The sequence below is a fragment of the Mesonia profundi genome, assembly GCF_031085155.1.
In the GTDB taxonomy this organism is placed as follows: domain Bacteria; phylum Bacteroidota; class Bacteroidia; order Flavobacteriales; family Flavobacteriaceae; genus Mesonia; species Mesonia profundi.
This window is the reverse complement of sequence record NZ_JAVHUL010000001.1, coordinates 57,232-114,902: the sequence shown is the minus strand read 5'-3', so window position 1 is coordinate 114,902 and position 57,671 is coordinate 57,232. Positions and strand designations below refer to the sequence as shown.

Genomic DNA, 57,671 nt, shown 5'->3' with positions numbered 1-57,671 from the left:
CCTCTTCTGTAGCGCTCCAAGTACCTGTATTTCTCCCTGGAGGCGTAAAAGCTTCTGTACCATCTTGATTTTGAATTCCAATTAATCCAGATCCAGAATTGAAAGTAGTACACGAAGTTCTATTCTTTACATAGACATCAATTACATTGGTGGTTTCATAAAGAACCATTTGACTCGTTTGAAAACCTTCAGAACCACCACAACTATAAAGAGCTGCATTATAAATATTAAAAACTAAGGTTCTACAAGGAGCTGATCCTATCAATTCATAGTTGATTGAAAAATCATCTGGTGTTTCCGAACTACCTGGGTGTAAATCCTGTAAAACACCAAAAATTGCATTTACATAAGGAGGACCATAAGCTCCAGGATCAAAAGGAATCTGTTCATCAAACGAATATCCACTACCTGAACTAGGTGAATAATTTCCTCCCGGAACAACACCCTGAATATCAAAGGTTAACGCGCCATTATCTGTAATTAGCACATTATCATAGGTATTATTAAAAAAACAAAAATCAAAACCAAGGTCTATGATTGAAGACCAACCGTCATCACTACCTATATCTTGAGCATTCCCTGTGGCTCCTGTAAATGGAAAGGGAGGGGCATAGGGTATGTCGCTCACGGCATAAGAAGTGGACTCCCCTGTAACTAGATACTCTGCAGACAATACGGTAGAGGTTTCCCCACAGGTTATTGTATAATTACCATCCTCTTCAATTTCTATATTGTCTGCCGGGTTTACATTAACATTTGGACAACCTGGACCTGGATCATTTACATCTAGTATGACTTCTACTTGTATGCTTGTGGAATAAACACAATCATTATTATCTGTGACCGTTAGCACTACCTCATAAACTCCTAATTGAGTATATATATTTTGACTCGTTTCTCCCGTTGCGGTATTACCATCTCCAAAATCCCATTCATATTGAGCGTTAGTTCCATCATCTTCAAAAATGACATCACTTTCGAAAGTGATTTCAGTACTGAAAGGTACTTCAAAAACAGTTCCGTTTAGGGTTGATGGCGTAACATTAGAGACAGAAACATCTATATCCTGACACTCTTCTCTACAACTTATGGTAGCTTCCCAACCCGCTAATGGCGAAAAGTTTCCATCTGGCACAAACTCTACGGTTAAACAACGTGATGTATTTATGGAAGAAGCAAATACAAGTCCTGGATTATTACCATTTAAATAAGTCCCTATTAATGGAGCTCCCGTAGAATCCCCATCATAAATATTTACTTCATCGTCTCCTCCCAATAAAAATTCAGTAAAATCTAGTTCTGTCACTTGACCGAGTTGATCTGGACAAATGGTAATTACTTGAGGGACTCCTTCATTATCATTATAACCTCCAGGTCCTCCATTGTCATAAAAAATTCCCGAGCATTGATCTACATCTGCATCTCCCATGATCACATTTTGTGAAAACAATGAAATGGGAAGCAAAGCAAACAGTAGTAAGTATATATTCTTCATAAGTATTGGGGTAATAATTATTTGTCTCTTTAACCGCTTTAGCCGCGAAATTTAATAAAAATAGAGTCAAATGTTAGCCTTATGCTAAATTTTAAAAAAATAAATCTAATTTCTATCCATAAAACAACTTACAAAGTATATTTCCTACCCCTAAACGAGAAAAAAATTATACTTTCTTTTGAATCTCTACAAGCTTCTCTCTTTTCACCCACCAAAAAGACCGCCGTCTCTCCACAAATAGTTGAAAGACGGCGGTCTATGTAGTTAAGCTTTTAGCTCTTTACCTCTTTAAAGTAAAGTTGGCTTTAAACTCTTTTCTGGTACCATCAATATCGGTGTATTCTACTCTAAACCAATAGTCGTTAGATGGCATTGCGGTTCCATTAAAGGTTCCATCCCAGCCTTCGCCGTTTGGACTTAGTTGTTTGAGTAGTTTTCCGTAACGGTCAAAGATATAAATCTTAGCATCTAATTGATTGGAGAGTCCTAGGATGTTCCAACGGTCGTTATACCCATCTTCATTAGGGGTAAAGAACTCTGGATAATCAATGAACGAGATGGTTTGTAGAGTAGCTCCACAGCCGCCTTGATCTCTTCCTATAATCTCGTGTTCTCCGCCTGCTAAACCGTCTATGGTTAAAGTACCATCTTCGCCTAGCGCCGTCCAAGGACCGTTGTCTACACTAAATTCATAGTCTCCATTTCCGGTTACATTGCTAATCAATACAGAATGGGATCCATTAAAAGATATCGTCTCTATTGTAGCCTGAAATTCTGGTGGGTTATTCTCAAAGAATAAAGCCTCACTGCTGGTGCTACACATTCCTGGAGTCGTGGTATTGGTTACTTCTACCACTACAAGTCCGGGCTCGGTTACCTCAAAGCTTGCGCTGTTATTGTTTTGATCTACGCCGTCTATCGTCCATACAAAATCGTAGGTAAGCTCGTTTAATCCGGTATCAATAATCACTGGATCGTAGTTTCCGCCTATCACCTCGGTGGCTGGATTGCTATCATAACAAATCACCGTTCCATCATACGAAGTAATGTCTACCGTTGGGGTTTCATTTACCTCTAGCGTGATTTCTTTTACCGTTGCGGATTCACATAAACTGGTGGTATAAATCACTTCAGCAATAATCGTTTGCGGATTGCTTTCTGTTGTATAATCTGAAGGCGTCTCGATCACTAAACCATCTAGGTAATCCTGCATACTTGCATAGTAGTTGATTTGCGTATCGGCCGGTGCTCCCGGATTGATCTGATCGCTATACTGCGTTAGATCTATCGTTGCGGTGTTTCCGCCTTGCTCGTCTGAACATAAATCATCAATCACCAAGGGCGTATCGTCTATACTTGGACGCGGCTCTACTTGCACTAAAATTTCTCCAAACTCATCACTAACACAGCCAAAGCTATTGCTTATCTCTACCCAGATGGTGGTATCATCACTGATCGCAAAACCGTTTGGAATAACATTAGCGCCTGCCTCGGCATCGGCTAAACTAAAGTAATAGGTGAAAATATAGTTGTTGATGTCTAAATCTTGATTCGCATTGGTCGCTGGGTCTTGATCCAATAATGGAATTAAAACCGTTGGGTCTGCTTGCGTATCTGGATCTGCATCGGCTTCAAAAGTTGCATCATAAAGGTTTCCTGCAATGTCTGAAAGTTCTATAGCTGCTGTTCCACTACTGCCATCTTCACATAGGGTGTATCCAAACGGAGTCCCTGCGGGGTTAAGTACCGGTTCTGGGTAAACAATCAGTTCAAAAGGAACCAACACATAACAGAAGTTTCCTGCGGCTCCACTATCTACGCGGGCATAAATTAGTTGGATATTGGTTGGGGTTCCGTCAGCATTCAGCGTATTGTAGGCTGGCTCGTTTACATAAGCTTCCGGAGTGCCTATCAGCTCTGTTGCATCTTCTTCATTGGCTGCGTCTTCGGTCTTATAGTAACTAATCACTACATTTTCTCCGTCAGAGATTAAATCGCCACTCTGGGTTAAGTCAAAAGGATCTGCTGCTACTCCATCATTGTCCTCATCACATTGTTCTTGACGCAGGGCTTCCAAACTTTCTTCGGAAGGTGTAGGCAATGGCAATACTTCGATGGTGAGCGTAATCTCGTTGATACAAGAGTTCTCTGTATTGGTATCGGCTACTTCTATAAATATCGTTTGCGGATTTTCTGCGTTTACATAAGCTTCTGGAGTATCTATTGGTGTTCCTGAAGCTTGATCTTCTGCGGAAGCATAATAGGTAAACACATAGTTATCGGGCACCGGATCCATATCTAAAATCTCGCTCTCTTTTACCGTTAAATCAAACTCTACTTGAGATAAAGGATCATTTTCATAATCGTCATCACACATCTGAAGCGGCGTAGGCTGAGTCAATTCTGGAATCTCCTCTACATATAACATAAAGGTGTTTTCATCAGTTAATACAAAAACGTCTATACAACCGGTTTCGGTATTTTCTATACGCACCCAAATCATTTGAGGGTTTTCAATATTGGTATAGATTGTAGGGACTAGAATTCGTGGCGTACCGTTTTCTGCCGCTGCCAAATCTTCGTGATACGTAATCACAAGGTTCGTAGGGTCTTGGTCTCCAAACATCAAGTCTTCGTTTTGCGTTAAATCAAAGACAGCAAAACCATTGGCACTAGCGTCATCACATACATATAAGTCTTCTAATCCTTCTGGCTCCAATACGGGAGAAGGAATCACGATAAGCTCTAATGGACGGGTCACATAACAGTTGGTTCCATTTCCTGTAACTCCTGTGTTTTCTGCTCTTACGTAAATGGTTTGTATATTGATATTTACGTTGGTGTAAAGCTCTGTGGTATCAATCGCATCTACGCCATTCTCTGCATTGGCCAAAGTCGTATGGTAGGTGATGCTTACATTAGGCTCTCCGTTTAAGATTCCTACAGTCTCGGCTTCTAAATCAAAGTCAGCAAAACCATCATTATCAATATCACATACTTCTATAGGATCTAATTCTTCTTCTATACTAGGATTAGGGTTTACCACTAGGGTAAGGGTCGTAAATGCTTCACAGCCTTCATCGCTTACCACTTTTACTTGAAGCGTTTGCGGATTGTCAATATTCTGGTAAGCATCGGCTGGAGTAATGAAATTATCATTATCCATATCGGTTACACTTTCGTAGAAAAACACCTCTAGGTTGCTTACTTCATTAGTGATTTCTGGGATTGTTTGGGTTAAATCAAACAAGCCTATCTCATCGGTTGGCGTGGTAGCACTATCATCACAAGCTTCTAAAGGTTGCGGGTTAAACACCTCTGGGGTTTCTCCTGTAATTAAATCAAAACTAGCGATACGGAAACATTCGGTATCGTTATCTTCTAAGCGTACCCAAATGGTTAAAGGGCTTATCCCGCCATTAGAATAGTTGGTTGGCGTACTAATAGGGTTTACTTCATCTATGGCATTGGTTTCACTTTCATAATAAGAGATGGTGTACAAACTCGTGTCTTGTGTACCATAAATAACTTCTTCATTTTGAGTAATATCAAAGTTCTGGAAGGTATCGCCTGTGGCATCACATGCAAAGATATCCTCTAAAGGGCCTTCAATCTCTGGAAGTGGAGTCACCACTAAGTCTAAACTTACCCAACGGTAACAACCGGTAATGATATTGGTTGCTCTAGCGTAAATGGTTTGTTGATTGATCTGTACGTTTTCGTATAGAGGTCCTATTTGGTTTTCAACCAAGCCACTTTCTGCACCTTCTGGGGTAGCATAGTAAGTGATTTCTACATCGGCTTCTCCATTGGCGATGATATCTTCTTGAGTATCTAAGTCAAATTCTACAAAGCCATCGTTATCGTCATCACATAATTCGTAAGGCTCTAATTGATCTGTAGGGGTTGGTGAAGGTAAAGGGTTCACTACTAGGGTAAGGGTGATCGTTACACTACATCCGTTTTCATCTACCAATAAAGCTACAACAGTTTGGTTGGTGCTAATGATATTGGTGTATTCCGTTGGATTTGGGATTTGAATTCCTGCTTGAAGATCGGCTGGGGTTTCATACCAAATCACTTCAATAGAGTTATCTCCTGCTGTAATTTCTCCGTCTTTTACCGTAAGGTCAAACACACTAAGTTCATCGGTATCACTTCCGCTTAACTCATCATCACACAACTCTAAGTTGGTAGGTTGTACCGCTACCGGCAAGGGATTGACTATTAATTCTAATTCGACTACATTATAACAGCCTGTTGGGGTATTAGGATCGGTTACACGAATCCAAATCGTTTGAGGATTGGATGCATTTTCATAAGATCCTGCATTCCCTATAGGGTTTACACCGTCTTCGGCTTCTTGCTCATCTTCGTGGTAGGTGATGTCATAACTATTGGGATCTAAACCGTCTAATACTTCTTCTTCTACTTGCGTTAAATCAAAAATAGCTTGTTCGTCTAGATCATCATCACACATCTCCAATGGCTCTGGTGCTACAATTTGAGGACTGTCGTAAACTTCTAGTTCTAAGGTTTCTTGTAAAACACATCCGTTAACAGTATCTTCTACGCGTACATAAATCGTTTGGTTATAAGGTTCCACATTGGCATATGGGGAGTTAACTGCGCTCACTCCGTTATCGGCATCACTTTGGGTTAAGTGGTAGCTTACCGTTACGGCTGGATTGCCACCCGTAATCTGATCATCTTTATCGGTAAGAATAAACTGGTTATAGAATCCATCATTGTCGGTATCACAAGCCACCAATGGTGTAGGAGCATTAATTGGCGCAGAAGCCGTCGCTTCAATCATAAAGCTTTCCGTTAAGTAACAGTCGGCATCTCCATCTACATTTACTCGTACATAAATGGGTTGTGGATTAGAGATAACATTTTCATAGTTCGTTGGGTCTGCAATAGCTGGGGTGCCTGCATCGGCCGCGGCTTGTGTCTCGTAATACGTTACCTCGTAGTCTAAAGGACTTTGACCATCCAAAGCTTCCATATCGCTATCGGTTAAATCAAACGTAGCTAAACCTGTATTTCCGCCGTCACATTCTTCTTTGTCCGTTACAGCGCCTATACGTACTTCATTCACGATTAAATTAAAATTCGTGAGGTTATAACACGTTGTGTTGTTTACATTTTCTATGCGTATGTAGATGGTTTGACCTTCTCCATTTATCGGACTGTAATTGGCAGGATCTGCAATGGCAGGCGTACCCGCATTAGCCTCTGCTTGTGTAGCAAAATAAGTCACTGCAAAATCTGCAGGGTCTTGAGATCCCAACACTAAAGGCGTGTTGGTCGTTAAATTAAATTCTATGGGTGTTGAAAGACTGCAAGCTTCCATATCTTCCACGGGGTTCACTTCCCCTACCGCAAAACTTTCAATAAAAAACGATCCTGTATCATTACAGTCTTCATCATTATCATCTTGAACTCTCACAAATATCTCTTGTGGATTGTTATTTACATTCTCATATGCCGTTGGCGCTGGAATTGCTGGGGTACCTAAATCTGCCGCATTTTGAGTCTCGTAATATGTTACGGTGTAATTATTCGCATCTAGGCCATCCAATGCTAAGACTTCATTTTCCGTTAAGTCAAAAATAGCATCTCCATCATTATCATCATCACATTCTTCTAGGTCTTCCATATTCTGACCGATGCTTATTCCTTCTAAAGAAACTTCAAAAGAACCTACTTGATAACACACAGAATCATCGTTACTTTCTGTTCCTTCAATCCTCACAAAAACAACTTCTGGAGCTCCAGCTGCCACATTGTATTGTGCTGGATCTATGATAGGATTTACTCCATCTTCCGCTTCCTGCTGTGAATTATGATACGTAATTATAAAACCTGCTGGATCTTGATTCCCCAAGACTTCTGAATCATTTTGAGTTAAATTAACATCGAGCGATGGTTGCCCTGGATTACATTCGATTATATCAACCGGGTTAAACTCTAAGGGATCTGGAGTGATTAAAAATTCTACAAAAATCTCATCTTCTCCCGTACAATCTTCCGTAAAGAAAACTTCTATTCCATACGTACCTTCTTCCGTTACCTCTAAAGTTTCTCCGGTTTCTCCAGGAATCACCTCGCCATTAAAAAACCAAGTAAAAGTAGCTCCTGGCACAAGGTCTACATTTTGAAAAGGATCTATAAGGATTACATCCCCTTCACAAGGCACAGGAATCTCCAACTCCTCATTATCTAAAACCACATCGGTTCCTAGATTAGCCCCAAGCTCAAAACTTCCTGCCTCTAAAAACACAGCACTATCGTGGCTCGTATCTCTTTCATCTGCCACTACTAATTTAATCGTATAGGTTTCCCCAGGGTTTACAGTTCCTGTAGCCGTTAAAGCAACAGTTTGTCCTTCAAATCCGATAGCAGAATCTGTTTGTCCATTAAATTGACCAAAGTATTGTTCGTTAACTGCACCACATTGATTATTTGCTGGATGTACATTTGGCACCGTAATAGGAGTTGTTGTATTTGGAAGCACCGCTAAATTGGTGGTATTTCCGGCAGAATCAGTTAATAAAAAGGCAAACGAATCTGAATACGTACAAGCGAAAGTACCTCTATATTCTTCTGATGCAAAAATAAAATTAAAATTGATTTCACTTACATAAGGAACAAAGTCGAATTGGATATAAGCTCTATCATTTAAGGAGTTACCTGTATTCAACTCTGCATCTAGATCTGGATCACTTCCTGTACCGGTGCTATCAAGATTAAGAAAGGCATTTGGTCCTTCTGCATTAGCGGCAAAACCCGTACTAATCACAATTCCGTCTTGGAAAGGAAAATCTGAATATTGCGCTGTAAAATAACCATATTGTTTATTGGAAGTATTGGTTACTGAGGATATATTAGAATAATTGGCACAGGTCCCACTAATAAGTAAATCTACCAGTTCACTATCTGTATAGGTATCATCTACATCAATAAAATTAGAAAAGACCTCTACCTGCTGCGTAACCGTAGTCATACAACCATCTGCGGTAGTAAGCGTTAAAACCACATCATAAACCCCTGTGTTATTATACGTGGTAGTTGCTGTTGCACCAGTACCTGATTGGCCATTATCAAAACCCCACTCATACGTGGCTCCCGTAGGATCTGCACCTAAAAAATCAGCCTCCCCTTCAAAAGTAATCACCTGACCTTGTCCTATATTATAAGTATCTCCTACTAATTCTCCGGGCGTCACATTAATTATTTCTAGATCTATAGGTTCGCAAGGCTCTCTACAAGAAATGACAGCCTTCCAACCTGCTAAAGGTGAAAAAGCACCATCAGTCACAAACTCAAAGGTTAAGCATCCTGAAGCGTTATTCCCCGAAGCGAAAACCGTTCCTGGATTATTACCATTTGTATAAGCTCCCATTAATGGAGCTCCAGTAGAATCTCCATCATAAACATTAAAAACATCACCAGCAGCTAACATAAAAGAGGTAAACTCCACCTGAGTCACCAAATTTGGATCATCTGAACATATAGTAACTATCTCTGTTCCACCTCCATCAATATCAGCATAACCTCCATTAGGACCTCCATTATCATAAAAATTGTCCGTACATTGAGAGACATTCGTATCCGTTCCACTAATCACATTCTGAGCAAATGTTTCATAAGAAGAGAGACTAAAAAGGACAGATAGCAGTAGTAGTTTTGCTTTCATAAGGTAGGTTTCATATGTAGAGTCTCATCAAAAGCGAGAGCCTCACTAGGGTTTTCTATTTATACAACAATCCTACTTACAAATCTCCCCCTATAACCAAAACTAAGTGCAAAAAGATTTGAATTATTTGGGGCATTCAAATTTGGATTGAAGCGTGAAAAATAACAAAATTTTATTAAAATAAAGTTAAATTCTCTCATTTATTAAGTTAGCTCTAGAATCAGTTTATTTAAAAAGGAAATTCTTTATCTTTGCATCCTTAAACTGATGAAGCAGATTTGATTCATGAAAATAGATAAGATATTGGATACTATAGAAGAATTTGGTGACAACCATATTGCATCGAGTACAGAGAACCCTGTTAGAGAGAATGCTTTTGATATGTCTGACGAGGAGAAGATGGATCTCATTGAAAAAGATGTGAACCATATTCTAGAAACCCTAGGAATGGACCTTACCGATGACAGTCTTAAAGGGACCCCTAAGCGGGTGGCCAAAATGTTTGTACAAGAAATTTTCTCTGGTTTGCACCCACAACGCAAACCAAAAGCGTCTGTATTTGATAATAACTACAAGTACGGCGAAATGCTCGTAGAGAAAAACATCACGGTTTATTCTACGTGCGAGCATCACTTACTACCAATTGTAGGAAGAGCTCACGTCGCTTATATCTCTAACGGAACCGTTGTTGGTCTCTCTAAAATGAATCGGATTGTTGATTATTTTGCTAAGCGACCACAAGTACAGGAGCGCTTAACCATGCAAATTGTACAAGAATTACAAGCCGTATTAGGAACTAAAGACGTGGCATGTGTGATTGATGCCAAACACCTTTGCGTAAACAGTAGAGGAATTCGCGATATTGAAAGTAGCACGGTTACAAGTGAATTTGGAGGTCAGTTTAAAGAAGCAGCGACCAAAAGAGAGTTTCTAGATTATATCAATATGGATACCGATTTTTAAATCCCAAGAAGAACTGCGGAAACCAAACTCTTCAGTAGCAATTAAAAATCAATTATTAATGTCGACTTAGCGTCCAATGTAATACAATAATAGTTTTGATGTCGCTTCGAGCGCCAGCCCGAAAGAATTCATTCTGGTGGGGAGTCGAGATGCTTTTTTTAACCTTTTAACTCCGCTCGCCCGAAGTTTCGAAAGTGACAAAAGCTAAGTTTTGGAATCAAAGTGAGTATTAAAATCAATTACTAAGTTTATGGCTTTATACCAAGATCAAGAATTAAAGATTTACAATTCTCTTAAAGGCGAGAAAGAAGTGTTTCAATCGATTACCGAAGGCTACGTAGGCATGTATGTTTGCGGCCCTACCGTATACAATAAAGTACACTTAGGAAACTGTAGAACTTTTATTTCTTTCGACCTCGTGTTTAGGTATTTAAAGCATTTGGGCTATAAAGTGCGCTATGTAAGAAATATTACCGATGCAGGTCACTTAGAAGATGATGCCGAAACTGGAGAAGATCGTATCGCCAAGAAAGCGCGTTTAGAAAAAATTGAACCTATGGAAGTGGTTCAAAAATATACAGTCGACTTTCATAACACCCTACAAAAATTTAACAACATCCCTCCTAGTATTGAGCCGACAGCTACGGGTCATATTGTGGAGCAAATTGAAATCATTAAAGACATTATAGACAAAGGCTTGGCTTATGAAGCTAATGGTTCTGTTTATTTTGACGTGATAAAATATAACGAATCTAATCAATACGGTATCCTTAGCGGAAGAAAGCTAGAGGATATGATTGCCAATACCCGAGAACTAGCGGCACAAACCGATAAAAAGAATCCGCAGGATTTTGCCCTTTGGAAAAAAGCCGAACCCCAGCACATTATGCGCTGGCCTTCCCCGTGGAGCGTTGGTTTTCCTGGTTGGCATTTAGAATGTACCGTAATGAGTACCAAATATTTGGGTGAAGAATTTGATATTCACGGCGGCGGAATGGATTTAAAATTCCCGCACCACGAATGTGAAATCGCGCAAGGAAAAGCAGCCAGCGGAAAAGATCCTGTAAATTATTGGATGCACGCGAATATGCTTACCCTTAACGGAAAAAAAATGGCGAAGAGTACCGGAAACAATATTCTTCCTAAAGATTTATTTACCGGAAACAACGACGTGCTCTCTAAAGCTTACAGCCCGTCTGTAGCTCGCTTCTTTATGCTTCAAGCCAATTACCGCAGCATTTTAGATTTTTCTGACGAAGCTTTAACCGCTGCCGAAAAAGGTTTCCAGCGCTTGATGGATGCTATTGCACTTATTCCGCAGTTAAAACCTCACAAGAGTTCTAACTTTGATTTTAAAACTTGGAAGCAAGAATGCTATGACGCGATGAACGATGATTTTAACAGTCCTATTCTCATCGCCAAATTATTTGATGCGGTAAAACAAATCAATTCGATCGCTGCAGAAAAAGCAAGCATCACCAAAGAGGATCAAGAATTACTACATCAAAGCATGCACGAATTTGCGTTTGATATTCTAGGTTTAGTTCCTATGACCAGTCAAAGCAAGACGACCAATGATGACACCAGTCGCATGGAAAACTTGGTAGAGCTTCTTATCGAATTGAGAAAAAAAGCACGCCTCAATAGAGATTTTGCACTGAGTGATCAAATTAGAGATGAGTTGGCCCATTTAAATATTGAGCTTAAAGACAGTCGGGAAGGAACTTCGTATACCTTATAAAACAATCTCATGAACCTTCAAAAGATTTTAATCGCTCCCTTTTTAGGTATTATTAAAATCTACCAGAATTATATTTCTCCATTAACGCCAGCTTCCTGCAGGTTTCAGCCTACGTGCTCGTCGTATGCGAAAGAAGCTTTTATAACACACGGGCTTTTTAAAGGCCTTGTTCTTTCTGTAAAAAGAATCGCAAGATGTCATCCTTGGGGAGCTTCAGGATATGATCCTGTGCCCCCAAAAGACGCTAAACATAAAACTGAAAGAAACTCCGTGTAAACAAATTCATATTTTTATCTTTACCACTTCAAATTTAAACCACAGCTCATGTTAGCAAACGCTATTGTTTGGGATCCTTCTAAAGGAATCGATTTAGGCTTTTTTATGATTAGGTATTACAGCCTTATGTATTTAGTCGCCTTTACCCTAGGCTGGTACTTGATGAAAAGCATCTTCGAACGGGAACGTATGGGCCAAAAAGAGCTGGATGCCATCTTTATGTACACCGTAATTGCGGTATTGCTTGGGGCAAGATTGGGTCACGTTATTTTTTACCAACCCGAACTTTTTCTCGAAGATCCTTTATCCATCATCTTACCCGCAAGGTTTGTCCCGACATTTGAATTCACAGGATTTCAAGGTTTAGCGAGTCACGGAGCAGCTATCGGTGTGATTATAGCGATGTATTTCTACTCCAAAAACGTGGTCAAGAAACCGATGCTATGGATTCTAGATCGGATTGTGATTCCTGTAGCGAGTGGCGGAGTTTTTATTAGAATTGGAAACTTTATCAATTCAGAAATTATAGGAAAACCAACAGGTACAGATTACGGCGTTATCTTTAAGCAACTAGGAGAGAGCTTTCCGCGTCACCCTGCACAGCTTTATGAGGCAGCTTGCTACGTGATTGTCTTTATTGTTGTTTGGTACCTCTACTGGAAAACCAACAAAAGAGAAAAATTAGGCTATATATTTGGTGTCTGGTTAGTCTTATTATGGTCCATTAGATTCTTTGTAGAATTTATAAAAGAAGCACAAGTAGAAGACAGAGCTGCTTGGGCCTTAAATACCGGGCAATGGTTAAGTCTTCCTTTTATACTTTTTGGCTTATACCTTATCTTCAGAAAAACGAATACTACTCCAACTACCGCATAATACTATGATAAAAATACTTAGAAGTTTTACGCTCGTAGGCGGAATTGTTTTGCTCTTTACGGCATGTAACGAAGATGCTAAGAATAAACCCGTCACCACCGCCGAGATCACTTTCAAAAAAGACGGCGAGCTCTATTTTCTAAACTCAGAAAGAGATACTCTAAAGCAGCTCGAAATTGAAACTGCCGTGAGTTCTTACGAACAACAAACCGGATTGATGTATCGCAAAACGATGCAAGAAGATAGAGGCATGCTTTTCATCTACGAAGAGGAAAGGCCCCGCCCGAACTTTTATATGAAAAATACCCATATCGCTCTAGATTTGGTATATATCAATAAAAATAACAAAGTGGTAGACATTCAACGCGACGCAAAGCCTTTTGATGAAACTCCTATTCCTTCTCAAGCTCCAGCTAAATACGTTTTAGAAATTAATGGAGGTCTAGCCAAGCATTGGAATATTAGGGAAGGAGATTCTGTTATTTTCTATTTAGATTAAAGGGAGCTTATACTAGTTTGCCCGAGCGAGACGCTCGCGCTAGCCATGGAAACCTCCGTTGGCGCGAGCTTGTAGCTCGTGCTTACGCAGCCTCTAAACAATTAAAACCATTACTAAAAGCCTAACTTACAGTATCTTTGATCATAATCAAAAATACTATGAGCAGGAAATATAAATTTCACAATCCTAATGCTGCATATTTTATATCATTTGCAGTTATCAACTGGATTGACGTTTTTACTAGAGAGGCCTATTTTAATGTAATCACAGATAGTTTAGACTATTGCCGGAAAAACAAAGGGATGCTTCTTTTTGCGTATTGCATTATGCCTAGCCATATACATCTGATATTCCGAGACGATAACGAAAATCCTTCTGGATTGTTGAGAGACTTCAAGGGTTTTACCTCAAAAAAGATGATTGAAAGTATTATAGCCCATCCCAAGGAAAGTAGACGAGAATGGATGCTATCGATGTTTAAACGTGCTGGAGAAAAAAATAGTAATATAAAAAACTATCAGTTTTGGCAACAGAACAACCATCCTATAGAATTATGGAGTCCGCACGTTATCAAACAAAAAGTTAATTATATACATAACAATCCCGTAAAAGCTGGATTGGTTACAAAACCCTGGGAATGGAAACACAGCAGCGCCAAAAATTATGCAGCACTTGATGCGGTTATTGAAATTGATGCTATTGGTTTTTGGGATAGATGATATAGTGCCAGATTTGTATGAGAAACACGGGCGAGACGCCCGCGCCAACAGAAGTATTGTATTAGTACGGACTTGACTCAACCCAACAGAATTAAGAATCAATACTACAAGTAGCTACCGCGCAAGCAAAGTTCAAAGTTAAATGGTATCTACCTGTCGCTGGCGCGAGCTTAAAGCTCGTGCCATATTTACCATTTACAAGCAAAAAAACATCAGCATCACTTTCTGATTTTTCCATAAAAAAAGCCATCAAAATTGATGGCTTTTTTGTTCTATAAGTAAATCGGAATTAGATCACATCCTCTTCCTCTTCAACTTCTTCTTCCTTCTTAGCTAATAAGTCTTCACTCTTATTTTTAGCGGTATCGTACATTACTGGTGTTGCAATAAACAATGAAGAGTAAGTACCTACAACAACCCCAATGATTAAGGCAAACATAAATCCTCTAATGCTTTCTCCTCCAAAGATAAAGATCGCTAACAACACGATTAATGTTGTTAAAGAGGTATTTACAGTTCTACTAATGGTACTGTTTAATGCCGCATTAATCGTTTTGCTAAATGCCCAAGTCTTATGCTCGTTAAAGTACTCCCTAATTCTATCGAATACAACCACGGTATCATTCAGGGAATAACCTACTACCGTAAGAATCGCAGCGATAAAAGCTTGATCGATTTCCATACTAAAAGGCATATAGTTTCTAAAGATAGAAAACACTCCTAAGATGATTAATACATCGTGGAAAACTGCAATCACCGCACCCAAACTAAATTGCCATCTTCTAAATCTAAATAAGATGTATAAGAATACTACAATTAATGAACCTAATACTGCCCAGATCGATGCTTTCTTAATATCATCTGCGATGGTTGGTCCTACTTTCATAGAAGACATTACCCCTACTTCACTTTCTCCCCCAGTAGCAACATTAAACTGCTCATAGGTTATGTTTTTAGGTAAGTCTTGCTGAAGGGTTTCAAATAATTTTCTTGAAATCTCATTATCTACTTCGGTTCCTTCTTCTTCCACTTTATATTTAGTGGTGATTTTTAACTGATTGTCTGCCCCAAAAGTTTTTGCTTCAGCACTTCCAAAAGTCTCTACTAATTTCTTTTCAATATCAGTAGCATTCACTGTCTTCTCAAATCTCACGGTATAGGTTCTTCCTCCAACAAAATCGACCCCTTGATTAAGACCGTTTACAAATAGAGACCCTAAACTGAATACAATTGCAACCGCAGAAATAATGTAAGCAATTTTTCTTTTCGCGATAAATTTGATCGCTACATTCTGAAACAAATTCTTTGTTGCCGCTGTAGAGAAATCTAAAGATTTACCATTTTTACCATATTTATCAATAAACAGACGCGTGATAAAAATCGCTGTAAATAAAGAGGTACAAATACCAATTAATAAAGTAGTTGCGAAACCTTTAATAGGTCCCGTTCCAAAAATCAATAAGATGATCCCCGTTAAACCAGTGGTTATGTTCGCATCAAGAATAGAGGAAAGCGCATTGCTAAACCCATCTTTAATCGCATCGACCTGAGCTTTCCCTTTGGCTAGCTCCTCTCTTATTCGTTCGAAGATAAGTACGTTAGCATCTACTGACATACCAATGGTTAATACAATACCTGCAATTCCAGGAAGCGTAAGCACCGCTCCTAATCCTGCTAATATTCCAAAAATAAACAAGATATTTACCGCTAATGCAATATCTGCAAAAAGACCCGCTTTTCCATAATAGAAGAACATCCAAATCAATACAAAGCCTAAAGCGATGGCGAAAGATAAAATACCACTATCTATAGCTTCCTGCCCTAAGGACGGACCTACTACTTCACTTTGTACAATATCTGCAGAGGCTGGTAACTTACCTGCTCTTAATACGTTTGCTAAATCTTGACCCTCAGCTACACTAAAATCTCCTGTAATCTCACTTCTACCTCCAGATATTGGACCTGTTGAAAGCCCCGGGGCAGAGTAAACAATATCATCTAAAACAATAGCTATCTGAGAACGATTATTAAAAGCTACGGTGGTCATTTCTTCCCAGCTTTTAGCTCCTTTTCCATTCATTTCCATAGAAACTGCAACTCCCCCATACTGATCGTAAGTCTGCGTTGCATTGGTAATCACCCCACCACTAAGGTCTGGCTGATTTGTTTTGTTTGCTTTTAAAGCATATAAATCGATTAACTCATCTGCATCTGAAGATTTACCCCATACAAATTTTGCGTAACGCTGTTCTGCTGGTAATAAAGACCTTACTTGTGACATTCTTAAATACTTCCCTACTAAGGCGGTATCTTTGACAGAGAAAGTAGCAATTACAGGACCTTGTCCTCCCCCTGCTTTAATCAATCCAATAAGAGGATTTGTTTTGGTAATATCATCCCCTTGCTCTTCATCTTCAGCATTTGCTAATAAATCTTCGATGTCATCTTCTTCAGAAGCTTTTGTAGAATCTATAGCTGTAGAGTCGCTTGCTTTTGTAGTTTCTTCCGTAGGCTTTAAGATGTCTCTTAATCTACTATCTGCTTGACTAATAAAAGGCGCTAATTCTTGTCCTTTAAATACATGCCAAAATTCTAATTGTGCTGTACTTTGCAATAAACCTTTTACACGTTCAATATCCTTAGCTCCTGGTAATTCTACTAGAATTCTACCAGAGTTTCCTAAACGTTGGATATTAGGCTGCGTTACCCCAAACTTATCGATACGCTTTCTTAATACTTCAAAAGCAGAAGTAATACTCTCGTCAATTCTCTTACGAATGACAGGCTTTACTTGCGCATTGGTCATATCGTAAGTAATATCGTCGCTTAAGTTTTTATTTGCAAAAATATCGGGAGAGGCTAAACGCGCATCAGGAATTTCTTCAAAAGCTTCAAAAAACAGGTCTACATAATCATCCTGACTCGTTTTTTGCAATTCATCAGCTCCAGCTAAAGCTTTACTAAAAGCAGGATCTTTGGAGTTATTAGCAAGCTCGCGTAAAATATCTTTTACAGATATTTGCAAGATCACATTGATCCCTCCTTTTAAATCCAAACCTTTGTTCAGCTCTTTATCTTTGGCAGTGTTGTAAGTGATTCCCGAAATAATTTCATTATTCCCTATAGAATCTAAGTACCTCGTTTGTTCTATCTCTCTAAGAGCATGATAGTCTTCCACGTCACTGCTTATTCTTTGAGCTGCAAAAGCTTCCGCATCGTCTTCTACACTATTAGCGATAAAAGTAAACGATAATTGGTAAATACTTACCAATCCGAATAAAATTGCGAACAGCTTTATGATTCCCTTATTCTGCATTATTACTTAAATTATTTATTAATCTCATTTTAAAAACGGACAAATATAGGGTTTCAAAAAAGAAATGGCAATAGTTTTTTTAAGATAAATTTCACAAAAAAAGCCTATGGAAACTTTCGTCTCCATAGGCTTTACTTTTTAAGCTTTTAAATAGATGCTTATAACTCTAAAAGACTGTTGGTTTTCTTAACTCCTTCAGCACTTTCTTTCAATTTATTTGCTTCGGCTTCATCTAGCTTAATCTCTACAATTTTTTCAATTCCTCCTTTTCCTAATACCACAGGAACTCCAATGCACAAATCATCTAATCCATACTCTCCTGAAAGTAAGGTGGAACAAGGGAAAATTTTCTTTTGATCACAAGCAATGGCTTGTACCAATCCAGAAACTGCTGCTCCTGGTGCGTACCAAGCACTTGTTCCTAACATTTTAGTTAAGGTTGCTCCGCCTACTTTAGTATCTTCAGAAACTTGATTTAATCGATCTTCTGAAATAAATTCAGATACCAACACAGAGTTTCTAGTTGCCAAACGCGTTAACGGCACCATTCCTTTATCACTATGACCTCCAATTACCATTCCGTCCACATCAGAGATTGGCGCCTCTAGAGCTTCCGCTAGACGGTACTTAAAACGAGCACTATCTAAAGCACCGCCCATACCTATAATTCTATTCTTTGGCAAACCTGTGGTTTTATGTACCAAATAAGTCATCGTATCCATGGGGTTACTCACCACGATAATGGTCACATCTGGTGAATGCTTAATGATGTTTGAAGAAACCTCCTTTACAATTCCAGCATTAATACCTATCAATTCTTCCCGCGTCATTCCTGGTTTACGCGGAATTCCACTTGTAATTACAGCGATATCACTACCTGCAGTTTTTGAATAATCATTCGTGCTTCCGATAATTTTCGTATCAAAACCATTTAAAGATGCAGTTTGCATCAAATCCATAGCTTTACCTTCAGCATAATCTTCTTTAATATCTAACAAGACTACTTCTGAAGCAAAGTTTTTAATAGCGATATACTCTGCACAACTTGCGCCAACGGCCCCTGCACCTACAACTGTAACTTTCATTATATTATAATTTTATGTGATTAATTTTAAAGTTGCTAAAATACGAAAAGCTTTTGCTTTTTTAGCCAATTCTAAGGTTAAATGCCTCCTAAAATTAGGATAAAAAGAAATATTATTCCTCAAAACCAGCTAAGAGACTTTAGGTTACAGCCCAAAATTAAGTCCTACACTAACCGCATCATATTCTTGAAAGCTATAAGAAGCATTCAAACCAATAAAAGCTAATTTCAATTTAAATCCTAAAGTTGCCGAAACTCCATCTACGCTGTTTTCTATACGTAAAGGATCTTTAATGGTTTGCCCTTGAAGCGCTCCTTCCGTAAAGGTATATTCTCCGTCAAGATTCGTTTTAGCATTTCCAGTCATATAGTTTAAGCCACCATAAAAATTGATTATAGGGAGGTTGGTAGAAGCTATAGCCGAGAAATTAAAACTAGACATGCTTGTATTTATATTAGGGTCAGCTGCCTGGATAGACGTGTGGTCTAAATCATAACTAGCATCAAAATGCGTGTATCCTATTAAAGCAGAAACGGCAACGGGAAATAATTTATCTGCAGGCAACAAACTGGTAATCTCATACTGAAGTGCTGCTCCATAAAGACCAGCGCTTACCTCATCATATTTAACTTTTGGTGCAAATCTAGCTTTCACCTCAAAACCTTTAAACAAGCCTACAGAACCTTGCAAAAAAGCAGCTGGCACCGCATCTAAAGTTTGATTAATTGCTCCCTGGGGAAGTTCTATTTCAACTGTTTCTGTACTTCCATTAGGCATGATATAATTAATTAACACGGTCGCATCTGGATGATTCACTCCAAAAACGGTAGCGACTTCTATTTGATTTTGACCCGAAGGCAACCTAATATTATTGTAGTCGTCTACATCTAAGATAAAACTCTTCTGATCATCTCCAACGAAGGACATATTCCCAACTATAGAAATTTCAAAACCTAAGAATTTTTTCGCTTTCGCGGAATTATACCAACCCGAATTAGCCGCATAAAGAGCCCCTGCAGCACCAGGTTTAAAATACGAGCTCATAAATGTTTGGGCATCATCAACTCCTGCGTTTAATAATTCCTGAATACTATTTTGAGCAGAAAGCTGAGCTCCCGCCAGTATACAAATGATTAAAATTAACTTTTTCATACTATCTATTTTAAATGATTCATATCCAATCCCTAGAGCAAGCTTAAAAAATTCTCGATTATTCTGGGCTTAATTAAAGCTCACACTAGAGCGCTTATCATTGCGTTTAGAGTGGAGGCGCTTCTAAGTTCTTATTTTTATCTATAAAATCCTAAAAAATGACTTAGATTTCTGTCAGTTAAAGCAATTTTAGACTAAGATCTACTTCTGCAAAAAAAATAAGCAATTCCTTCATAAAAACTAAACTCATCAAATTTGGTCACGTCTTTTAGGATATTCTTGTTAATTCACTGAAATCACTTTAAACGAAAATGATAACAGAAAAAAGCAAGAGAAAAGAGCTCAAACTCATTTTTACTTAAATCATGGCTTGAAGATATGAATTTAAAAAGAAAAAGCCCATATTTAAAGAAATATGGACTTTTTTCAGGTCATATATTATGATTATTTATGCATCAATATTTGCATAAACAGCATTCTTTTCAATAAACTCTCGTCTTGGCGGAACCTCATCCCCCATTAACATAGAGAAAATACGATCTGCTTCGGTACCATTATCTATGGTTACTTGACGTAAAGTTCTAAATTCTGGATTCATCGTGGTATCCCACAACTGCTCTGCATTCATCTCTCCAAGACCTTTGTAACGCTGTATACCTACACTTCCTGCATATTCGTTGGTAATTTCATCCCGCTCTTTTTCACTCCAAGCGTAGCGTTTTCTACTTCCTTTTTTGATTAAATATAAAGGAGGAGTCGCAATATAAATGTGTCCCGCCTCAATTAACTCTTTCATATAACGGAAGAAGAAAGTTAAAATAAGGGTTGCAATGTGACTACCATCAACATCAGCATCACACATAATCACAATTTTATGATAACGTAATTTCGAAAGATTCAATGCCTTAGTATCCTCTTCGGTACCAATAGTTACTCCAAGTGCTGTGTAAATATTTCTAATTTCTTCGTTTTCAAAAACCCTGTGTTTCATGGCCTTTTCCACATTTAAGATCTTACCTCGAAGCGGCAAAATAGCTTGAAAATTTCGGTCACGACCTTGCTTTGCAGTTCCCCCTGCCGAATCTCCCTCGACTAAGAATACTTCACACTGTTCTGGATCTTGCTCTGAACAATCTGACAGTTTCCCTGGCAAACCACCACCGCTCATCACGGTTTTACGCTGCACCATCTCTCGCGCTTTTTTTGCGGCATGACGGGCTTGTGCTGCTAGAATAACTTTTTGAACTATTACTTTAGCATCATTAGGATTCTCCTCTAAATAAATCTCTAACATTTCTGAAACCGCCTGAGAAACTGCGGAAGTTACCTCACGGTTTCCTAACTTAGTTTTCGTCTGACCCTCAAATTGAGGCTCGGCTACTTTTACAGAAACAATAGCGGTTAATCCTTCTCTAAAATCATCTCCTGCAATTTCAAACTTTAGCTTGTCTAACATTCCAGAAGCATCTGCATACTTCTTTAAGGTAGAAGTGAGTCCTCTTCTAAATCCAGAAAGGTGCGTCCCTCCTTCGTGGGTGTTTATATTATTTACGTAAGAATGTAAATTTTCATTATACGAGTTATTATACACCATCGCTACTTCTACAGGGATCTCATTCTTTTCCCCTTCCATAGAAATCACATCGCTAATAATTGGCTCTCTAGTTGCATCTAGAAAACGAATAAACTCTTTAAGTCCTTCTTCTGAATGAAAATGATCTTGCTTAAACTCTCCATCTTCTTCTTTCTCACGCTTATCAATCAAAGAAATCTTAATTCCCTTATTTAAGTAAGCTAATTCTCTTAATCTACTTGCAAGCGTATCATAATTGTATCTTGTACTTTCCTTAAAAATACTAGAATCTGGCTGAAAAGTAACTACGGTTCCAGTAAAATCAGTCTCTCCTACATTTCTTACAGGATATAAAGGCTTCCCCTTTGAATATTCTTGCTCCCAAAGCTGACCGTTTTTGTGAACCACCGCATGTAAGTGCTCAGAAAGTGCATTTACAACACTTACTCCTACCCCGTGAAGTCCTCCAGAAACTTTATAAGAATCCTTATCGAACTTTCCTCCAGCTCCAATCTTGGTCATCACCACTTCTAAAGCAGAAACGCCCTCTTTTTTATGAAGGTCAATAGGAATACCACGTCCATTATCTTTAGTGGTAATAGAGCCATCTTCATTAATAACAACATCTATGGCGTCGCAATGACCTGCCATAGCTTCATCGATAGAGTTATCTACCACCTCGTAAACCAAGTGATGCAAACCTCTATTCCCTACATCTCCAATATACATTGATGGACGCATTCTTACGTGCTCCATTCCTTCCAACGCCTGAATACTATCGGCTGAATAATCTTTCTTAATTTCTTCGCTCATATATATCAAAAATTACTACTAGAAACAAATATAGAGAAAGCCTTCCTCTTACGGAAATCATTACTTTCTTCAATGGTTTAAGTTATTAACAATTAACTATAATAGCTTTATTATTTTCATATTTAAAACTTAAGCCATAATTTATTCCGTAAAAAAAAATAAAAAGTTACATTTACTAAAATATATTTTTATGAAAAATTTAATTTACCTCTTGTTTGTAGTCTTTTTTTCGACGTCGACACTAAATGCGCAAGATTTTTCTGACATTGATAAAAGTCCGATGGATGTCACCATCATTAGAAATGAAAATCACTCTCCTATGGCTAGAGTTATTTACAGTAGACCTAGTAAAAACGACAGAGAGATCTTTGGAAGCCTCGTCCCTTATGGCGAAATCTGGAGAACTGGAGCTAATGAAGCTACAGAGGTCACTATCTACAATGATATGACGGTTATGGGACAGAACATTCCTTCTGGAACCTACACGCTATACACCATTCCCAATAAGACCGAATGGACCATTATTTTAAACAAGAAGGTTCACGTTTGGGGAACTGCTAATAATTACGATCCAGATAAAGATTTAATGAGAATTAAAGCTCCTGCAAGAACTGCTGCAGCTCCTATTGAAGAGTTCTCCATGGCATTTCAACCTATCACCAACGGAGCTAACTTACTTATGGGATGGGACAATACCTATGTTGAAATTCCTTTTAAAAACGTCGAATAGTTAGCGTTGATACTCATACAAAAAGCCGTTTTAAATTATTTAAAACGGCTTTTTATTTAAGGTATATTCAAATATTTGTGTGTTTGCAGTGACACTTTCCACTTCGGGTTTTTCATCACATAATCTACAATTAAGGGAACTATTTTATCTCTCACACTCCACTCCGGTTGCAAATAAAGAATACAATTTTCACTTACCTTTTCTGCTTGTTTTTCTGCGAAAGCGAAATCATGTTTATTAAACACAATCACTTTTAATTCATGTGCTTTCTTTGAAATTTCGGCGGTAGGTAATTTCAACTTTTTAGGAGAAAGACAAATCCAATCCCAAACTCCAGTTAAAGGATAAGCTCCAGAGGTTTCTATATGGATTTTTGCGCCTCGCTCTTTTAACGCGTGTGTAATTTTGGTCATATCCCAAGTAAGCGGCTCTCCTCCTGTGATCACAATGGTATCACTATAAGATAAGGCGTTATCTACAATGGTTTTAGTCGCGGTAGGCGGGTGCTTCTCTGCATCCCAACTCTCTTTTACATCACACCAATGGCAACCTACGTCACAGCCTCCTATTCTTATAAAATAAGCTGCCGTTCCTTTATGAAAGCCTTCTCCCTGAATAGTGTAAAACTCTTCCATTAACGGAAGCATCTCTCCCTGCTCCACCAGCTTCTCTATCTCTTCTTTCTTCATAGCCTGCAAAGATAGTTAATCCTTATTAAAACTTTAATAAATAGCTTAAAAGCTTAAAGATTATAATCAATAAATTTCTAAGAGAAAAATACTATTCTTACTTTTACCTCTTGTTACTATTAAAACTAATTGACTATGTCTCAAAAACCTATCTTAGCTGGCTGCTTATTTATTTTACTGATTATTTCTTGCGCTAAAGAGAAAGAAGAAAATCCCTTTTTAATTTCTGAAGGTAAGATTGGTTATTTGAATACTAAGACCCAATTAAAAGATATAGATTCAGTTTTTAAAGAAGATTCTATTGTAAGAAATTTGGTTGATAATGGTTTCTCAAGAAGAAACGAGGTCTTAATTTATGATAAAGAAGGAAATATTCTTCTCATATTGAACCCTGCAAAAGAATTTGACAGCACCAGTACCATTGGGAATATTCAAATTAAAGACAAAAGGTACAAAACTAGCGAAGGCTTAACGGTAGAAAGCACGTTTAAAGACATTACGACGCATTACAGGATTTCTAGAATTGAGAACACCTTACGTACCGCCGTTATTTTTTTGGATGAGATTGATTCTTACATCACCATAGACAAAGAGTACATTAAGGGTGACGCCCGCTATAATACCGACATTCCTATTGAGCCTAGCCAAATACCTGACGATGCCAAGATTAAGCATTTTTGGATTGGCTGGAAATAACCCCTAAAACTTCCCTTATTTGAAATACCTCAGCCTGTTTTTTATTCTTGTAGCTTTTATAGGTTGCGAGGAATCGCCTAAGCAATTTGCTAAAGACCCCATAGATTATTATCATTTACCTACATTTGTGAATGACACTTTACAAGCTGTCATAGAAATTCCCGCGGGTACCAACAAAAAAATTAAATACAATAGAGAGCAGAAAGAATTTATAACCGACTCCATTAATGGGCAACCTAAAAGCATTAATTTTTTGCCTTATATAGGAAACTACGGATTTATTCCTTCTACCTATTCCAACATAAAAAATACTGAAGAAGCCGAAGCTTTAAACATTCTTGTCTTAGCAGAAAGTCAACCTAGCGGAAGCTTGATAAAAGTCATTCCCATTGGAGTTTTAAGACTTAGTGATAACGGATTACTTAAAAATAAGATTATTGCGGTTCCTGCTCTGAAAGAGTTTCAAATTTTTCCTGTTAAGGATTTTGATAGTCTTTCTATACACTATCCAGAAATTAGAAAGATTATTTCTTTGTGGTTTCAAAATTATAACACTAAAGAAAAACTTAGTGTTTTAGGCTTTTATGGAGAAGATACTGCCATGTCTATCATTAAAAAATCGTCTAAAAATTAATTTTTCCTTTAGAAAATGTTAATTAAAGAAGAGTTGAAACGAGTAATCCATAACTTTAGCTTTCTAACCAATACATATTACGATGATTAAAATATTAGGAATCATACTTACCGTTGCTGGAATGATTTGCTTAGTTCTTGGCATTTTCGGAATTTTTGGAGAGATGAATATAGGCATGAGTCCTTGGGCTTTTGCTATTATTGGACTTATATTTTTTCTTGCAGGGATTGGAATTGTAAAGAGAAAAAAAGATACGGACGAGGTGTAAAATCACATTAATTTTTCTGGCTTACCGAATGAAAAAAAAGTTTAAAAAATACCTACCTAGAATCATTGGGATGCAGTTTAATTCACAGCACCTAATTCAGCCTAAAAAAGTAGCCTTAAAAGCTTTCGACCTCTTTTGTGCCCCACGTAAAGGAAAAGTGAAGCCAGAGCAAGAAGCCTTTTTAGATAAGGCTAAAGATGAAGTGATTCTTTTTCAGGAAAAAAAAATACAAACCTACCGATGGCCAGGAAATAATAAGAAAATTCTATTGGTTCACGGTTGGGAAAGCAATACACATCGTTGGGAAGACTTTATAAAAAAACTTCAAAAAGAAAATTATGATGTTTTTGCTTTTGATGCTCCCGCTCACGGTTATTCTGAAGGAAGACTGATTAATGTTCCTTTGTATGCAAACGCCATACAAGAAGTGGTCAACCATATTTCTCCCGCAATGATTATTGGTCATAGTATTGGTGCTATGTCTACGATTTATCATCAACATCAGTTTAAAAATGACGTAGAAAAGTTGATATTGCTAGGACCTCCATCAGAGCTTTCCGCAATCATGAGCGACTACCAAAAACTACTTCAGCTAAAGCCTCGAGTGATGAAAACCTTAGAAGAGCATTTTTATAAAGAGTTAGGTTATAAGTTTGAAGATTTTTCTATTGCCAAGTTTGCAAAAAAGGTGAAGAAACCCGGACTTATAATTCATGATCAATATGATAAAATAGCTCCTATTGCTGCTTCCAAAGCAATTCATAAAGAATGGAAAAACTCTGAATTAATTATTACCGAAGGCGGCGGGCACTCGCTAAACAATGAGCAAGTTTACCAACACATGCTTTCTTTTATAAATCATTAAATCATACATTTTGTCTCAAGAAAACCTCATCAGAATCAACAAATACCTTAGTGGAGCCGGTTACTGCTCTAGAAGAAAGGCAGATCAACTCATAGAAGAAGGTAAAGTTACCATTAATGGAAGTGTTCCCGAAATGGGAGCAAAAATTTCTGAAGGAGATGAAGTTAGAGTTCTAGGCGAATTAATTTCTCCCAAAGAAAAGCCTGTTTATATTGCGTTTCATAAACCTGTAGGCATTGTATGCACTACCGATACTCGTGTAGAAAAAGACAATATTATAGATTACATTAATTATCCTAGTCGTATCTTCCCTATTGGAAGGCTTGATAAACCCAGTGAAGGCCTTATTCTACTAACTAATGACGGAGATATCGTTAATAAAATTCTACGCTCTAGAAACAATCACGGAAAAGAATACCTAGTGAAAGTAAACCGTCCCGTTACCGAAGCTTTTATAGAAAGAATGTCTAACGGAATTCCTATTTTAGATACGGTGACCAAAAAATGTGAAGTAGAGAAAATAGGTTCTCACGAATTTAAACTGATCCTTACACAAGGTCTCAATAGACAAATTAGACGTATGTGCGAATACCTAAACTATGAAGTGGTACAACTAAAACGAGTTAGAGTCTTAAATATTCCTTTGGATGTGGCTGTGGGAGAATATAGGGATCTTACAGAGAAGGAGCTTGAAGAACTGAGTCAAATCGTTTCCACATCCACCAAAACAGAGGATGATTCCTCAAAGACGTCAGAGCAAGATGCTCCTAAAAAATATATTAGGTCTGCAAAAAACAGAAGAAAAAACTAACATATTTTTAAGGGTTTTATCGTTTGATCTTGGTAACTTTAACTAAAAATGGAAAAGCCAAGAATCAAAAATGAAGATCAATATAAAGCTTTAAGAGATAAAGGCTATAGTAAAGAGAAATCTGCCAGAATTGCTAATACTCCAAATGCTGGTAAAAAAGGAGGCGAAGCTAAAAAGTATGAAGCATGGACTAAACAAGAGCTTTATGAGCAAGCCAAGAATGTAGGTATTAAAAATCGTTCCAAAATGAACAAGAAAGAACTAATTAAAGCCTTAAGAAATAATTAAGTTTATGAGAAAAGTACCACCATTCCATTTAGCGATCCCTGTGGACGACCTACAAAAGGCGAGGGTCTTTTACACCAAAACGCTACATTTTAAAGAAGGAAGAAGCAGCGACCATTGGGTAGATTATGATTTTTTTGGTCACCAATTGGTGATCCATTTAGACGAAGGTGAGCATCGTGCTTCTACGCAAAGTTCCATTGATGGAAAAAATGTACCTGTTCCTCATTTTGGAGTAGTTCTTCCTTGGGAAATTTTTGAATCTTTTGCAGATCAATTAAAGCAAAGAGATGTTCAGTTTGAGATTGAACCTTATATAAGGTTTAAAGGAAAAACAGGAGAACAAATGACCATGTTTTTCTACGACCCTTGTGGTAATGCCCTAGAATTTAAAGCTTTTAAAGACCCAGACCAACTATTTGCTTCCTAATATATGAAAAGACTACAACCAGAATTTGTTAGACAATTATTCATTTTACTACTTATCGTAGTATTAGGATATCTTATTTTTGCAGAAATGGCTCCTTACCTATCTGGTGTCCTTGGAGCAATTACTTTTTATGTCCTTCTAAAAAAGTGGATGACCAAACTTTTAAAAAGAGGTTGGAATCAAGATTTAGCAGCAGGAACATTAATGGCTTTCTCCTTTATAGGAATTTTAATTCCAACGGCAGGGATTGTATTGATGCTTACTTCAAAAATAGGTAAAGCAGTAAACAATTCCGAAAAGGTAGTGAATGCAATCAAGCAACAAATGAGTGATTGGGAACACGCCGTAAATTACAATTTCACCAAAGAAATTAATGCCAGTGAGATTGGCAGTTGGGTTTCTAACAACTTACAAAGTGTTGCTGGTGGTACCTTTGATGCTTTCATAGCCATAGGAATCATGTATTTTCTTCTCTACTACATGCTCACTAACAGAAAGCAAGTTAGAGAAACCATGAATGAATATGTTCCTTTAAACTCTGAAAACTTAAGTCTTATTGGAAAAGAAAGTACCGAAATGGTAAAAGCCAATGCGATTGGAATTCCTTTAGTAGCAATTTGCCAAGGAATTATCGCCTTGATAGGCTTTCTTATTTTTGGAGTAACCGATCCTTTCTTCTGGTTTGTCATTACTACTATAGGATCTATGATCCCGTTTGTAGGAACCGCCATAGGAATTTTCCCGGTAGCTATATTATTATTTGCTCAGGGGCATAATTGGCAAGCCATCGCTATTTTAATTTATGGAATCGTTGTTGTAGGAAGTACTGATAATATCATCAGACTTTATGTATTAAGAAAATTGTCTGATGTGCACCCCCTAATAACCCTACTTGGAGTAGTGGTGGGAGTACCATTATTTGGATTTATCGGACTTATTTTTGGTCCTCTTCTAATTTCTTTATTTTTATTGATCGTTAAGATTTATAAAAAAGAATACGGAAAAAGTAATACTCATAAGCCAATACCAAAAGAAGTAGACAATAAAACAGAATCTAAAACATTATAATTATGGGAATTTTTAATAAAGAAAAGAAAATTGATGAAGCTTATGTAAAAAAGCAAGCTTCAAAAACCTCTCGCGAAGATATGGATGTGACTATTTCTAAAGAAGAGGATATCGAAGAGAAAATTGCTAACTCTGGCATTCTTGAGAAATATGCGTCTTTGACAAAGCTGATGCTAAAAATGCTGAAGGATTATAAAAACGGTCTATATACCGAAGTTCCTTGGTTCACCATAGGATCTATTATATTTTCGCTTTTATATATTCTTAACCCCTTAGATCTGGTTCCAGATTTTATTCCAGTTCTAGGTTATATAGACGATTTGAGTGTGCTCACTTTTGCTCTCAAATTTGTTGAAACAGATTTGCACAATTACCTCGATTGGAAAATTGAAGAAGCAGACAATACCTAATAAAAAAAGCCTCCAAATGGAGGCTTTCTTTATGCTCGCTATTTATTTTGTCTCAACCGATGACGATCTCTTGCCAAGAGAGTGTTTTTTAACAACATCGCAATGGTCATGGGACCAACTCCTCCTGGAACCGGAGTAATATAAGAGGTTTTCTTTTTTACATTATCAAAATCTGCATCTCCTGTAATTACATATCCTTTTTTTGCAGTTTCATCAGGTACTCTTGTAATTCCTACATCAATTACCACGGCATCATCTTTAATCATTTCAGCTTTTAAGAAATGTGGAATTCCTACCGCAACAATAATAATATCTGCTTGAGAAGTAATTTGTGTAATGTTTTTGGTGTATTTGTGTGTTAACGTAACGGTAGAGTTGCCAGGAAAGCCCATTCTTCCCATGAGAATACTCATAGGTCTCCCTACAATATGACTTCTTCCTATCACTACAGTATGTTTTCCTTTAGTAGGAATATCATAGCGTTCTAGAAGTTCTAAAATCCCAAAAGGGGTTGCAGGGATAAATGAGGTCATATCCAAAGACATCTTCCCAAAGTTAGTAGGATGAAAACCATCTACATCTTTATCTGGATCTACCGCCATTAATACTTGTTGGGTATTAATTTGTGGAGGCAGTGGCAACTGAACAATAAAGCCGTCAATAGCATCATCTTCGTTCAGCTCCTTAATTTTTTCCAACAATTCTATTTCACTTGTCGTGCTGGACATTCTTACCATGGTAGACTCAAAGCCTACGCGTTCACAAGCTCTCACTTTGCTATTTACATAGGTTTTGCTCGCGCCATCATTTCCTACAATAATCGCAGCAAGATGAGGAACTTTCTCCCCTTTTTGTTTCATCTTAGAAACTTCTGCAGCAATTTCATCTTTAATGTCGTTGCTTACTTTTTTACCGTCTAAAATTGTCATTCTTATAAGAATTAAAAAGGCTAAAGATTTTGCTCTTTAGCCCTAAATAGTATGTTACTTCATTCCTTTCATCATCTGCATCATTTTTTTACCGCCGCCGCCTTGCATCATCTTCATCATTTTGCTCATCTGCTCAAATTGTTTTAACAGCTGATTTACTTGCGTTACCGAAGTTCCAGAACCTTTTCCTATTCTCTTTTTTCTACTTGCGTTAATCAAAGAAGGTTGTGTTCTTTCCTCTAGGGTCATCGAATGAATGATAGCTTCAATATGTTTAAAAGCATCATCATCAATATCTATATCTTTCATCATTTTTCCAGCACCAGGAATCATTCCGACAAGGTCTTTCATGTTCCCCATCTTTTTTACCTGCTGGATTTGCTTTAAGAAATCATCAAAACCAAATTGGTTCTTAGCGATTTTCTTTTGCAAATTTCTCGCTTCTTCTTCATCGTATTGCTCTTGTGCTCTCTCCACTAAAGAAACCACATCCCCCATTCCTAAAATACGGTCGGCCATACGTTCTGGATAGAACACATCAATGGCTTCCATTTTTTCACCCGTACCAATAAACTTAATAGGTTTATTCACTACAGATTTAATAGAAATCGCAGCTCCCCCACGTGTATCACCATCTAATTTGGTTAAGATAACCCCATCAAAATTCAATACATCGTTAAATGATTTTGCGGTATTCACAGCATCCTGACCCGTCATAGAATCTACTACGAAAAGTGTTTCTTGAGGCTGAATTGCTTTATGGATATTAGAAATCTCGGTCATCATCACCTCATCTACAGCCAAACGTCCTGCTGTATCAATAATCACGACATTAAATCCATGCTCTTTTGCGTAAGCAATCGCATCTTGAGATATTTTTACAGGATCTTTGGTATCTCTATCTGAATATACCTCTACTCCTATCTGCTCTCCTACCACGTGTAACTGGTCTATCGCCGCTGGACGGTAAACATCACAAGCTACTAAAAGAGGCTTTTTTGTCTTTTTTGTTTTTAAGAAGTTGGCTAGTTTACCAGAAAAGGTGGTTTTACCACTACCTTGAAGTCCCGACATTAAAATAATGCTAGGATCCCCAGAAAGATTGATTCCTGCGACATCACCTCCCATTAATTGAATAAGCTCATCTTTTACAAGCTTAACCATTAACTGTCCCGGTTTAAGACTAGTTAATACATCTTCCCCTAGAGCCTTTTCCTTTACTGTACTTGTAAACTCTTTGGCAATTTTGTAATTCACATCGGCGTCTACTAAAGCACGACGTACTTCTTTTAACGTTTCTGCTACGTTAACCTCCGTAATTTGTCCGTGTCCTTTTAGGACGTGTAATGCTTTATCTAGCTTATCACTTAAATTATCAAACATAGGCTTTCTTCTATTTTTAGGAATTGCAAAGTTAAGGATTAGATGTTTAACTATAAAGTCTTAATGCAGGAAAATAGCAAAACGTATTCATAAAAAAGACCACTGAGTAATACAGTGGTCTTTAAACTAAAACAACAAAAAACTATTTACTCTCTGCGGTGTTTAGACTTTCACAAAAGGTCTAGTTTTATAAAAGCCAAAGAAATTAAAATTCTTTTTGCATTTCCCATAGGTAATCATCTATAAAACAATACATTTCCTAAAACTCCTAATAGACAACTCATATTTTTTATTAATTTTACAAAAAAACCTCAACTTAATGGCTAAAGATCTACACGAGCATGTTTGCCAAGAAAGTGTTTTTGCTAGTTTGTATCAAAAACATGCTAAAAACATTCATGACTTTCTTTACTACAAGTTTGGAGAGGTGCTTCAGCCCGAAGATAAAATGCAGGAAGCTTTTGTAAAATTATGGCAAAACTGCAAGAAAGTTCCTCCAAGCAAAGCAAAAAGTTTTCTTTTTACCGTCGCCAATAACCTTATGTTGAATGAGGTAAAACATCAAAAAGTGGTTTTGAAATATGAAAAGAAAAAAACCAAACACCAAGATCACCAAGACCCGCAGTATTTATTAGAAGAAAAAGAATACCTTGAAAAATACCAAAAAGCGCTTGCCACCCTTACCGAAGCTCAACGGGTTGCTTTTTTACTCAACCGTACGGAAGGCAAAAAACACAGAGAAATCGCCGAGATTCTCGATATTTCTCAAAAAGCTGTTGAAAAAAGAATTTATGGCGCCCTAAAAAAAATCCGTAAAGAAATCAAAGGAATTTAAAAATAGAGTAGGAAAAATAAGCTAGTAGTTGTTCTATAGGTAGAAAATAAGGCATGAAAGAAGAAGAAATCATAAAGAAGTGGTTAGATAATGAAACTTTATCTACAGAAGAAATTCAATTTTTACAAGGGATTGAAGGCTTTGACGATTATAAGAAGATCGCAGAGAAAGCCGCCCATTTTAAAGCTCCAGAAGTAGATATTACAGAGGGCTTAGAAAACCTAAAGAAAGAGAAACAAGAGAAAAAAACCAAGAATATTTGGTTAAGCAGATTTCCTAGAATCGCCGCGATTTTAGTGATCGCTATTGGATCTTACTTTCTATTTTTCCATTCTAATTATACCGATATTGACACCCTAGCAAAGGTGACCAAGCAAGTGAGTTTGCCCGATCACTCAGAAGTAGTTTTAAATGCGAATTCTTCTATTTCTTACTCTAAAGATAATTGGACTGGAAACAGGGAAATTCATTTAGCAGGAGAAGCTTTTTTTAAAGTCGCTAAAGGGAAAAAATTCACCGTGATTACCAACTTAGGCGAAGTTACCGTACTTGGAACGCAGTTTAATGTGAGGCAGCGAGAAGAATCTATACAAGTAGATTGTTATGAAGGTTTGGTAGAAGTGAAAATTAATAATGAAACCATAAAGCTTTCTGCAGGAAAAAGTCTTGCATTTCGCGATCAGCAACTCAATCAATATGAGAATTTTGACAATAGCTCTAGTTGGTTACGAGGAAAAAGTACGTTTAAAAGTATTCCGTTAAGGGAAGTTTTTAAAGAATTTGAAAGACAATACGCGGTTAAAATTCAAACTAAAAACCTTACTTTAGATCAAGAAAAATTGTTTACTGGTAGTTTTACCCATAAAGACATAGAAACAGCAATAAAATCTGTCACTTTGCCGTTTGGATTAGACTATAGTATTCAAAAAGACGAGATCATCGTAAGTGCCCGTGAGTAAAAAATTATACACCTACTTACTTATCCTAATTTGTTTTTGTTGTAGTGCGCTAAACGCACAAACAACCAAAGATTCTATTGCTTTACCTCAGGTAATTATAGAATTGGAGACCAATTACAAATACAATTTTTCTTATGCAGATCATGATATAAAAGAGGTTTACGTACCTCTTTATAACAAAGAAATGCCTTTTATAGACATTCTTGGTTTTCTTGAAGCAAATACCTCTCTTGTTTTTAAAATCGTCTCCGACAAATTTATTGCCATAACAAAAAAGAGGAGCATTCTTACTCCAGAGAAAATTGAAGAACTGGAAACCATTCTCATCTCCAATTATCTAGCACGCGGTATTAGTAAAAAAGATCAAGGTACGTTTGAAGTTAATTTTGACAACTTTGGCGTACTTCCCGGGCTCATTGAACCCGATGCACTCCAAACGCTTAGAGCCTTGCCCGGTGTAGAAAGTATTAATGAAAAAATATCTGACCTCAATATTAGAGGAGGTACGCAAGATCAAAACCTAGTCTTGTGGGATGGAATTAGGATGTACCAATCGGGGCACTTTTTCGGACTTATTTCTGCCATCAATCCGTATATGACGCAACGGGTTTCTTTAATTAAAAACGGAACCAATTCCGCTTACGGAAATAGTGTTTCAGGAATTATATCTCTTGCTACCAGTGATCAAATAGAAAAAGATTTTCATGCCGAAGCAGGTGTTAATTACTTAAGTGTTTATGGCTTGGTAGATGTTCCCGTTTTTAAAAACTCCTCGGTTAAAATAGCGGCTAGAAGCTCTATTAACGGAGTTTTTAAAACACCTACCTACAACCAATATTACGATAGGGCTTTTCAAAATACAGAGATTACAGACAACGAACAAAGTGTAAAGAGCAACGATGAGTTTTCATTTTATGACCTTAGTCTAAGGTGGCTGTACCAAGCTTCTAAAAAGGATTTTTTCCGTTTTAATGTAATTTATCTAGACAATGATTTAAGCTTTTTGGAAAATGCTATGGTCGATAATCAAGTGAATACCAAAACCAGCAAGCTTTCTCAAAGCAGTCTTGGAGTCGGGCTTTTTTATAAAAGAGCTTGGAGCGATGTATTTAAAACAAAGCTTCAATATTACTTTTCTGATTATCGCTTAGATTCAAAAAATGCCAATGCGATTACTTCCCAAGATTTAGCCCAAGAAAACGATGTGATAGAAAACAGCTTTAAGTTTATTACTTCTTGGAAGCTAGATCCCAGCTTGCAATGGGAAAACGGACTCGATTTTATAAAGACCAGAATTGATAATGTGCAAAAAATGACCAATCCCTTGTCGGGGAATTTCAGTCAACTTTACGCGACCAATTATGCTTTATTCTCCACCTTATCTTTTAAGTCTAATGATCTTAGAACCTCGGTTCAGTTAGGATCCCGACTTAATTATTTCGAGGAGTTCAATTTGTTTTTGTTTGAACCTAGATTCAGCCTTAATCAAAAAGTGGTTGAGCACCTTTCTTTTGAATTTCTGGGAGAGGTTAAAAGTCAGTCTAGTACGCAGATCATCGATTTTCAGAAAGATTTTTTAGGAATCGAAAATAGACGATGGCAGCTATCAGATCAAGAAGAGGTGCCCATTCTTAAAAGTTATCAATTATCTTTAGGAGTACATTACCATAAAAACAACTGGTTAGCGAGTACTGAAGCTTACACCAAAAAAATAAAAGGAATTACCTCTAGAAGTCAAGGGTTTCAAGATCAATATGAATACGCATCTTTAATTGGAGATTATTATATTCGAGGCATCGATTTCTTATTAAAAAGAAGATTTGGAAGACTCAATGCGTGGGCTAGCTACTCGTTAACCAACAATGACTATACGTTTAAATCTATCTCTGAAGAAGCTTTTGACAGCAATATTGAAATCACCAATTCTTTATCTTTTACCACCTCTTACGAATATGATCAACTAAAAATATCTGGCGGAGTTAAGTGGCGGTCTGGGAAACATTATACGCCCATTAGTGCAGAAGGCTTGGCGAATAACCAATTTGATTACCTTGCTCCCAACAGTGTAGATTTAGATTCTTATGTGCGAGTAGATTTTTCTGCCAGCAAGCAATTTCCTATACACCCAAAGATTAATGCTTACGCGGGAATTTCAATCTGGAATGTCTTAGACACCAAAAATATCGTCAATACGTATTATGAAAGAAGGAATGATAAAATCTTCACGGTGAAACAAGAGGGTTTAGGCATTACGCCCAACCTCATCTTTAGACTTATGTTTTAATAGAATAGCAGAACTAAGAAGAGGCCTGCTTAAAAAATTTCTTATAATCTCAATTTATACTAAGACGAATGAGTGGCTTTGAGAAGAATTCATAAAAAAAATGTAAGATTGAGAACCGACAGCAAGCCCTTGTTTTAACACGATAAAGTGTACACTTATTTATTTAAGATTCTTTTTAATTTCCAACTCAAACTCTGGTTTGCTTGGTCTTAAATCTGAATTACTCAAAATTTTTCCGTTTGGTGATATTATTACATATTTTGGAAGTCTCACTAATATTACCTCCTCCTCATTCACTTTGTGATTTGAATACAAGAATGAATATAGCGACTTATCTTCCTGCATACCAAACCAATAATTTTTTCCATTCCATTTTTTTTCTAATACATAACTTTTCCAATCCTCATAATCTTGGTCTATGGAGATAGTAATAAATTCAACATTTGAATCTTTATATTTTTCGGCTATTTCTTTAAAGATTGGCGCTTCTTTTAAACAAGGTGAGCACCAAGTTGCCCAAAAATCAATTACCAATAGTTTTCCTCTGAAAGATTTAATTGCAATAGTAGATTCATTACTATCTTTTAATGTGGCGTCTGGACTTTCTTTTCCATACGATACACTCTCCATTCTTTGAATTTTAGTAAGGGAAGATGTGTCAATAGGATTAGATTCTTCTTCAGATGTTTGAGTCGTATTTTCGCAGCTAAAACAAAGAAATAGTAGTAATAAAAAATTGAATTTCATATAGGTCTTAGTAGTTTATTTACAGCAAAATTATAAATGATGTGTGGCGAAAAAAAGTTTATCCTAAATGCACAAGTACAAAACAACAAATCTAGAATCGAACCGAAGCAGAGATATTTTTATACGTCGTTGCTAACCAGCATTTTCGCAATTTTCTATTTGACCCTATGATTATTCGTAGCTATCATCTTTTTCGTAACCTTCAAAATAATATGATTGCTCTATACCTTTAAAGATAACTTCTCTACTGTTAATTTCCTTTGTCAAATTATTGGAAAGCAATGTTTTTATTTCTAACTCATTAACTGGACTTCTTTCCATTGCTTGTACATACAATGTTTTGTCAACATACTGCCAGTTGACAACATTTCGTATTTGTTTCTTTAAGATCATATCAAGCCATATTCGCATAGTCCTTCCATTTCCTTCTATAAAAGGGTGAGCGATATTCATTTCGACATATTTTGAGACAATTTGTTCAAATGTCTTTTCTGGCATTTGTTCAATTTTCACTAATATTTCATTTAGATACATGGAATTAGCAAATCTAAATCCTCCTTTTGATATGTTTTGCGTCCGAAATATCCCTGCAAAGTCATATAAATCATTAAACAGATATTTATGAATTTGTTTTAAACCTTGGGTAGTACCAACTTCTATATTTCCGATATCTCCTGTTTCAAACAATCGATAAGCATTTTCTAAGCTTATTTTATCTGTATTTTTCATATTAATTCAAATTTACAGCTTAATTTTCATTGTTCATTCTTTAGGCAATATCTTTATTTTGATCTTCTTCTTAAAGTTATGTAGCGCTTTTTTTTGCTTACTACCAACACAATGTAAACTCCTCTCCATCTGAACGGAGTCCGACGCTTTAGAATAAGAAAGGAAATTACATTCTTTCAGGAACCTGAATTCCCAATAATCCGAAGGCATTTTTTAGGGTTTGTGCTACTGTTTTTGCGAGTTGCACTCTAAATACTTTTTCTATTTCTACATCGGTTCCCAAAATGCTTACATTTTGATAGAACGAATTAAACTCTTTCACTAAGTCGTAGGTGTAATTCGCGATTAAAGCCGGACTGTGTTGCGTTGCTGCCTGCTGAATCACTTCTGGAAACAATTGCAATTGCTTCATCACCTCTTTCTCTTTAGGATCTAAGGTATAATCCACTACATCTTGGCCATAATCAAAATTTGCTTTACGCAGAATAGACTGTATTCTCGCATAAGTATATTGAATAAACGGCCCAGTATTTCCTTGAAAATCTACAGATTCTTCAGGATTAAATAAAATACGCTTTCGCGGATCTACTTTTAGGATGTAATATTTTAGCGCTCCCAAACCTATCGTCTCGTAAAGTTCCTCTTTTTCATCTTGGGTATAACCTTCTAGTTTCCCCAAATCTTCAGAAATCGTTTGAGCGGTTTTTGTCATTTCCTGCATCAGTTCATCGGCATCAACAACGGTACCTTCTCTACTTTTCATCTTTCCGCTAGGTAGATCTACCATTCCATAACTTAAATGGTATAAATGGTTCGCCCATTCGTAACCCAGTTTTTTAAGAATCAAAAACAATACTTTAAAGTGGTAATCCTGCTCATTTCCTACGGTATAAACCAACCCATTAATAGCGTAATCTTTTACACGCTGAATAGCAGTTCCTATATCTTGCGTCATATAAACCGCAGTCCCATCAGATCGCAAAACAATTTTCTCGTCCAAACCTTCCTCGGTCAAATCAATCCAAACACTGCCATCTTCTTTTTTAAAGAATACGTCTTTTTCTAATCCTTCCTGAACTACTTCTTTCCCTAAAAGATAGGTATCACTTTCGTAATAATTTTTATCGAAGTCTACGCCCAAATTCTTATAGGTGATTTCAAAACCATCATACACCCACTGATTCATTTTCTTCCAAAGCGACACCACTTCTTCATCTCCAGCCTCCCATTGAAGAAGCATCTTTTTAGCCTCTAGCAATAACGGAGCTTCCACTTTTGCATCGTCTTCTGTCTTGCCGTGTTTTTGCAATTCGGCTACTTGGGCTTTATATTCTTGATCAAACTTTACATAGTAATTCCCAACCAGCTTATCTCCTTTTAGTCCGGTGGTTTGCGGTGTTTCTCCATTTCCATACTTTTGCCAAGCCAGCATACTTTTACAAATATGAATTCCGCGGTCATTGATAATTTGAGTTTTGAACACGGTATTCCCCGCAGCTTTTAAAATTTCCGCGACAGCGTAACCCAATAAATTATTTCTGACGTGCCCTAAGTGCAAAGGTTTATTGGTGTTGGGAGAAGAATACTCCACCATAATGCTAGGAGATTCTTCGGTAGATTTTACAAATCCAAAATGAGCATCATCCTTAATCTCTTTAAATTGTTGTAAAAAGAACGTATCATTAATCACGAGGTTTAAAAAACCTTTCACCACATTAAATCGCTCTACTACATCCACATTTTCCACTAAATAGCTTCCTATAGCTTCGCCTAAAGCCACGGGGTTGGTCTTCACCTGGCGTAACATAGGAAAAATCACTACGGTCACATCGCCTTCAAACTCCTTGCGGGTTGCCTGAAATTCAACATTTTCTAAATTAACTTGATGTAGCGAGTTGAGCGCTTCTTTGATGTGCTGTTCTAATAATGCTTGCATGAAAATTCACTTAAATTTGGAGGTGCAAAGATAATTTAAAAATTAGAGTTGTCTAACTTCCGTCGTAGCTTTCCTTTTTAAAACGAGTTATTTCTTAGGTTTAGACTTAAAAAACTCATGTTGTTAGTTACTTGTAGTTCTTCTCAAGAAAATGTAACTTTAAATTTAAGAAGCTTTTCTGAATAACCTCAGAGGAGACTAATACTTCGACTCTTATGAAACTTCCTTTTACATCTATCCTTATGGCGGTTCTTTTCGCTTTTGTTTTCTATGGCTTTACCACGCCTAATGAGAAGGATAAAACAGAAATTAGAAAAGGAATCGATTTTTATAACGGAGATTATCACGAAGCTTTAGAAAAGGCTAAAGAAGAAAAAAAATTGGTTTTTGTCTATCTTTATGCCAATTGGTGCGGCGTGTGTAAAGCGCTAAAGAAAAATACCTTTCGCGATAAGACCGTGGGAGAATTCTACAATAAGGAGTTTATCAATTTAGCGCTTAACGCGGAAAAAGGCGAAGGTGCTGAAATTGCAAAAAGTATTGGCTTAAGAAGCTACCCTACTTTACTGTATTTAGATGGAGGAAATGGCCGAATCTTAACTCGGGTTTCTGGATATAAATCAGTTACTGAGTTTATGAACCTCGGGAAAATTTACACTCAAAAACAATAATTAATTTTTACCTTATTCTTTTCAAAATGCTGTTTAATGTTTCTTATCGGAATCCTAGAATCATCAAGTCTATTGACACCAGTGTAGGAAAGCCTTTTAGCTTAAAAGAGCGTTTTAACATGAAGGGGATTGGTTGTGGAAAATTATACATCACTTCGTGCAGTATCGAGATTCATAACTTGTTGATTTTAGACTCGTATCTGGATGTTTGTAATATCGAAATGCGTCCAGACGGAATTATCGTCGGTTTTAGATCGCTGCTAGAATCTTATGCGCTGGTGATTCCCTTTTACAAATTGAATTTATATAAAGGGAAAGCAGAAGAATATTCTATTTATGGAGATCATCATTTTATAAAAATTAAAGCTGATACCCAGAAAATACACCAATTCATCAAGAAGGTATTAGCCTTTAAAGCGAATCATTCTACCTCTACAGACCGAGGTTATTATTAGCATTTTAATAACCTTCATTTAATTATTTATTGAACTGCAGTCTAGTTTTTCAAAGCATCTTTACCCAAAAAAAGATGACACTATTTATTTATGTTTTTGCCGCATTATTCTCTGTAATGAACCCGTTGGGGACGGTTCCTATTTTTGTGGGACTCACCAAAGACGACACTAAAGCCGAACAATCAAAAACTTCTTTTCTCACTGCTATCAATATTTTTGTTATTTTATTGATTGCTTTCTTTACGGGAAAATACCTTTTAAATTTCTTTGGGATAAGTATAGAGTCTCTGAGAATTGCTGGCGGACTAATTATTGTTTCCTCAGGGTTTGCCCTCCTTACCGGAAGTTTTAACAAACATAAAGGTATGGATAGAAAAAAAGTAAAGACCGATGCTTACCAACGTGAGAGTGTTTCTCTAACACCACTTGCCATTCCTATGCTTGCTGGTCCAGGATCTATATCCCTACTTATTGGGATGCAAGAACAATATACTCAGCTTATAGAAAAAACATACATTATTGCAGCAATTGCTGTGGTATGTTTTGCCACATTTCTAGTCTTAAAAAGCGCTCATTTTATCGTGAAATTTCTGGGAGCTTCAGGTATTAATGCCATTTCTAGAATTATTGGATTTATTGTTATTGCTATTGGGATAGAATATATTAGCTCTTCGGTAATGATCGTTTTAAAGGACGCTCTTTATTAAAACTATTTTTTCTTAAAAGCCAAGCCACAAACCAATGTAAGAATCCCCAAACAAACCATGGCAAAACTCTGGGTTTGATCGGCTTTCGCCGAAATATGACTAACCCCATCTTCTAAAGAAATATGAGGAAAAATTACGGTATAAAGTCCGTAGCCAATAAGAGCCATTCCTAAAATCAATAAGACAACCTTTAACGTATTTTGCATAGTAGAAGTTTGTTTCAACTTTTAGCGGAAAGTTAAGTATTTAATGTTTAATACCAAATTAAACAGGTAAGACCGACTATAAATCGTTTCCTTTATGCTTATTTTTTGCTGAAAATTACTACCTTATCCAATGCTATCCTAATCTAATCATTGAATTTCAATAAATGAAAATTAAATCAATTTCTTAATACGATATTACGTATTTTAATTGGTATAAATCATCTAAAAAAAGTATGAAAATTCTTTTAACTGGCGCTAATGGCTATATTGGTATGCGTCTCCTTCCTTTACTCCTAGAAATGAATCACGAAGTGGTGTGTGCGGTGCGAAGTGCAGATAGACTCTCGGTAGATAAAGAAATACGAGAGAAAATAGAAATTGTAGAAATTGATTTTTAAAAGAAGTCGATAAAGACTTACTTCCTAAAGATATTGATGCAGCTTATTATTTGATTCACTCTATGACGGGTTCTATCAAAGATTTTGACGATCTCGAGGAAAAATCAGCTAAAAATTTTAATGCCTATCTAGAGAACCTTTCCGTAAAGCAAGTGATTTACCTTACCGGAATGGTAAATGAAGACAAAATGTCTAAACATTTAGAATCTCGTAAGAAAGTAGGACAGGTGCTTTCTCAAGGAAATTTTCATCTTACACGCTTACAAGCAGGGATTATTGTAGGCTCGGGAAGTTCTTCTTTTGAAATCATTAGGGACTTGTGCGAAAAACTCCCGGCGATGATCACACCGCTTTGGGTAAATACCAAAACACAACCCATCGCCATAAGAAATGTCTTAGAATACCTTAGTCGCTCTTTGGGAAAAGAAGAATGTTTTGACGAATCTTTTGATATTGCAGGACCTGATGTGATGACCTACAAAAGCATGATGCTTAGGTATTGCGAGATTAGAGACCTTAACTTGCATATTGTAGGCGTGCCTTTTTTATCACCCAAATTATCTTCGTATTGGTTGTACTTTATGACCTCTACTTCTTATAAATTAGCCACTAATTTGGTGGATAGTATGGAGGTTGAAGTCATCTCTAAAGATAACCGACTAGAAAAAATATTAAAAGTAAAACCGCTTACTTATACCGAAGCCATAAAAGCAGCTTTTGATAAAATAGAACAAAATCAAGTGGTCTCCAGCTGGAAAGATTCTCGTGTAAGCGGTAGATTCACCAGCGATCTTAATAAATACATACAAGTTCCTACGCATGGCTGTTTGGTAGACAAACAGGAATCAAAAAGTGATGATGCCAAAAAATCTTTAGAAAAAATTTGGAGCATCGGCGGGAGAAATGGTTGGTATTACGCTAATCGCTTATGGAAAATACGAGGCTTTATGGATAAATTGGCTGGTGGAGTTGGTTTGCGTAGAGGAAGAACGCATCCCAATAAAATTTATGCAGGAGATTCTTTAGATTTTTGGCGAGTTCTTTTAGCCGATCGGGAGAAAAAACGTCTCTTGCTTTTTGCCGAAATGAAAGTTCCCGGGGAAGCTTGGTTAGAATTTTACATCGATGAAAAAGGCATCGTTCACCAAACTGCTACCTTTAGACCCAAGGGGATTTAGGGTAGACTGTATTGGTACAGCATGCTTCCGTTTCATTATTTTATCTTTGCAGGAATGTTAGAACGTATCGCCAAAGAGTAGCAAATGAATAAAATGACCACCTACCTTAAAGAAAACAATTTATTGTGCTTTTCCTTTTTGAGCATCCTAGCTTTATCGCTATACATTTCTCTTGCGCCACAACAATTTTATGCCCTCATCGAGCAGTATTCCATTGGCATTCGCAATAGTTTTGGCGTCTTCTATTTATGGCTAGGCTTAGCATGCGTTATTTTTTTACTGGTAATCGCGATTTCTCCTTTCGGAAAGAGAAGATTGGGAGGCTCAACACCCGAATATGGTTTCTTCTCTTGGACAGCAATGCTTTACAGCGCGGGAATGGGTGCAGGAATTTTACTGCGCGCGGTTCAAGAACCCGTGTTTATGCAACAAAACCCACCAATCCAAACGGGAAGTTCTCCAGAAATTATTGCTCTAGAATATACCTTCTACCAATGGGGATTTACCGCTTGGGCGTTTTACGCGTTTTTTGCACTGGTGATTGGGTTTTATGCTTACATCCGTAAAGAAAGTATTTTACTGAGTAATAGTTTTTCTTCTGCCAAAACCAGCAACGTGATACGAAGTGTAGATTACCTAACTGTAATGACCACCGTAGTAGGAATTGTCGCAGCGATTGCCTTGGGAACGGCTCAAATAGAAGGCGGATTACAGTTTTTATTGGGTAATGAGGTTTCTATTTATGCTTACCTATTTACCTTCCTTATCTTTTTACTCGCTTTTATTTCCGTCTACCGCGGAATTCATAAAGGAATCAAACAAATTTCTAACCTAAACATTATCATTATCATTCTACTACTGGGTTTTATTTTGTTTCACGGTGACCTAGCCCAAATTTTTAGCAACTTTTTTATCGCGTCTTACCATTATGTGATCGATTTTATTCCGCTAAGTTTAGCCTTGGGAGATCACAATCCTGGAAAAGAATTTTTAACCGATTGGACCTTTTATTATTGGGCGTTTTGGTTGTCTTGGGCTCCGTTTACCGGAATTTTTATCGCCCGTATTTCTAAGGGAAGAACGGTTAGACAACTTATTTTCGGAAGTTTATTCTTGCCATGTTTTGGAAGCTTTTTATGGTTTTCAAGCTTCGGAACTTCGGCGTTTCAACTCATAGAAACTTGGGGAGTTTATGAGGGTGAATTTTCTAACGTTTTCACCTCTTTGTTTGTTTATCTAAAAGCATTTCCGTTAAGCGGATTTACTTCTATCGTCACCATTTTATTGTTGGTTGGTTTCCTCGTCACCTCTGTAGACAGCGCCATTTTTGTACTGAGTATGTTTACCGATAAGGGAAAAGAAAACCCAAAGAAATCTCACCGACTCCTTTGGGCTATTGCTTTATTTTTATTTACGGAAGCGATTCTTATTCTGGCAAGTTATTCTGCCGCAGGAGACGTACTTACCGCGATGCAAAAATTCTTAATCATTACTTCGTTGCCTTTTGCTTTTTTAACGGCAAGTATTGGGATCAATTTAGTAAAAAGCATCATTAGTGAAAAGAAAGATTATACCAATTTAAATAAGTAATGTCGTAGTAAGAAATTTATTTATTTTTTGCTTAATTGAAATTAAAAATAATTAGCATAGCCTTAGTTACGGTAATAATTTTTAGTGAAAAGTAAGTATAAAAGAAACGGTTTAATTACGACATTATCTGTTTAATTTGGTATTAGTTGGTCTTAGGTAAGAAAATTTCTGCCATCATACAACGAGCACTTCCACCACCCAACGTTTCTATCGTTTCTAGGTCACTGCTTAAAATCTCACAATGTTTCTCAATGGCTTCTACTTGTTGAGCTGTAAGGCTTTTATGAGCAGTCGCACTCATCACCAAGTATTTTTTATCAAAAGCTCCTTGCACTTGCAACATATTACCTGCAAATTGATGCATTTGTGCTTCGGTGATGGAGATGATTTCTTTTTCATCCTGCTTAAAGCTCGCAATCACTCTTTTGCGTTCTTTAGCATCATCAATAGTATCCAAACAAATGACCACAAAATCTTCTGCTAAACACATCATCACATTGGTGTGGTAAATCGCTTTGCGTTCCCCGTTTACCGTTTGTTTTGCGTTAAACACCACAGGCATATATTCAAAGTCTTCACAAAACTCTATAAATAAACCTTCGTCAGCACGTTCAGATAAAGCACAGTAGGCTTTTTCGTTGGTGCGATCCAGCAATAAAACTCCGGTTCCTTCCAAGAAAACATTCTCGGCTTCCCCTGCGGTATAATCCACTATATTGTTGATGCCAAAACCTTTTTCTTCTAAAGTCACAAAGATATCTTCTCTTCGCTCTCGTCTTCTATTTTCTGCGAACATAGGATATAAACCTATATTTCCGTTCTCGTGAAAAGAAACCCAGTTATTAGGGAAAATAGAGTCTGGCGTATCATTTTCTAGCTTATCATCAACTACAATCACCTCTACCCCTACTTTTCTAAGCTTACTTACAAGCGCATCAAACTCCTGCTGCGCCTTCAGCGTAATTGCTTCCTGCTCTTCATCTATCGACTTCTGAAAATAATTATTTACAGCCGTCTCTTCATTCATCCTAAAATTTACAGGACGAATCATTAATATACTATTCGTTATTTGTTTCATTCTATTCTATTTTTTTGGGCGTTCGAGCGAGCTTTCCATTATATCTTTTTCTTAAAAAAAAGAAAAAGGATGCCATTTCAATCCCTAACGCATTAATCTCGTATTAAAGGCAATGTAGAGCAACGCAATAAACCTTCCTGTTTAGAAATTTCTGCATAAGGCACTTCTTCTACAGTAATTCCTTGTGCTCTTAGCCACGTGTTTAATCTAGTAAAGTTTTTTTCAGAAATCACTACATCTTCAGCAATAGAAAAAATGTTGCTGTTCATCGCATACATTTCATCGCTATCAATTTCAAAAACGTTTTCTTTTCCGTAGAAATTAACCAACCACTCATATTCTTCTACATCCAAAAAACCATTTTTATGAATAATAGCTTTGTCTTTCCCCACTGGTTGAAAACAGCAATCTAAATGCAAAGCATTCATTCTAGGGTCTGTACCCGATTTTCTAAGGTTAAAGGATTTCACTTTCTTATCAGGAAACATTTCCTGCAATGCCTTTACCGCTTTCATATTGGTTCTTGCCGTAATGTATTCGCTATAATCACTTTCTCTATACGTTCCTACAAAGATATGATCGCCTATAGGCATTACATCTCCGCCTTCAATATGGTGATCTTCTGGAAAGCGATGTACTTTTTTAGGATTAATTTGGTCGATGACTTCATGAATCGCTTCAATTTCTCGTTCTCTATCTGGTAAAATATTGGCTTTAAAAAAAATATCCTCAATTACGAACCCAATATCTCTGGTAAAAATCTGATTATAGTCTTCAATGATTTCTGGTCTATAAACCTTCACATCATATTTCTCCAATACTTTTTGAACTGCAGTCATTTCTTTCACCATATCTTCTTCTATGGGATAGGTTCCTGCCTTGATATATTGAGCTGACTTTGGATCGTAAGATTCCGCTAAGGTAGGCGTTGGTCCATTGCTATTTGCTAATCCCAAAACTACGGCTCTAAGCCTAGAAGTTTCGTTGGTAATATGAAGTTTCAACATGGTTTTCAAATTTTTACAAATATAAAAAAAGCTTCATATCTCTATGAAGCTTTTAACTTTACTTATTGAAGGAAAATTATCTTTTTGAGATGTCTTTAAAGTCTCTTAAATTTTCTCCTGTATATACTTGTCTTGGTCGACCAATAGGTTCTTTTTCTAAACGCATTTCTCTCCATTGAGCAATCCAACCTGGCAATCTACCTAAAGCGAACATCACAGTAAACATTTCTGTCGGAATTCCCAAAGCTCTGTAGATAATTCCTGAATAGAAATCTACGTTTGGATATAATTTTCTATCTACAAAGTAGCTATCTTCTAAAGCTTCTTTTTCTAAACCTTTAGCAATATCCAGTACAGGATCTTCTACTCCTAATTGGTCTAATACTTGGTCTGCAGATTTTTTAATGATTTTTGCACGTGGGTCAAAGTTCTTATACACACGGTGTCCGAATCCCATTAAACGGAACGGATCTTCCTTGTCTTTGGCTTTCCCCATATACTTTTTAGTATCGCCACCATCTTCCTTAATGTTTTCCAACATTTCAATTACTGCTTGATTAGCTCCACCGTGAAGTGGTCCCCAAAGAGCAGAAATACCTGCAGAAATAGAAGCAAACAATCCTGCGTGAGAAGAACCTACGATTCTTACCGTTGATGTAGAACAGTTTTGTTCATGATCTGCATGTAAGATCAATAACTTGTTTAATGCTGAAGAAACCACTGGGTCAATATCATAATGTTCTTCGTGTGGAGACTTAAACATCATTTTTAAAATGTTGTCTACATAGTCTAAAGAGCTATCTCCGTAATCTAGCGGTTGACCGTTTTTCTTTCTTAAAGTCCACGCCACTAAAACTGGAAATTTAGCTAGCAATTTAATAATGGCGTTATACATCTCTTCATCTGATTCTACGTTAACCGCACTCGGGTTGAAGGCAATTAAGGCACTTGTTAATGAAGATAAAACTCCCATAGGGTGCGCAGACTTAGGAAAACCATCTAAGATTTTCTTCATCTCTTCATCTACGTGAGACTCTTTTTTAATGTCTTTGTAAAGCTTGTCCAATTGCTCTTGTGTTGGCAATTCTCCAAAAATTAATAAGTATGCTACCTCTAAGAAACTTGCTTTATCTGCTAATTCTTCAATAGAATATCCGCGGTAACGTAAAATCCCTTCTTCTCCATTTAAGAACGTAATTGCACTTTTACACGACCCTGTATTTTTATATCCAGGATCTAACGTAATTAATCCTCCTGTATCTGCACGTAAAGATTTAATCTCGATAGCAACCTCATTCTCGGTTCCTACAACCACTGGAAATTCATATTTCTTTCCGTCTAGTTCTATAGTAGCTTTATTTGACATATATCTGATCTAATTTTTTAATTTTAAGTGCTGCTAATTTACAAAAAATACTCCTAATTTTTAAATAAATGCCCTTGTAAATTTAGCCAAAGAGCCTGTATGCCTGTTAATTTATTCTTAAGGAGCTTCATTTTTAAAAATAAAAAAAAGCTTTACGGTGAGGTAAAGCTTTTTTTATTGATTTTATATCAAAAATCAGATTTTAAAAGCTGCTCTTTTAGGATAAAAAGCAACGGCTCCTAATTCTTCTTCAATACGCAACAATTGATTGTACTTTGCCATACGGTCACTTCTTGAGGCAGAACCTGTTTTTATTTGTCCTGTATTTAAAGCTACCGCCAAATCTGCGATGGTAGTATCTTCTGTCTCTCCAGAACGGTGTGACATTACCGTGGTATAACCTGCATTATGCGCCATATTTACTGCGGCGATCGTTTCGGTTAAGGTTCCTATTTGATTCACTTTAATCAAGATTGAATTGGCTATATTTTCTTTGATTCCTTTTCCTAATCGCTCTACATTAGTCACAAATAAATCATCCCCTACCAACTGTACTTTATCTCCTACTTTCTCTGTTAAGATTTTCCAACCTTCCCAGTCGTTTTCATCCATTCCATCTTCAATAGAAAGAATAGGATATTGCTCACTTAATTCGGTTAAGTATTGCGCTTGCTCTTCGCTGCTTCTTACTTTTCCTGAATCTTCTTCAAATTTCTTGTAATTATAGTTTCCGTCTTCATAGAATTCCGCGGCAGCGCAATCTAACGCTAACATAATTTCTTTTCCAAAAGAATAGCCTGCATTTTCTACGGCTTGCTTAATACTATCTAACGCATCTTCTGTTCCCTTAAGTGTGGGCGCAAAACCACCTTCATCTCCTACGGCCGTACTTAAGTTTCTATCATGTAGCACCTTTTTTAATTGATGAAAAATTTCTGTCCCCATCTTTAAAGCTTCTGTAAAGCTTTCGGCTAAAACAGGCATAATCATAAACTCTTGAAAAGCGATGGGCGCATCACTATGAGAACCTCCATTGATAATATTCATCATAGGAATAGGAAGCGTTTTTGCGCTCACTCCGCCTACATAACGATATAAAGGCAAACCAAGTTCACTCGCTGCAGCTTTGGCTACCGCAAGAGAAACGCCTAGGATCGCATTGGCTCCTAATTTTGATTTATTGGGAGTTCCATCTAAATCGATCATCAATTGGTCGATAGCTGCTTGTTCAAATACCGAATGTCCCATTAAATGATTGGCGATATCTACATTTACATTTTCAACGGCTTTCAAAACCCCTTTTCCTTGATAATCTTTACCTCCATCTCTAAGCTCTACGGCTTCGTGTTCTCCCGTAGAAGCTCCAGAAGGAACTGCTGCTCTTCCCAAGATTCCATTCTCAGTAATTACATCTACTTCTATGGTTGGATTGCCTCGAGAGTCAAAAATTTGTCTGGCGTGAATTTCAATAATTAAGCTCATGTGTGTTATTATTTTTACGTCTACAAAATAATAAATTCTTAGAATAATCTAAGCTTTAGACTGGTTGATATTTTCTATAAATTGATCGAATAAATATGAGGCATCGTGTGGCCCCGGACTAGATTCTGGATGATATTGAACCGAAAAACAGTTTTTATTCTTCATTCTTAAACCTGCTACCGTATCATCATTAAGGTGAATGTGGGTGATTTCTAGATTTTCATTCGCTTCTAACTCTTCTTTATTTACAGCAAACCCATGATTTTGAGAAGTGATTTCTCCTTTTCCTGTCACGAGGTTCTTTACAGGGTGATTAATCCCTCGGTGTCCGTTATGCATTTTATAGGTAGAAACTCCGTTAGCCATTGCAATTACCTGGTGACCTAAACAAATTCCAAATAAAGGTCTATCGTTTTGTAAAATGTTTTTCGCCAACTGAATCGCTTCAGAAAGAGGCTCTGGATCTCCAGGACCATTGGAAAGAAAAAATCCATCTGGACTAAACTCATTCATCTGTTCGTAGGTAGCATTATAAGGGAAAACCTTAATGTAGCAATCTCTGCTCGCCAAGTTTCTTAGAATATTTTTCTTTATCCCTACATCTAAGGCCGCAATTTTATATTTAGCATTCTCTTCTCCTACAAAATAAGATTCTTTCGTTGATACCTGAGAAGCCAATTCTAAACCATCCATATTTGGTTTATCTGCCAGCTCTTTCTTAAGTGCATCGATATCATCTATCTTGGTGCTTATCACGGCATTCATAGCGCCGTTATCTCTAATGTAAGCTACTAAGGCTCTCGTATCTACATCTGAAATTGCGAGTAGGTTGTTGTTTGCTAAAAACTCCTCTAGACTTAAATCAGCTTTTGTTCTTGAATAATTATAGCTGAAATTTTTACAAATTAAGCCTGAAATTTTTATTCCATCAGATTCTACTTCTTCGGCTACGGTACCATAATTACCAATATGTGCATTGGTGGCGACCATAAGTTGACCATAATAAGAAGGGTCTGTAAATATCTCTTGGTAGCCTGTCATCCCAGTATTAAAACAAACTTCCCCAAACGAACTACCTTCTTGATTTCCTATCACTTTGCCCCAAAAGATAGTGCCGTCTTCTAGTAATAAAATAGCTTTTTTACGAATTTGATACTTCATGGTGTGTGGTGTTGATATGTATAAATAGGTTAAAAAAAAAGGATAAACTGCTAGAGCTTATCCTTTTTTAAAATATTTATTTAAGAATCATCTTACTCTTCTTCCTTAGATGAATCTTCTTTTTTTGTAGTCTCTGGATTAGCTTCAGTAGCTTTTGCTGAAGATTTCCCACGTCTACTACGACGCGTAGAAGATTTCTTCTTAGTAGCTCCTGAAACGTTGTAAATTTCATTAAAGTCTACCAATTCGATAAGTGCCATATCAGCATTATCTCCAAGACGATTACCTAATTTGATAATACGAGTATATCCTCCTGGCCTATCTCCTACCTTAGGTGCAACTTCTCTAAACAATTCTGAAACAGCATATTTATCACGCAATTTTGAAAACACAAGTCTTCTGTTGTGCGTAGTATCTTCTTTAGATTTTGTTACTAGAGGCTCAACAAATTGCTTTAAAGCTTTCGCTTTTGCAACGGTAGTGTTGATGCGTTTGTGTTCAATCAAAGAAGCTGCCATATTTGCAAGCATTGCTTTACGATGCGCAGTTTTTCTTCCTAAGTGGTTTATTTTTCTTCCGTGTCTCATGACATTTTTATTTAATCATCATCTTGCTACAAACTCTTTTGGACGAGGAGCAAAATATGACGTATTAATCTTTATCTAATTTATATTTTGAAAGGTCCATTCCAAAATTAAGGCCTTTAACATTCACTAATTCTTCTAGTTCGGTTAAAGATTTCTTTCCGAAGTTACGGAACTTCATCAAGTCATTTTTGTTATAGGACACTAAATCTCCTAAGGTATCAACCTCTGCAGCCTTCAAACAGTTAAGCGCTCTTACTGATAAATCTAGATCTACCAATTTAGTCTTAAGTAATTGACGCATATGTAAAGATTCTTCATCGTAAGTCTCAGTTTGAGCGATTTCATCAGCTTCAAGAGTAATTCTCTCATCAGAGAATAACATAAAGTGGTGAATTAGAATCTTTGCAGCTTCAGTTAAAGCATCTTTAGGATGTATAGAACCATCTGTACTAATTTCGAAAACTAATTTTTCGTAATCTGTCTTTTGCTCTACACGAAAGTTTTCAATACTATATTTAACGTTTTTTATTGGCGTATAAATAGAGTCTGTGTAAATAGTCCCTAAAGGAGCGTTACCTTTTTTGTTCTCTTCTGCAGGAACATAACCTCTACCTTTATCGATAGTAAGTTCTATATTAAGGTTCACACTTTTCTCAAGGTTACAAAGTACCAAATCTGGATTTAAAACCTGAAATCCAGAAATGAATTTTTGGAAGTCTCCAGCGGTAATTTGATCTTTACCAGATAAAGAGATCGTAACACTTTCGTTATCGATATCTTCTATTTGTCTCTTGAAACGCACTTGCTTCAAGTTCAAAATAATCTCTGTAACATCTTCTACAACACCAGCGATGGTAGAAAATTCGTGATCTACTCCTTCTATACGTAAAGAAGTGATTGCAAATCCTTCAAGAGAAGATAACAGTACTCTCCTTAAAGCGTTACCAACTGTTAATCCGTAACCCGGTTCTAAAGGACGAAATTCAAATTTCCCTTCAAACTCGGTTGAATCGATCATGATAACTTTATCGGGCTTCTGAAAATTTAGTATGGCCATATTTTGAGTTCTGTCAATTAAATTATTTCGAATACAATTCGACGATGAGTTGTTCGTTTATAGTTACTGGAATCTGAATACGAGAAGGAATAGATACATAAGTACCTTCTTTCTTTTCTCCGTTCCAAGTAATCCACTCATATACTGCACTAGAATTCTCTAATGAAGACTGAATAGCGGTTAAGGATTTTGATTTCTCTCTTACTCCTACAACATCTCCAGCTTTTAACTGGTAAGAAGGAATATTTACAAGTTCACCATTCACCGTGATATGTCTATGTGACACTAATTGTCTAGCTCCGCTTCTAGAAGGAGAAACTCCCATTCTATATACTACGTTGTCTAAACGTGACTCACATAATTGCAACAATACTTCCCCAGTAATACCCTGAGCAGCATTTGCTTTTTTAAACATGCTTCTGAATTGACGCTCTAATATACCATAAGTATATTTTGCTTTTTGCTTCTCCATTAATTGGATAGCGTATTCAGATTTTTTACCACGGCGTCTATTGTTTCCGTGCTGACCTGGAGGATAATTTCTTTTTTCAAAAGATTTATCATCTCCAAAAATAGCTTCTCCGAATTTTCGGGCTATTTTAGTTTTTGGACCAGTATATCTTGCCATATTTTATTTTTTTAGAAGGTGATTATGAATTAAGGTCTTAGTATTAATCCTTCGATAATCGTAGTCTCCCTCTTGTTGATACTTTTAATATTATACTCTACGTCTCTTAGGAGGACGACATCCGTTGTGAGGTATTGGAGTGATATCGATAATCTCAGTCACTTCAATTCCTGCATTATGTAATGATCTGATAGCAGATTCTCTACCATTACCAGGTCCTTTCACATATACTTTCACTTTTCTAAGTCCAGCTTCATGTGCTACTTTTGTTGCATCTTCTGCAGCTAATTGAGCAGCGTAAGGAGTATTTTTCTTACTACCTCTAAAGCCCATTTTCCCTGCTGAAGACCAAGCAATAACATCACCACCTTTATTAGTTAAAGAAACGATGATATTATTGAAAGAGGCAGAAATATGCGCTTCTCCAAAAGACTCAACGATTACTTTACGTTTTTTGTTTGTTGACTTTGCCATGGTTACTTATTATTTAGTTGCTTTTTTCTTGTTCGCAACTGTTTTTCTTTTTCCTTTACGTGTTCTAGAGTTGTTTTTCGTACGCTGACCTCTAAGTGGCAAACCTACTCTATGTCTAATTCCTCTATAACAACCGATATCCATTAAACGCTTAATGCTTAACTGAACTTCAGAACGTAACTCTCCTTCAATCGTATAACTACCAATAGCCTCACGGATTCTTCCGATCTCCTCATCAGTCCAATCTGAAACTTTTGTACTTTCGTCTACTTTGGCATTCTTAAGGACTTCTTGAGCTCTACTTTTGCCAACTCCGAAGATATAGGTTAATGCTATAACTCCTCGCTTTTGTTTCGGTATATCAACACCTGCTATTCTTGCCATAATTAGCCTTGTCTTTGTTTAAATCTAGGATTCTTTTTGTTAATAACGTAAAGTCTACCTTTCCTGCGAACAATCTTGCAGTCGGCACTTCTTTTCTTTATTGATGCTCTTACTTTCATCTTTTTTAATTTTACCCGATTAGTAATTTATTTACTTGAAAAGGATCACTCATATTTTTTTCAGCACGCAAAAGTAATAAAAAAAATATTAATAACCACTATATCGGTCATTTAGTATCTATAGGTTATTCGAGCCTTAGTTAAATCGTAAGGACTCATTTCCAATTTCACTTTATCTCCTGGTAGTAATTTAATGTAATGCATACGCATTTTACCTGAAATATGTGCGGTCACAATATGACCATTTTCTAACTCTACACGAAACATCGCATTAGATAATGCTTCTACAATGCTTCCGTCTTGTTCAATTGCTGGTTGTTTTGCCATAATTAAGCTACTGCTTTTCTATTTTTTCCAGATTTCATTAAACCGTCATAGTGTCTGTTTAATAAATAGGAATTCACTTGTTGAATTGTATCTATTGCAACCCCCACCATAATTAATAATGAAGTTCCTCCGAAGAATAAAGCCCAACCTTGTTGCACCCCTAAAGAGACAACGATTGCAGGGAAAATAGCAATTAAAGCTAAGAATACAGATCCTGGTAAAGTAATTTGAGACATAATACGGTCTAAATACTCTCCAGTTTCGGTCCCCGGTCTTATTCCTGGAATAAATCCTCCACTACGCTTTAAGTCATCAGCCATCTTATTGGTAGGAACCGTAATCGCAGTGTAGAAATAAGTAAAAATGATAATTAACAAAGCAAATACCAAGTTATACCAAAAACCAAACATATTACTAAATGCTGCAGTTACGCCTTGCGCCATTTCTGAATCTGATAATCCAGCTACCGCTGCAGGAATAAACATAATTGCTTGTGCGAAGATGATGGGCATTACCCCTGATGCATTTAACTTTAATGGGATAAATTGTCTTGCCCCACCAAATATATTCTTCTCATATCCTCCGGTTGAGTTCCTACGAGCATACTGTACTGGTATTTGCCTTACCGCCATTACCAACATCACCGATGCTAGAATAATAGCAAACCAAATAGCCAATTCAATTAAGATCATAATTAAACCTCCATTAGACTCTGTTACACGAGATTGTATTTCTTGTAAGAATGCTTGAGGAAGAGTAGCAATAATACCTACCATAATTAATAAAGAAATACCGTTTCCAATACCTTTATCTGTAATACGTTCCCCTAGCCACATTGCAAATACACAACCTGTAGTTAAGATGATAACCGACGAAACAACAAAACTAAATGAATCTCCTAATAAGAATGCAGAATCTGGTAAAGTAGCATAAAGATTATAGATATAACCAGGACCTTGAACCAAGGTGATTGCTATAGTAAGCCATCTTGTAATTTGATTAATCTTTTTTCTACCACTTTCTCCTTCTTTTTGCAACTTTTGCAAATAAGGAACTGCAATTCCCATTAATTGCACCACAATTGAAGCAGAGATATAAGGCATAATCCCCAATGCAAATATAGAAGCATTAGAAAATGCTCCTCCAGTAAAAGCATTAAGCAAACCCAATAAACCACCATCTGTTTGGTTGGCTAAATCTGCCAATTGAGATGCGTCGATCCCAGGAAGAACTACTTGAGTACCAAAACGATATACAAGCAAAAGCCCAAAAGTAATCATGATACGATTTTTGAGCTCCTCTATCTTCCAAATATTTTTTATTGTTTCAAAAAATTTCATTCTAAACTTGTTATAAGGTTATAGCTTCTCCTCCAGCAGCTTCAACAGCTTTCTGAGCAGTTGCAGTGAACTTATGCGCAGAAATTTTTAATTTCGCCTTAAGCTCTCCTCTACCTAATATTTTAACTAACTCGTTTTTTCTTGCTAAACGGTTTTCAACAAGAGTTTCCATATCAACAGAATCTTTTATCTTTCCGTCATCTACTAACTTCTGAAGTGTATCTAGGTTAATTCCTTGATACTCTTTTCTATTAATATTGGTAAAACCAAATTTAGGAACTCTTCTTTGAAGTGGCATTTGCCCTCCTTCGAAACCTATTTTCTTAGAATATCCAGAACGAGATTTAGCCCCTTTATGACCACGTGTAGATGTTCCTCCTTTTCCAGAACCTTCTCCACGACCAATTCGTTTGCTGTTATTTCTAACTGAACCTGTTGCAGGTTTTAAGTTGTATAATTCCATTTGTTCGTTTATTTTGCTTCTTCTACAGAAACTAAATGATTAACTTTATTTATCATTCCAAGGATATTGGACGTATCGTTGTGTTCAACTGTCTGACCAATTTTCTTTAAACCTAAAGCTTCTAATGTTAGCTTTTGGCTCTTGGTACGATTAATAGCACTTTTTACTTTAGTTACTTTTATCTTTCCCATGTTGTCCTTGAATTATCCGTTAAAAACCTTATCTAATGATACTCCACGTTGTTTCGCTACAGTTTCTGCACTTCTTAATTGTAATAATGCGTCAAAAGTTGCCTTCACCACGTTATGAGGGTTAGAAGAACCTTGGTTTTTAGAAAGTACATCTTGTACTCCTACAGATTCTAATACCGCACGTATAGCTCCACCTGCAATAACTCCGGTACCTGCTGCTGCTGGAAGTAATAATACTCTAGCCCCACCATATTTACCTTTTTGCTCGTGTGGAAGTGTTCCTTTATCTAAAGGAATACGAACTAAATTCTTTTTAGCGTCTTCAACTGCTTTCGAAATTGCTTCTGCTACTTCTTTAGACTTACCTAAACCTTGACCAACAACACCGTTTTCATCTCCTACAACAACAATTGCAGAAAATCCGAAGGCTCTACCCCCTTTTGTTACTTTTGTAACACGTTGTATTCCAACTAAACGATCTTTTAAATCTAAGCCACTTGGTTTAACAAGTTCTACGTTTTTATAATCTTGATACATATCTTTTAGAATTTAAGTCCTCCTTCGCGAGCACCTTCTGCTAATGATTTAACTCTACCGTGGTATAAATATCCACCTCTATCGAAAGTAATGGTTTCTACTCCAGCTTTAACTGCCTTTTCAGCAATTAATTTTCCAACCGCAGTTGATACTTCATTCTTAGTACCATCAGTGGTTATTCCTTTATCTCTTGAAGAAGCCGCTGCTAATGTTTTACCATTTACATCATCGACAACCTGAGCATAAATTTCTTTATTGCTTCTGTATACCGATAATCTTGGTTTACTTGCAGTCCCCATAAGGGTCTTACGGATTCTTTTTCTGATTTTCTCTCTTCTCTTTTCTTTTGAAAATGCCATAACTCCTTTATTAAGCTGATTTACCTGCTTTTCTTCTAACTTGTTCTCCTACAAACCTAATTCCTTTTCCTTTGTAAGGTTCTGGAGTACGGAATGAACGAATTTTCGCTGCTACCTGACCAACTAACTGCTTATCAAAAGAAGTTAATTTAATTCTAGGGTTCTTACCTTTTTCAGCAATCGCCTCTACTTTTACCTCAGGAGCTAAATCCATCACGATGTTATGTGAAAAACCAACAGCCAAATCTAATTTTTGTCCTTGATTAGAAGCTCTATAACCTACTCCTACCAACTCTAGTTCTTTAGTGAATCCTTGAGAAACACCTTCTACCATATTTTGAATTAAAGATCTATAAAGGCCGTGTTTAGCTTTAAAGTTCTTCTTTTCAGAAGATCTTTCCAACACCACTTCGTTCTCTTTAACTTTAATTTCTATCTCAGAAAATTCTTGAGTTAATTCCCCTAATTTTCCTTTTACAGTTACAAGACCATCATTTACGCTTACCGTAACTCCTTCTGGAATTGAAACTGGACTTTTACCTATTCTTGACATAATTTTTGTCTTTTAAATATTAGTAAACGTAGCAAAGTACTTCGCCTCCAACTTTCTCTTTCTTAGCTTGCTTTCCTGTCATTACTCCGTGAGAAGTAGAAACAATTGCAATACCTAATCCATTCAAGATTCTAGGAAGTCCGTCTGCGCCGGCGTATTTACGTAAACCTGGTTTACTTATTCTGTTCAATTTCTTAATCACTGACTCTTTAGTATCTTTATCGTACTTAAGAGCAATTTTGATGGTTCCCTGAGCGGTTTCCTCTTCAAATTTGTAACTAAGGATGTATCCTTGATCGAACAAAATCTTTGTCATTTGCTTCTTTAAGTTAGAAGCCGGAATTTCTACAACTCTATGGCTTGCTGCCACAGCGTTACGAATTCTCGTTAAATAATCTGCAATAGGATCTGTATTCATTTATTTGAATTTGCGGTTGTGGTTTTCATCCAGATAG

General features: G+C 36.8%; 55 protein-coding genes and 1 pseudogene (1 of these 56 running past the window's edge). 24 read left to right on the top strand and 32 right to left on the bottom strand.

What is annotated here, in order from left to right; all coding sequences use genetic code 11:
* On the bottom strand, positions 1–1,495 hold the beginning of the coding sequence (locus RBU60_RS00580) for a T9SS type B sorting domain-containing protein (RefSeq protein ID WP_308862667.1). Its footprint begins 5,558 nt before the window's first position; only the first 1,495 of its 7,053 coding nucleotides appear in the window; its start codon is at positions 1,493–1,495; its stop codon lies beyond the left edge, outside the window.
* Between the two features lie 280 nt (positions 1,496–1,775).
* Complete coding sequence (locus RBU60_RS00575) at positions 1,776–9,197, bottom strand: choice-of-anchor L domain-containing protein (RefSeq protein ID WP_308862666.1); 7,422 nt, start codon at positions 9,195–9,197, stop codon at positions 1,776–1,778.
* A gap of 285 nt (positions 9,198–9,482) precedes the next feature.
* On the opposite strand from RBU60_RS00575, the gene folE reads away from it, so the two are divergent.
* The 6 genes from folE (at position 9,483) to RBU60_RS00545 (ending at position 14,271) form a co-directional block, all read left to right on the top strand.
* Entirely contained in the window at positions 9,483–10,160 is a 678-nt protein-coding gene (gene folE, locus RBU60_RS00570; protein WP_308862665.1) for a GTP cyclohydrolase I FolE, read from the top strand.
* A gap of 250 nt (positions 10,161–10,410) precedes the next feature.
* Positions 10,411–11,901, top strand: coding sequence for a cysteine--tRNA ligase (gene cysS, locus RBU60_RS00565; RefSeq protein ID WP_308862664.1), 1,491 nt, complete (start codon positions 10,411–10,413; stop codon positions 11,899–11,901).
* Between the two features lie 9 nt (positions 11,902–11,910).
* Positions 11,911–12,177, top strand: coding sequence for a membrane protein insertion efficiency factor YidD (gene yidD, locus RBU60_RS00560; protein ID WP_308862663.1), 267 nt, complete (start codon positions 11,911–11,913; stop codon positions 12,175–12,177).
* A gap of 48 nt (positions 12,178–12,225) precedes the next feature.
* Positions 12,226–13,053, top strand: coding sequence for a prolipoprotein diacylglyceryl transferase (lgt, locus tag RBU60_RS00555; RefSeq protein WP_308862662.1), 828 nt, complete (start codon positions 12,226–12,228; stop codon positions 13,051–13,053).
* Between the two features lie 4 nt (positions 13,054–13,057).
* The gene (locus RBU60_RS00550; protein ID WP_308862661.1) at positions 13,058–13,552 is read left to right on the top strand and encodes a DUF192 domain-containing protein; all 495 of its coding nucleotides are present in this window, start codon (positions 13,058–13,060) and stop codon (positions 13,550–13,552) included.
* A 158-nt stretch (positions 13,553–13,710) separates the two neighbouring features.
* Entirely contained in the window at positions 13,711–14,271 is a 561-nt protein-coding gene (locus RBU60_RS00545) for an REP-associated tyrosine transposase (protein ID WP_308862659.1), read from the top strand.
* A gap of 289 nt (positions 14,272–14,560) precedes the next feature.
* Here RBU60_RS00545 and secDF read toward each other — a convergent pair whose 3' ends face one another.
* The 4 genes from secDF to gyrB all read right to left on the bottom strand — a co-directional run bounded on the left by secDF (position 14,561) and on the right by gyrB (position 22,210).
* Positions 14,561–17,587, bottom strand: coding sequence for a protein translocase subunit SecDF (gene secDF, locus RBU60_RS00540; RefSeq protein WP_308862658.1), 3,027 nt, complete (start codon positions 17,585–17,587; stop codon positions 14,561–14,563).
* A gap of 158 nt (positions 17,588–17,745) precedes the next feature.
* Positions 17,746–18,672 carry a malate dehydrogenase gene (gene mdh, locus RBU60_RS00535; protein ID WP_308862657.1) on the bottom strand — a complete coding sequence of 309 codons (927 nt, stop codon included), beginning with the start codon at positions 18,670–18,672 and terminating at the stop codon, positions 17,746–17,748.
* Between the two features lie 144 nt (positions 18,673–18,816).
* The gene (locus RBU60_RS00530; protein ID WP_308862656.1) at positions 18,817–19,824 is read right to left on the bottom strand and encodes a DUF6588 family protein; all 1,008 of its coding nucleotides are present in this window, start codon (positions 19,822–19,824) and stop codon (positions 18,817–18,819) included.
* A gap of 448 nt (positions 19,825–20,272) precedes the next feature.
* Positions 20,273–22,210: a DNA topoisomerase (ATP-hydrolyzing) subunit B gene (gene gyrB, locus RBU60_RS00525; RefSeq protein ID WP_308862655.1), complete on the bottom strand. Its 1,938-nt coding sequence runs from the start codon at positions 22,208–22,210 to the stop codon at positions 20,273–20,275.
* Positions 22,211–22,400: 190 nt separating this feature from the next.
* Here gyrB and RBU60_RS00520 point away from each other — a divergent pair, with 190 nt between their 5' ends.
* Entirely contained in the window at positions 22,401–22,940 is a 540-nt protein-coding gene (locus RBU60_RS00520; RefSeq protein ID WP_308862654.1) for a DUF2911 domain-containing protein, read from the top strand.
* A gap of 56 nt (positions 22,941–22,996) precedes the next feature.
* On the opposite strand, the gene RBU60_RS00515 is transcribed toward RBU60_RS00520, so the two are convergent.
* A complete protein-coding gene (locus RBU60_RS00515; protein WP_308862653.1) occupies positions 22,997–23,629 on the bottom strand; it encodes a 7-carboxy-7-deazaguanine synthase QueE in 633 nt (210 codons plus the stop codon).
* 135 nt (positions 23,630–23,764) lie between these two features.
* On the opposite strand from RBU60_RS00515, the gene RBU60_RS00510 reads away from it, so the two are divergent.
* From RBU60_RS00510 to RBU60_RS00470, 9 genes are all read left to right on the top strand, one after another.
* The gene (locus tag RBU60_RS00510) at positions 23,765–24,325 is read left to right on the top strand and encodes a hypothetical protein (RefSeq protein ID WP_308862652.1); all 561 of its coding nucleotides are present in this window, start codon (positions 23,765–23,767) and stop codon (positions 24,323–24,325) included.
* 19 nt (positions 24,326–24,344) lie between these two features.
* A complete protein-coding gene (locus RBU60_RS00505) occupies positions 24,345–24,959 on the top strand; it encodes an inorganic diphosphatase (protein WP_308862651.1) in 615 nt (204 codons plus the stop codon).
* 82 nt (positions 24,960–25,041) lie between these two features.
* Positions 25,042–25,227: a hypothetical protein gene (locus RBU60_RS00500; protein ID WP_308862650.1), complete on the top strand. Its 186-nt coding sequence runs from the start codon at positions 25,042–25,044 to the stop codon at positions 25,225–25,227.
* A 28-nt stretch (positions 25,228–25,255) separates the two neighbouring features.
* Positions 25,256–26,092: an alpha/beta hydrolase gene (locus RBU60_RS00495; protein WP_308862649.1), complete on the top strand. Its 837-nt coding sequence runs from the start codon at positions 25,256–25,258 to the stop codon at positions 26,090–26,092.
* Positions 26,093–26,102: 10 nt separating this feature from the next.
* Positions 26,103–26,903, top strand: a complete 801-nt coding sequence (rluF, locus tag RBU60_RS00490) for a 23S rRNA pseudouridine(2604) synthase RluF (protein WP_308862648.1) — start codon at positions 26,103–26,105, stop codon at positions 26,901–26,903.
* 48 nt (positions 26,904–26,951) lie between these two features.
* Positions 26,952–27,191, top strand: a complete 240-nt coding sequence (locus RBU60_RS00485; protein WP_308862647.1) for a DUF7218 family protein — start codon at positions 26,952–26,954, stop codon at positions 27,189–27,191.
* Positions 27,192–27,195: 4 nt separating this feature from the next.
* Entirely contained in the window at positions 27,196–27,618 is a 423-nt protein-coding gene (locus RBU60_RS00480) for a VOC family protein (RefSeq protein ID WP_308862646.1), read from the top strand.
* A 3-nt stretch (positions 27,619–27,621) separates the two neighbouring features.
* A complete protein-coding gene (locus tag RBU60_RS00475; protein WP_308862645.1) occupies positions 27,622–28,686 on the top strand; it encodes an AI-2E family transporter in 1,065 nt (354 codons plus the stop codon).
* Positions 28,687–28,688: 2 nt separating this feature from the next.
* Positions 28,689–29,096, top strand: a complete 408-nt coding sequence (locus RBU60_RS00470; protein ID WP_308862644.1) for a YkvA family protein — start codon at positions 28,689–28,691, stop codon at positions 29,094–29,096.
* 38 nt (positions 29,097–29,134) lie between these two features.
* On the opposite strand, the gene RBU60_RS00465 is transcribed toward RBU60_RS00470, so the two are convergent.
* Together RBU60_RS00465 and ffh are read right to left on the bottom strand one after the other, a co-directional pair.
* Complete coding sequence (locus tag RBU60_RS00465; RefSeq protein WP_308862643.1) at positions 29,135–30,025, bottom strand: bifunctional 5,10-methylenetetrahydrofolate dehydrogenase/5,10-methenyltetrahydrofolate cyclohydrolase; 891 nt, start codon at positions 30,023–30,025, stop codon at positions 29,135–29,137.
* A 54-nt stretch (positions 30,026–30,079) separates the two neighbouring features.
* Positions 30,080–31,408, bottom strand: coding sequence for a signal recognition particle protein (gene ffh, locus RBU60_RS00460; RefSeq protein ID WP_308862642.1), 1,329 nt, complete (start codon positions 31,406–31,408; stop codon positions 30,080–30,082).
* A gap of 319 nt (positions 31,409–31,727) precedes the next feature.
* Between ffh and RBU60_RS00455 the strand changes: the two genes are divergently transcribed.
* Genes RBU60_RS00455 through RBU60_RS00445 form a run of 3 tightly spaced genes read left to right on the top strand, consistent with a single transcriptional unit; the run spans position 31,728 to position 35,486 of the window.
* The gene (locus tag RBU60_RS00455) at positions 31,728–32,243 is read left to right on the top strand and encodes an RNA polymerase sigma factor (RefSeq protein WP_308862641.1); all 516 of its coding nucleotides are present in this window, start codon (positions 31,728–31,730) and stop codon (positions 32,241–32,243) included.
* Positions 32,244–32,296: 53 nt separating this feature from the next.
* Complete coding sequence (locus RBU60_RS00450; protein ID WP_308862640.1) at positions 32,297–33,202, top strand: FecR family protein; 906 nt, start codon at positions 32,297–32,299, stop codon at positions 33,200–33,202.
* Positions 33,195–35,486, top strand: a complete 2,292-nt coding sequence (locus tag RBU60_RS00445; RefSeq protein ID WP_308862639.1) for a TonB-dependent receptor plug domain-containing protein — start codon at positions 33,195–33,197, stop codon at positions 35,484–35,486. Before RBU60_RS00450 ends, RBU60_RS00445 begins: the two co-directional genes overlap by 8 nt.
* 159 nt (positions 35,487–35,645) lie before the next feature.
* Here the strand turns inward: RBU60_RS00445 and RBU60_RS00440 are convergent, their stop codons facing one another.
* From RBU60_RS00440 to argS, 3 genes are all read right to left on the bottom strand, one after another.
* Positions 35,646–36,233: a TlpA family protein disulfide reductase gene (locus RBU60_RS00440; protein WP_308862638.1), complete on the bottom strand. Its 588-nt coding sequence runs from the start codon at positions 36,231–36,233 to the stop codon at positions 35,646–35,648.
* A 171-nt stretch (positions 36,234–36,404) separates the two neighbouring features.
* Positions 36,405–36,968 (bottom strand): protein adenylyltransferase Fic, encoded by a 564-nt coding sequence (fic, locus tag RBU60_RS00435; protein WP_456085760.1) that lies wholly within the window; start codon positions 36,966–36,968, stop codon positions 36,405–36,407.
* Positions 36,969–37,128: 160 nt separating this feature from the next.
* Positions 37,129–38,904 carry an arginine--tRNA ligase gene (argS, locus tag RBU60_RS00430; RefSeq protein ID WP_407660186.1) on the bottom strand — a complete coding sequence of 592 codons (1,776 nt, stop codon included), beginning with the start codon at positions 38,902–38,904 and terminating at the stop codon, positions 37,129–37,131.
* A gap of 209 nt (positions 38,905–39,113) precedes the next feature.
* Here argS and RBU60_RS00425 point away from each other — a divergent pair, with 209 nt between their 5' ends.
* From RBU60_RS00425 to RBU60_RS00415, 3 genes are all read left to right on the top strand, one after another.
* Complete coding sequence (locus tag RBU60_RS00425; protein ID WP_308862635.1) at positions 39,114–39,569, top strand: thioredoxin family protein; 456 nt, start codon at positions 39,114–39,116, stop codon at positions 39,567–39,569.
* 26 nt (positions 39,570–39,595) lie between these two features.
* Entirely contained in the window at positions 39,596–40,024 is a 429-nt protein-coding gene (locus RBU60_RS00420; RefSeq protein WP_308862634.1) for a hypothetical protein, read from the top strand.
* Positions 40,025–40,098: 74 nt separating this feature from the next.
* Complete coding sequence (locus RBU60_RS00415; protein WP_308862633.1) at positions 40,099–40,731, top strand: MarC family NAAT transporter; 633 nt, start codon at positions 40,099–40,101, stop codon at positions 40,729–40,731.
* 2 nt (positions 40,732–40,733) lie between these two features.
* Here RBU60_RS00415 and RBU60_RS00410 read toward each other — a convergent pair whose 3' ends face one another.
* Positions 40,734–40,937, bottom strand: coding sequence for a hypothetical protein (locus tag RBU60_RS00410; protein WP_308862631.1), 204 nt, complete (start codon positions 40,935–40,937; stop codon positions 40,734–40,736).
* A 233-nt stretch (positions 40,938–41,170) separates the two neighbouring features.
* Here RBU60_RS00410 and RBU60_RS00405 point away from each other — a divergent pair.
* Both RBU60_RS00405 and RBU60_RS00400 read left to right on the top strand, forming a co-directional pair.
* Positions 41,171–42,594: pseudogene (locus tag RBU60_RS00405) on the top strand (SDR family oxidoreductase).
* 3 nt (positions 42,595–42,597) lie between these two features.
* Positions 42,598–44,103, top strand: a complete 1,506-nt coding sequence (locus RBU60_RS00400) for a BCCT family transporter (protein ID WP_308862630.1) — start codon at positions 42,598–42,600, stop codon at positions 44,101–44,103.
* A gap of 142 nt (positions 44,104–44,245) precedes the next feature.
* Here RBU60_RS00400 and ctlX read toward each other — a convergent pair whose 3' ends face one another.
* The 19 genes from ctlX to rpsH form a co-directional block, all read right to left on the bottom strand.
* On the bottom strand, positions 44,246–45,181 hold the full coding sequence (ctlX, locus tag RBU60_RS00395) for a citrulline utilization hydrolase CtlX (protein ID WP_308862629.1): 936 nt from the start codon (positions 45,179–45,181) through the stop codon (positions 44,246–44,248).
* A gap of 92 nt (positions 45,182–45,273) precedes the next feature.
* Positions 45,274–46,188, bottom strand: a complete 915-nt coding sequence (locus tag RBU60_RS00390; protein WP_308862628.1) for a dimethylarginine dimethylaminohydrolase family protein — start codon at positions 46,186–46,188, stop codon at positions 45,274–45,276.
* A gap of 76 nt (positions 46,189–46,264) precedes the next feature.
* A complete protein-coding gene (locus RBU60_RS00385) occupies positions 46,265–47,554 on the bottom strand; it encodes a citrate synthase (RefSeq protein WP_308862627.1) in 1,290 nt (429 codons plus the stop codon).
* A 195-nt stretch (positions 47,555–47,749) separates the two neighbouring features.
* Complete coding sequence (gene eno, locus RBU60_RS00380) at positions 47,750–49,036, bottom strand: phosphopyruvate hydratase (protein ID WP_308862625.1); 1,287 nt, start codon at positions 49,034–49,036, stop codon at positions 47,750–47,752.
* Positions 49,037–49,084: 48 nt separating this feature from the next.
* Entirely contained in the window at positions 49,085–50,197 is a 1,113-nt protein-coding gene (gene carA, locus RBU60_RS00375) for a glutamine-hydrolyzing carbamoyl-phosphate synthase small subunit (RefSeq protein ID WP_308862624.1), read from the bottom strand.
* A 92-nt stretch (positions 50,198–50,289) separates the two neighbouring features.
* On the bottom strand, positions 50,290–50,784 hold the full coding sequence (rplQ, locus tag RBU60_RS00370) for a 50S ribosomal protein L17 (protein WP_308862623.1): 495 nt from the start codon (positions 50,782–50,784) through the stop codon (positions 50,290–50,292).
* A 64-nt stretch (positions 50,785–50,848) separates the two neighbouring features.
* Complete coding sequence (locus RBU60_RS00365; protein WP_308862622.1) at positions 50,849–51,841, bottom strand: DNA-directed RNA polymerase subunit alpha; 993 nt, start codon at positions 51,839–51,841, stop codon at positions 50,849–50,851.
* Between the two features lie 22 nt (positions 51,842–51,863).
* The gene (rpsD, locus tag RBU60_RS00360; RefSeq protein WP_308862621.1) at positions 51,864–52,469 is read right to left on the bottom strand and encodes a 30S ribosomal protein S4; all 606 of its coding nucleotides are present in this window, start codon (positions 52,467–52,469) and stop codon (positions 51,864–51,866) included.
* Between the two features lie 90 nt (positions 52,470–52,559).
* The gene (gene rpsK, locus RBU60_RS00355; RefSeq protein WP_308862620.1) at positions 52,560–52,943 is read right to left on the bottom strand and encodes a 30S ribosomal protein S11; all 384 of its coding nucleotides are present in this window, start codon (positions 52,941–52,943) and stop codon (positions 52,560–52,562) included.
* 9 nt (positions 52,944–52,952) lie between these two features.
* Positions 52,953–53,327 (bottom strand): 30S ribosomal protein S13, encoded by a 375-nt coding sequence (rpsM, locus tag RBU60_RS00350; protein WP_308862619.1) that lies wholly within the window; start codon positions 53,325–53,327, stop codon positions 52,953–52,955.
* Positions 53,328–53,329: 2 nt separating this feature from the next.
* Positions 53,330–53,446, bottom strand: a complete 117-nt coding sequence (gene ykgO, locus RBU60_RS00345; RefSeq protein ID WP_010519235.1) for a type B 50S ribosomal protein L36 — start codon at positions 53,444–53,446, stop codon at positions 53,330–53,332.
* Positions 53,447–53,557: 111 nt separating this feature from the next.
* On the bottom strand, positions 53,558–53,773 hold the full coding sequence (gene infA / locus RBU60_RS00340) for a translation initiation factor IF-1 (RefSeq protein ID WP_068589225.1): 216 nt from the start codon (positions 53,771–53,773) through the stop codon (positions 53,558–53,560).
* A 2-nt stretch (positions 53,774–53,775) separates the two neighbouring features.
* A complete protein-coding gene (gene secY, locus RBU60_RS00335; protein WP_308862618.1) occupies positions 53,776–55,113 on the bottom strand; it encodes a preprotein translocase subunit SecY in 1,338 nt (445 codons plus the stop codon).
* 10 nt (positions 55,114–55,123) lie between these two features.
* A complete protein-coding gene (gene rplO, locus RBU60_RS00330) occupies positions 55,124–55,576 on the bottom strand; it encodes a 50S ribosomal protein L15 (RefSeq protein ID WP_308862617.1) in 453 nt (150 codons plus the stop codon).
* Positions 55,577–55,584: 8 nt separating this feature from the next.
* A complete protein-coding gene (rpmD, locus tag RBU60_RS00325) occupies positions 55,585–55,767 on the bottom strand; it encodes a 50S ribosomal protein L30 (protein ID WP_308862616.1) in 183 nt (60 codons plus the stop codon).
* Between the two features lie 12 nt (positions 55,768–55,779).
* A complete protein-coding gene (gene rpsE / locus RBU60_RS00320) occupies positions 55,780–56,304 on the bottom strand; it encodes a 30S ribosomal protein S5 (protein ID WP_308862615.1) in 525 nt (174 codons plus the stop codon).
* Between the two features lie 5 nt (positions 56,305–56,309).
* Positions 56,310–56,663: a 50S ribosomal protein L18 gene (gene rplR, locus RBU60_RS00315; RefSeq protein ID WP_308862614.1), complete on the bottom strand. Its 354-nt coding sequence runs from the start codon at positions 56,661–56,663 to the stop codon at positions 56,310–56,312.
* Between the two features lie 10 nt (positions 56,664–56,673).
* The gene (gene rplF, locus RBU60_RS00310; protein ID WP_308862613.1) at positions 56,674–57,216 is read right to left on the bottom strand and encodes a 50S ribosomal protein L6; all 543 of its coding nucleotides are present in this window, start codon (positions 57,214–57,216) and stop codon (positions 56,674–56,676) included.
* A gap of 19 nt (positions 57,217–57,235) precedes the next feature.
* Positions 57,236–57,634, bottom strand: a complete 399-nt coding sequence (gene rpsH / locus RBU60_RS00305; protein WP_308862612.1) for a 30S ribosomal protein S8 — start codon at positions 57,632–57,634, stop codon at positions 57,236–57,238.
* Between the last annotated feature and the right edge of the window lie 37 nt (positions 57,635–57,671).

Coding starts and splice junctions, on each gene's coding strand:
- RBU60_RS00575 (WP_308862666.1), bottom strand. CDS start 9,197: ATGAAAGCAAAACTACTACTGCTATCTGTCCTTTTTAGTCTCTCTTCT.
- folE (WP_308862665.1), top strand. CDS start 9,483: ATGAAAATAGATAAGATATTGGATACTATAGAAGAATTTGGTGACAAC.
- cysS (WP_308862664.1), top strand. CDS start 10,411: ATGGCTTTATACCAAGATCAAGAATTAAAGATTTACAATTCTCTTAAA.
- yidD (WP_308862663.1), top strand. CDS start 11,911: ATGAACCTTCAAAAGATTTTAATCGCTCCCTTTTTAGGTATTATTAAA.
- lgt (WP_308862662.1), top strand. CDS start 12,226: ATGTTAGCAAACGCTATTGTTTGGGATCCTTCTAAAGGAATCGATTTA.
- RBU60_RS00550 (WP_308862661.1), top strand. CDS start 13,058: ATGATAAAAATACTTAGAAGTTTTACGCTCGTAGGCGGAATTGTTTTG.
- RBU60_RS00545 (WP_308862659.1), top strand. CDS start 13,711: ATGAGCAGGAAATATAAATTTCACAATCCTAATGCTGCATATTTTATA.
- secDF (WP_308862658.1), bottom strand. CDS start 17,587: ATGCAGAATAAGGGAATCATAAAGCTGTTCGCAATTTTATTCGGATTG.
- mdh (WP_308862657.1), bottom strand. CDS start 18,672: ATGAAAGTTACAGTTGTAGGTGCAGGGGCCGTTGGCGCAAGTTGTGCA.
- RBU60_RS00530 (WP_308862656.1), bottom strand. CDS start 19,824: ATGAAAAAGTTAATTTTAATCATTTGTATACTGGCGGGAGCTCAGCTT.
- gyrB (WP_308862655.1), bottom strand. CDS start 22,210: ATGAGCGAAGAAATTAAGAAAGATTATTCAGCCGATAGTATTCAGGCG.
- RBU60_RS00520 (WP_308862654.1), top strand. CDS start 22,401: ATGAAAAATTTAATTTACCTCTTGTTTGTAGTCTTTTTTTCGACGTCG.
- RBU60_RS00515 (WP_308862653.1), bottom strand. CDS start 23,629: ATGAAGAAAGAAGAGATAGAGAAGCTGGTGGAGCAGGGAGAGATGCTT.
- RBU60_RS00510 (WP_308862652.1), top strand. CDS start 23,765: ATGTCTCAAAAACCTATCTTAGCTGGCTGCTTATTTATTTTACTGATT.
- RBU60_RS00500 (WP_308862650.1), top strand. CDS start 25,042: ATGATTAAAATATTAGGAATCATACTTACCGTTGCTGGAATGATTTGC.
- RBU60_RS00495 (WP_308862649.1), top strand. CDS start 25,256: ATGAAAAAAAAGTTTAAAAAATACCTACCTAGAATCATTGGGATGCAG.
- RBU60_RS00485 (WP_308862647.1), top strand. CDS start 26,952: ATGGAAAAGCCAAGAATCAAAAATGAAGATCAATATAAAGCTTTAAGA.
- RBU60_RS00480 (WP_308862646.1), top strand. CDS start 27,196: ATGAGAAAAGTACCACCATTCCATTTAGCGATCCCTGTGGACGACCTA.
- RBU60_RS00475 (WP_308862645.1), top strand. CDS start 27,622: ATGAAAAGACTACAACCAGAATTTGTTAGACAATTATTCATTTTACTA.
- RBU60_RS00470 (WP_308862644.1), top strand. CDS start 28,689: ATGGGAATTTTTAATAAAGAAAAGAAAATTGATGAAGCTTATGTAAAA.
- RBU60_RS00465 (WP_308862643.1), bottom strand. CDS start 30,025: ATGACAATTTTAGACGGTAAAAAAGTAAGCAACGACATTAAAGATGAA.
- ffh (WP_308862642.1), bottom strand. CDS start 31,408: ATGTTTGATAATTTAAGTGATAAGCTAGATAAAGCATTACACGTCCTA.
- RBU60_RS00455 (WP_308862641.1), top strand. CDS start 31,728: ATGGCTAAAGATCTACACGAGCATGTTTGCCAAGAAAGTGTTTTTGCT.
- RBU60_RS00450 (WP_308862640.1), top strand. CDS start 32,297: ATGAAAGAAGAAGAAATCATAAAGAAGTGGTTAGATAATGAAACTTTA.
- RBU60_RS00440 (WP_308862638.1), bottom strand. CDS start 36,233: ATGAAATTCAATTTTTTATTACTACTATTTCTTTGTTTTAGCTGCGAA.
- RBU60_RS00425 (WP_308862635.1), top strand. CDS start 39,114: ATGAAACTTCCTTTTACATCTATCCTTATGGCGGTTCTTTTCGCTTTT.
- RBU60_RS00420 (WP_308862634.1), top strand. CDS start 39,596: ATGCTGTTTAATGTTTCTTATCGGAATCCTAGAATCATCAAGTCTATT.
- RBU60_RS00415 (WP_308862633.1), top strand. CDS start 40,099: ATGACACTATTTATTTATGTTTTTGCCGCATTATTCTCTGTAATGAAC.
- RBU60_RS00410 (WP_308862631.1), bottom strand. CDS start 40,937: ATGCAAAATACGTTAAAGGTTGTCTTATTGATTTTAGGAATGGCTCTT.
- RBU60_RS00400 (WP_308862630.1), top strand. CDS start 42,598: ATGAATAAAATGACCACCTACCTTAAAGAAAACAATTTATTGTGCTTT.
- ctlX (WP_308862629.1), bottom strand. CDS start 45,181: ATGAAACAAATAACGAATAGTATATTAATGATTCGTCCTGTAAATTTT.
- RBU60_RS00390 (WP_308862628.1), bottom strand. CDS start 46,188: ATGTTGAAACTTCATATTACCAACGAAACTTCTAGGCTTAGAGCCGTA.
- RBU60_RS00385 (WP_308862627.1), bottom strand. CDS start 47,554: ATGTCAAATAAAGCTACTATAGAACTAGACGGAAAGAAATATGAATTT.
- eno (WP_308862625.1), bottom strand. CDS start 49,036: ATGAGCTTAATTATTGAAATTCACGCCAGACAAATTTTTGACTCTCGA.
- carA (WP_308862624.1), bottom strand. CDS start 50,197: ATGAAGTATCAAATTCGTAAAAAAGCTATTTTATTACTAGAAGACGGC.
- rplQ (WP_308862623.1), bottom strand. CDS start 50,784: ATGAGACACGGAAGAAAAATAAACCACTTAGGAAGAAAAACTGCGCAT.
- RBU60_RS00365 (WP_308862622.1), bottom strand. CDS start 51,841: ATGGCCATACTAAATTTTCAGAAGCCCGATAAAGTTATCATGATCGAT.
- rpsD (WP_308862621.1), bottom strand. CDS start 52,469: ATGGCAAGATATACTGGTCCAAAAACTAAAATAGCCCGAAAATTCGGA.
- rpsK (WP_308862620.1), bottom strand. CDS start 52,943: ATGGCAAAGTCAACAAACAAAAAACGTAAAGTAATCGTTGAGTCTTTT.
- rpsM (WP_308862619.1), bottom strand. CDS start 53,327: ATGGCAAGAATAGCAGGTGTTGATATACCGAAACAAAAGCGAGGAGTT.
- ykgO (WP_010519235.1), bottom strand. CDS start 53,446: ATGAAAGTAAGAGCATCAATAAAGAAAAGAAGTGCCGACTGCAAGATT.
- infA (WP_068589225.1), bottom strand. CDS start 53,773: ATGGCAAAACAACCAGCAATTGAACAAGACGGAAGCATTGTAGAAGCA.
- secY (WP_308862618.1), bottom strand. CDS start 55,113: ATGAAATTTTTTGAAACAATAAAAAATATTTGGAAGATAGAGGAGCTC.
- rplO (WP_308862617.1), bottom strand. CDS start 55,576: ATGGAATTATACAACTTAAAACCTGCAACAGGTTCAGTTAGAAATAAC.
- rpmD (WP_308862616.1), bottom strand. CDS start 55,767: ATGGGAAAGATAAAAGTAACTAAAGTAAAAAGTGCTATTAATCGTACC.
- rpsE (WP_308862615.1), bottom strand. CDS start 56,304: ATGTATCAAGATTATAAAAACGTAGAACTTGTTAAACCAAGTGGCTTA.
- rplR (WP_308862614.1), bottom strand. CDS start 56,663: ATGGCATTTTCAAAAGAAAAGAGAAGAGAGAAAATCAGAAAAAGAATC.
- rplF (WP_308862613.1), bottom strand. CDS start 57,216: ATGTCAAGAATAGGTAAAAGTCCAGTTTCAATTCCAGAAGGAGTTACG.
- rpsH (WP_308862612.1), bottom strand. CDS start 57,634: ATGAATACAGATCCTATTGCAGATTATTTAACGAGAATTCGTAACGCT.